36 protein-coding genes (1 of these 36 only partly in view) are annotated in these 45,051 nt (G+C 44.9%); 10 read left to right on the top strand and 26 right to left on the bottom strand.

What is annotated here, in order from left to right:
• The 19 genes from C5745_RS10325 to C5745_RS10235 form a co-directional block, all read right to left on the bottom strand.
• A partial coding sequence (locus tag C5745_RS10325) for a transposase (RefSeq protein ID WP_207795773.1) occupies positions 1-418 on the bottom strand: 418 nt, incomplete at its 3' end.
• Positions 419-491: 73 nt separating this feature from the next.
• Complete coding sequence (locus tag C5745_RS10320; RefSeq protein ID WP_105716908.1) at positions 492-1,439, bottom strand: HipA domain-containing protein; 948 nt, start codon at positions 1,437-1,439, stop codon at positions 492-494.
• A complete protein-coding gene (locus tag C5745_RS10315; RefSeq protein ID WP_105716907.1) occupies positions 1,432-1,764 on the bottom strand; it encodes a HipA N-terminal domain-containing protein in 333 nt (110 codons plus the stop codon). The genes C5745_RS10320 and C5745_RS10315 overlap by 8 nt, the downstream gene beginning before the upstream one ends.
• 3 nt (positions 1,765-1,767) lie before the next feature.
• The gene (locus tag C5745_RS10310) at positions 1,768-1,986 is read right to left on the bottom strand and encodes a type II toxin-antitoxin system Y4mF family antitoxin (RefSeq protein WP_105716906.1); all 219 of its coding nucleotides are present in this window, start codon (positions 1,984-1,986) and stop codon (positions 1,768-1,770) included.
• Positions 1,987-2,094: 108 nt separating this feature from the next.
• Complete coding sequence (locus tag C5745_RS10305) at positions 2,095-2,985, bottom strand: alpha/beta hydrolase (RefSeq protein WP_105716905.1); 891 nt, start codon at positions 2,983-2,985, stop codon at positions 2,095-2,097.
• A gap of 124 nt (positions 2,986-3,109) precedes the next feature.
• Positions 3,110-3,871 carry a glycerophosphodiester phosphodiesterase gene (locus C5745_RS10300; protein WP_105716904.1) on the bottom strand — a complete coding sequence of 254 codons (762 nt, stop codon included), beginning with the start codon at positions 3,869-3,871 and terminating at the stop codon, positions 3,110-3,112.
• On the bottom strand, positions 3,868-5,334 hold the full coding sequence (locus C5745_RS10295) for a RagB/SusD family nutrient uptake outer membrane protein (RefSeq protein ID WP_105716903.1): 1,467 nt from the start codon (positions 5,332-5,334) through the stop codon (positions 3,868-3,870). Before C5745_RS10295 ends, C5745_RS10300 begins: the two co-directional genes overlap by 4 nt.
• 2 nt (positions 5,335-5,336) lie before the next feature.
• Positions 5,337-8,666 carry a TonB-dependent receptor gene (locus C5745_RS10290; RefSeq protein WP_165793071.1) on the bottom strand — a complete coding sequence of 1,110 codons (3,330 nt, stop codon included), beginning with the start codon at positions 8,664-8,666 and terminating at the stop codon, positions 5,337-5,339.
• Between the two features lie 186 nt (positions 8,667-8,852).
• A complete protein-coding gene (locus C5745_RS10285) occupies positions 8,853-10,049 on the bottom strand; it encodes a FecR family protein (RefSeq protein ID WP_105716901.1) in 1,197 nt (398 codons plus the stop codon).
• Positions 10,050-10,098: 49 nt separating this feature from the next.
• Complete coding sequence (locus C5745_RS10280; RefSeq protein WP_105716900.1) at positions 10,099-10,683, bottom strand: RNA polymerase sigma factor; 585 nt, start codon at positions 10,681-10,683, stop codon at positions 10,099-10,101.
• 175 nt (positions 10,684-10,858) lie between these two features.
• Positions 10,859-11,692 (bottom strand): glycosyltransferase family 2 protein, encoded by an 834-nt coding sequence (locus C5745_RS10275; protein ID WP_165793070.1) that lies wholly within the window; start codon positions 11,690-11,692, stop codon positions 10,859-10,861.
• A complete protein-coding gene (locus tag C5745_RS10270) occupies positions 11,679-12,773 on the bottom strand; it encodes a glycosyltransferase (RefSeq protein ID WP_105716898.1) in 1,095 nt (364 codons plus the stop codon). The genes C5745_RS10275 and C5745_RS10270 overlap by 14 nt, the downstream gene beginning before the upstream one ends.
• Positions 12,763-13,848, bottom strand: coding sequence for a glycosyltransferase family 4 protein (locus C5745_RS10265; protein ID WP_105716897.1), 1,086 nt, complete (start codon positions 13,846-13,848; stop codon positions 12,763-12,765). Before C5745_RS10265 ends, C5745_RS10270 begins: the two co-directional genes overlap by 11 nt.
• Before the next feature lie 543 nt (positions 13,849-14,391).
• Positions 14,392-15,189, bottom strand: a complete 798-nt coding sequence (locus C5745_RS10260) for a M90 family metallopeptidase (RefSeq protein ID WP_105716896.1) — start codon at positions 15,187-15,189, stop codon at positions 14,392-14,394.
• A 122-nt stretch (positions 15,190-15,311) separates the two neighbouring features.
• The gene (locus C5745_RS10255; RefSeq protein ID WP_105716934.1) at positions 15,312-16,166 is read right to left on the bottom strand and encodes an endonuclease/exonuclease/phosphatase family protein; all 855 of its coding nucleotides are present in this window, start codon (positions 16,164-16,166) and stop codon (positions 15,312-15,314) included.
• Between the two features lie 17 nt (positions 16,167-16,183).
• Complete coding sequence (locus C5745_RS10250; RefSeq protein WP_243403309.1) at positions 16,184-17,950, bottom strand: RagB/SusD family nutrient uptake outer membrane protein; 1,767 nt, start codon at positions 17,948-17,950, stop codon at positions 16,184-16,186.
• Positions 17,951-17,958: 8 nt separating this feature from the next.
• Positions 17,959-21,534 carry a TonB-dependent receptor gene (locus C5745_RS10245; protein ID WP_207795771.1) on the bottom strand — a complete coding sequence of 1,192 codons (3,576 nt, stop codon included), beginning with the start codon at positions 21,532-21,534 and terminating at the stop codon, positions 17,959-17,961.
• A 103-nt stretch (positions 21,535-21,637) separates the two neighbouring features.
• Positions 21,638-22,855: a FecR family protein gene (locus C5745_RS10240; protein ID WP_105716895.1), complete on the bottom strand. Its 1,218-nt coding sequence runs from the start codon at positions 22,853-22,855 to the stop codon at positions 21,638-21,640.
• A gap of 68 nt (positions 22,856-22,923) precedes the next feature.
• Complete coding sequence (locus tag C5745_RS10235) at positions 22,924-23,508, bottom strand: RNA polymerase sigma factor (RefSeq protein WP_105716894.1); 585 nt, start codon at positions 23,506-23,508, stop codon at positions 22,924-22,926.
• A gap of 534 nt (positions 23,509-24,042) precedes the next feature.
• Between C5745_RS10235 and C5745_RS10230 the strand changes: the two genes are divergently transcribed.
• On the top strand, positions 24,043-24,825 hold the full coding sequence (locus tag C5745_RS10230; protein WP_105716893.1) for a helix-turn-helix transcriptional regulator: 783 nt from the start codon (positions 24,043-24,045) through the stop codon (positions 24,823-24,825).
• Between the two features lie 101 nt (positions 24,826-24,926).
• A complete protein-coding gene (locus C5745_RS10225; RefSeq protein WP_105716892.1) occupies positions 24,927-25,781 on the top strand; it encodes an SDR family oxidoreductase in 855 nt (284 codons plus the stop codon).
• A gap of 55 nt (positions 25,782-25,836) precedes the next feature.
• Here the strand turns inward: C5745_RS10225 and C5745_RS10220 are convergent, their stop codons facing one another.
• Positions 25,837-27,030: an ATP-binding protein gene (locus C5745_RS10220; RefSeq protein WP_105716891.1), complete on the bottom strand. Its 1,194-nt coding sequence runs from the start codon at positions 27,028-27,030 to the stop codon at positions 25,837-25,839.
• A 408-nt stretch (positions 27,031-27,438) separates the two neighbouring features.
• Here C5745_RS10220 and C5745_RS20815 point away from each other — a divergent pair, with 408 nt between their 5' ends.
• Complete coding sequence (locus C5745_RS20815) at positions 27,439-27,813, top strand: SDR family NAD(P)-dependent oxidoreductase (protein ID WP_117584410.1); 375 nt, start codon at positions 27,439-27,441, stop codon at positions 27,811-27,813.
• On the opposite strand, the gene C5745_RS10210 is transcribed toward C5745_RS20815, so the two are convergent.
• Together C5745_RS10210 and C5745_RS10205 are read right to left on the bottom strand one after the other, a co-directional pair.
• Positions 27,708-28,415, bottom strand: coding sequence for a DsbA family oxidoreductase (locus C5745_RS10210; RefSeq protein WP_105716890.1), 708 nt, complete (start codon positions 28,413-28,415; stop codon positions 27,708-27,710). The genes C5745_RS20815 and C5745_RS10210 overlap by 106 nt on opposite strands.
• Positions 28,416-28,578: 163 nt before the next feature.
• A complete protein-coding gene (locus C5745_RS10205) occupies positions 28,579-28,947 on the bottom strand; it encodes a DUF4260 domain-containing protein (protein WP_243403307.1) in 369 nt (122 codons plus the stop codon).
• A 328-nt stretch (positions 28,948-29,275) separates the two neighbouring features.
• Between C5745_RS10205 and C5745_RS10195 the strand changes: the two genes are divergently transcribed.
• From C5745_RS10195 to C5745_RS10175, 5 genes are all read left to right on the top strand, one after another.
• The gene (locus C5745_RS10195; RefSeq protein ID WP_105716889.1) at positions 29,276-30,382 is read left to right on the top strand and encodes a FecR family protein; all 1,107 of its coding nucleotides are present in this window, start codon (positions 29,276-29,278) and stop codon (positions 30,380-30,382) included.
• A gap of 253 nt (positions 30,383-30,635) precedes the next feature.
• A complete protein-coding gene (locus tag C5745_RS10190) occupies positions 30,636-33,959 on the top strand; it encodes a SusC/RagA family TonB-linked outer membrane protein (RefSeq protein WP_243403306.1) in 3,324 nt (1,107 codons plus the stop codon).
• Positions 33,960-33,978: 19 nt separating this feature from the next.
• Positions 33,979-35,835: a RagB/SusD family nutrient uptake outer membrane protein gene (locus C5745_RS10185; protein ID WP_105716887.1), complete on the top strand. Its 1,857-nt coding sequence runs from the start codon at positions 33,979-33,981 to the stop codon at positions 35,833-35,835.
• 18 nt (positions 35,836-35,853) lie between these two features.
• Entirely contained in the window at positions 35,854-36,852 is a 999-nt protein-coding gene (locus tag C5745_RS10180) for a BT_3987 domain-containing protein (protein WP_105716886.1), read from the top strand.
• A gap of 86 nt (positions 36,853-36,938) precedes the next feature.
• Positions 36,939-37,763, top strand: a complete 825-nt coding sequence (locus C5745_RS10175; RefSeq protein WP_105716885.1) for an endonuclease/exonuclease/phosphatase family protein — start codon at positions 36,939-36,941, stop codon at positions 37,761-37,763.
• A 72-nt stretch (positions 37,764-37,835) separates the two neighbouring features.
• Here the strand turns inward: C5745_RS10175 and C5745_RS10170 are convergent, their stop codons facing one another.
• Entirely contained in the window at positions 37,836-38,444 is a 609-nt protein-coding gene (locus C5745_RS10170; RefSeq protein WP_105716884.1) for an RNA polymerase sigma factor, read from the bottom strand.
• Between the two features lie 153 nt (positions 38,445-38,597).
• On the opposite strand from C5745_RS10170, the gene C5745_RS20740 reads away from it, so the two are divergent.
• Positions 38,598-38,726: a hypothetical protein gene (locus C5745_RS20740; RefSeq protein WP_262508124.1), complete on the top strand. Its 129-nt coding sequence runs from the start codon at positions 38,598-38,600 to the stop codon at positions 38,724-38,726.
• Positions 38,719-39,519, top strand: coding sequence for a mandelate racemase/muconate lactonizing enzyme family protein (locus C5745_RS10165; protein WP_105716883.1), 801 nt, complete (start codon positions 38,719-38,721; stop codon positions 39,517-39,519). The genes C5745_RS20740 and C5745_RS10165 overlap by 8 nt, the downstream gene beginning before the upstream one ends.
• A gap of 145 nt (positions 39,520-39,664) precedes the next feature.
• Here C5745_RS10165 and C5745_RS10160 read toward each other — a convergent pair whose 3' ends face one another.
• The 3 genes in view from C5745_RS10160 to C5745_RS10150 are tightly spaced (at most 47 nt apart) and all read right to left on the bottom strand, a layout consistent with a single transcriptional unit that may run on beyond the window.
• Positions 39,665-40,894, bottom strand: a complete 1,230-nt coding sequence (locus C5745_RS10160; RefSeq protein ID WP_165793069.1) for a purple acid phosphatase family protein — start codon at positions 40,892-40,894, stop codon at positions 39,665-39,667.
• Between the two features lie 19 nt (positions 40,895-40,913).
• Positions 40,914-42,710 (bottom strand): RagB/SusD family nutrient uptake outer membrane protein, encoded by a 1,797-nt coding sequence (locus C5745_RS10155; RefSeq protein ID WP_165793068.1) that lies wholly within the window; start codon positions 42,708-42,710, stop codon positions 40,914-40,916.
• Positions 42,711-42,757: 47 nt separating this feature from the next.
• Positions 42,758-45,051, bottom strand: partial view of a SusC/RagA family TonB-linked outer membrane protein gene (locus C5745_RS10150; RefSeq protein ID WP_165793067.1) — the 3' portion only. Its footprint extends 1,021 nt past the window's final position; the window shows 2,294 of its 3,315 coding nt (coding positions 1,022-3,315); the start codon falls outside the window, past its right edge; its stop codon occupies positions 42,758-42,760.

Genomic DNA, 45,051 nt, shown 5'->3' with positions numbered 1-45,051 from the left:
TAGCAGATATATCCATGGCGTACATCTCCTTAACATAACCCGAGATATCCCGCGTACTCATGCCCCTGGCATACATCGCTATAACGTTGCCTTCCAGTTCGTCAGTGATAATCAACTGCCGTTTAGGGACTATTTTTGGCTCAAATGTGCCGTTTCGGTCCCGGCCGCTCTCCAATTCAAAATGTCCTGATTGAAGGCTCCTGACCGTTTTTTTCGTCTTCCCATTTTTACGGTTGATCTCTCCGGAAGCTTTATTCTCCTGTAGGTGGTGGTCCAGCTCTCCCTCCAACATGCTTTCCAGAAGATGTTTCAGCATCGGAGCAAAAATTCCGTCTGTACCGCCCATTTTTTTGCCCTCATAAAGGCCTTTCATAGCTTCCTCTTTGAAGCTTTCGAAGTCAAAATTGTCTTTACTCATGTTCTGTGTCTAAATATAGAAATTCTTTATTTGACACAGTTTACTTTACACCCTCTCAAATAGCGGCGTCTCTCTATAACCTTCTATATCTTTCTTCTAAAAGATCTTTATACTTTTCTTTGTATTCTTCCGAAAGAAAAGAACTATCTATCCAATGCAACGCAACTGGTTTCCTTTTCTTAAAACGTTTAGCAACACCTTCTATCTGCTTATTATTTAATCCTAATAATGCTCCAAATCTTTGAAAATGCTCCCATTGAAGTTTTCTTTTTTTTCCCTCCAACGTTAGCGCAAGTTCTTCCGTATCTTCAGGATTTATAATCGCAACGTTTAATAGATCGTATGCTGGGGCTAGTGCCCATTTATTGTTCTGAAAAACCATGGAGAAATTTTTCAGATGCATATCGTTGTTTCCAGTCAGGAAACAGAAAACGGCCAATTCTAAGAAATAAACTGTGTCGAGCAACGTATTGTCCGAATACTCATACAGTGCTTTGCCGACCTTCTCCATAGAACCCTTGTATTTGTCAAATGCCTCTGTGATTTGGAACATATCGAGCATGTGTATTTTTTCTCCGGCATCTGTCCGGTCTATCCTTTTTGTGATATAAGATAGTTCACCTGATCTCAACCTTATCAAACTGGACTTAACAACGTTGATACCGAAAGCTTCGGCGATGCGCATAGTGACGTGTTCGTTTTCCGGCATTTCAGGAAATTGATCGGAAGGTGGTTTGAAAATATAATTTCCGCCCAAAGCTCCTACCACGGTTAGGCGACCTTTGTCTCCGTCTCGAATCGTGTTTTTCACTAACGATAAAGAAAGCTTAGGTTGTACTCCCGGAACAGCTATACTCCGCTCTACGACGTTCTGTGCCAATTCTGCCATTTGTGCCAATGAATGTTCGAACACCGGCTGCTGTTTTGTGCCAAAAAAATCTAGACTACATTGCTCGTGAAAATCACCCGACTTATTGTCAGGCAACTCTTTATAACAGTACAAACACTTTTTATTACTCATTTTCCTGAGGTATAGGTTGAACACTTACAGCACCGATACAGTTTTGACAGCACGCTAACAGCAAACCCATCCGGTCGTTTGGGTTGATTTTCCAGTTCTTGGTCGCGATGTCCAATAACCAGCCTTCTGGTATTAATCCCTCAAAAAATGGAAATAGACGCTTATCTTTGTAGAGTTTAGGATTCACGGGCATGGTAAATGTTATAAATGCTTTCGGATAAGCTTTGATATAGGCTTCATCATATTGAAAAACATATTCTCCATCGTCAGTCTCCGTAAGGATGCCTGCTAAATGATCTTTATAATATATAGATGCTTTCCTCATCAGTTACTCCTTTGTCGTTACTAGTTCTCTTGCATTTACGGGAGCCAAAGTATGCCCAAACATTTTAAGTACTTGGTTTACTTTTTCGAGATTCAGGTTCTCTTTTCCCTGTTCTATTTTTCGGATCACCGTTAATGCAACACCTGCTCGTTCAGCAAACTCTTCCTGTGTAAGGTTTACTTCTTTTCTTTTTTGCTTTACAAAATCTGCAAGTACTATCATTGTTATATGCTTTTGCAACGAATTTAAGAAAAATTACCGTATTATATGCAAAAACATATAAAAATATCTACTCACAATAAATTATATGTATTTAGATATAAGAAAAGACTACTGATTCAATACATTTACAATTATTTTGAACGCGGATTTCGCTTCTTTCATTATTGGAAGAAGTGGCCAGATATGAGGCATTCCTTCTCCTACAATTGTATCATATGCCACGTTAGATTCTTCTAGCTTTTTTTCGAGAAGTCGCTGATCAGGGTAGGTAATATCATATTCTGCCAGAAATAGCAATGTTTTCGGAAACTGCTCGAAGTTACCATTTATAGGAGAAATGGATACGTCATTCAGATTGTTGTTTTCAGCACACATCTGTTTAGCACTTAATACACCTTTCTTGGATAACATAGGATCTAACCTATCAATTTCGTCGATTTCGGGGTTGGAAAGTGTCGCATCCATCACCGGTGAAATCAATATTAAGCGATAAGGCAACATACTATTTTTTTGAATGAGTCTTTGCGTAAGTGCAATTGCTAATGTCCCGCCAACAGAATCTCCAATAATAGTAATACTATCTGGGTTGAATTTTTCCAGCGCCTTACTATAGATATGATCAATATTCGCTGATATTTCTGAAATCTTATGTTCGGGAGCTTTAGGATAATCGCACAGCCAAATCGTATATGGTGTTTGTTTCGAAATTTTCTCCACCGCGTCCCAATGATGTTGGGAAGGGCCAGAAACAAATGCACCACCGTGTATAAATATAAGTAACTTATTTGATTCGTCTTTCGGTTTTACTTCTGATATCGTTGTCTGGAGTTCAGTAAAAGTCCGCATATAGCTGTTCTTCCTGAAATAGCTGTTTTTAGAGATAGGAACATCATCCGTACGGAGCTTTTTATAATCAACAGGATTTTTGCTAAAAGTTTTTTTTAAGCCTTTTACTTTAATGACTAGTATCGTAATATAGTACGCAATACTCCTTTTCATACCTAAATATTTGTGTCTTAAGTTATTAATAAATTTGGAGTTCTCGTTCCTAAACTTAAAACAAAAACTCCCGAGGCATTGGTGGAGTACCCCGGGAGTTTACTATATCCTTAACTGATGCTGCCTAAAAGAACTTATCGAAGCGACTATCCAGCTGGATGTACTCCACTCCTATTTCTTTTAATGCCCTCGCAGACTCCTCATAATTATCCTCCCTTGACGGGTGATAGTTGATCACACCCACCACTTGTATATTATTCCGTTTTGCCCATTGGAAATCATCTGCCGAGGGATTGGCAAATAAATAATAATGCTGCGCAGCATAGTCCGATCGTTGTTGATAGTTTTCAATTTGCTTTCTTGTACAGCTTAATTTAATTTTCCCCCTGAAGTAATCTGTGGCTTCCTCGGTAGGGATAATCAGCGCTTGGTCAGCCAGATGAAGATCGGTAAGCAAGGTATAGATTTCTTCAAATCTACGTGGCTGATAGCTCGGTATCTTAAGATCAATCATAACCTGTAGTCCGTTGTCCGCCGCTACGCGCAACATGTCGTCCAGTCTTTGTACCGTATGTCCGTTAGCAGATTTAAAGGATCGCAACGCATCCCAATTTAGCGTATCTACCCTTTTGTCCACGCCGAAGAAGCGCTTTAGGTCACGGTCGTGGTGTACGATCAAGACGCTATCTTTCGTCATCCGTACATCGAGTTCCACCATGTAATATCCTTTCGCCGCGGCTTTTGCTATTGAAGCTATACTATTTTCGTCGGTCTGATCATCCACCACCCCACCCCGGTGGGCGATCAGTTTAACATGGTCAAACTGTGCTTCGCAGCATAGCGTTGCTCCCAGTAGGAGGAACATCATCAATATATATTTGTTCATTTGTAATGTTGATTTTGTACCAATACACCACCGCTCTTGTCAATCTCTACCTGCGGCAGCGGAAAAAAGTAATGTTTCGGTCTTGAAAAATTAATACGATTACGATCGGCATGATATACAGCATCTGGATTTTTCAATATTTCCGCTACATCAACCCAGCCCATCCTGTCCCAGCGGATAAGATCAAAAAAGCGTCTGTTTTCGCCGGCCAGTTCCAGTCGTCTCTCTAATATGAGGTCATCTTTATCTGCTCCCGAGATCGGTTGAGCATGTGCTCTTCTGCGCACCTCATTAATTTCGACATCGCCGGCACCCGCTCCCGACTTCCTGATCTTGGCCTCTGCGACCAACAAATAGACGTCACTGGAACGCATAAGAGGAATGAGCAGGTCGAAACTCAGGTTACCCTCAGGCGTAAAAGTCGTATATTTATTAAAATGATAACCTGTTTCCGAGCTATTGCCATCGTATCTCATTTCCGTATTCCCTACGTCGATCATATCTCCGTCACTCCACATGGTCGCCAACCTGCGTGGGTCGTTGCCAAACGCGTCAAAAAGACTTTTCATTGGGTGGAAAAAGTTCCATCCGCCGAGCGTACGTGGGCTGAAATAATAAATCGTAGACGAATTACGCCATGCCTGCGAAGATGTCACGTAGAGCAGCATTTCGGGAAGCGCGGCTGTTTTCTGACGAAAATTATCCTGAAAGTTGTCGGCCAATCCATATGTCGCATTGGCCGTAATATGCTCGCCAGCGTGGATAGCCAGATCCAGCTTATCCTCGTTGTCCGGATAACTTGACCAATGCATGTACAACTGCGTCAAATATGCCCATGCAGTACCTTTATTGACGCGGCCGGCGCTTGAAGTTGCGGGAAGCAGCTTTTCAGCGGCCTGTAGGTCCTGCTCGATAGCCTGCAGCACTTCCTCGATGGCCGCTTTCGGCTTGTTATAATTTGCGTCCACAACGTCCTCCTGGGTAAGGAGTGGAAACTCGCCATAAGGCAAATACAACCACCAATTAGCAAACGCCCGAAAGAAATAGGCCTCTCCGAGGCTTCTATCCTTGATTTCCTGGGAAATATTGGCAAGATCGGGCACATGCGTAAGAATAATATTGGCCCTCGAGACCATTTCGTACTTCCATGTCCAACCTGCACTCAACTGTGGATTGGAAGCATCAAAAGTGAATGTTTCGATGGCTTCATCCTCCGAATGGTCACCAGCCCGGTATACATCGTCGGATGCGATGTCCCATGTATAATCTCCGTGTGCTACAAAATCTTCCGCTATCAAGATCCCATAAAGCCCCGTAACGGCATCCACCACAGACTGTTCGTTTTTGAAATAGTTTTCTTCGGTATACTGTCCTTTTACGTCAATGTCCAGCAGATCATCGCAGGAGGAAACTCCCCACGACAAACACAAAAGGATGACGGTTAATACATTATTGTTCTTCATCTTTAAAAATCAAATCTAAGCCCTAAATTAATTTTTCTGCTAAATGGAAAGTTTGCGTAATCTACTCCGCGCTGCAGATTTCCATCGGAGTAGCCTATCTCCGGATTATATCCTTTATAAGCGCTCATCACAAAAAGGTTTTCTCCCATGACGTACACGTTCATATCCCGGAAAAAGCTTCTTTCCGACGTAGGTATCTTATATGATAAGGTAAGCGTCTTCAACTTCACAAAGTTTCCGTTTTCAATAAAAAGATCGGACGTCCGATGGTTTAAATTTGTCCGCTGCGTGCTCATACGCGGAATCGTATTGCTGGTACCTTCGCCGTGCCAACGACCTAGTGCCTCCGCGTACATATTATAAGAATAAGTAGGGTCGAGTCCTTGCATCCGATCGGCGTTGTAAAGCTGTCCGCCAAAACTTCCAGTTAGATTTGCATGCAACATCCAACCTTTAAACCCTACCCCCAGTTGCAATCCAAGAATGGCATCCGGATTTGGGTCACCCAGATAGACGCGGTCCTGCTCATCGATCTGTCCGTCGCCATTGATGTCCACAAATCGAACGTCACCGGGTTTTATGTCCGCCTTTCGTCCGTCATTTTGAATGTGTACATCGGCATCGATTTCGGCTTGATTCTGGTAAAGACCATCGGTCTTCCATCCAAAAAAAGAAGCTAAAGGCATCCCTTCATAGGTGCGGGAAATCTCTTGGGACTGGCGTCCATAAAAGACAGAGCCAATGTAGTTGTTATTCCCATAAAGTTTGGTCACCTTATTCTTCAGGAAAGTAAGATTGAAGCCTACATTATAAGCAAAGCCGTTATCTAACTGCTTCTGGTGGTTCAGTTCGATTTCCCAACCCCAGTTACGCATCTCCCCGATATTGGAATCCGGAATAGTTGCCCTACCTACAGTACCCATGACCACCGCGGGAATAAGCATATCGCTTGTCCTTTTATCAAACCACGCGACATTTGCCGTCAAACCACCTTGGAATAATACCGCATCTACCCCCAAGTTGGTCATCGCCGTTTTTTCCCAGGTAATAAAAGGATTGGCAAGGCTCGTAATGCGGGAGCCGCCAACTTGGTCAGCGCCAAATGTGTATTTATTACCGTAGTCGATATTCCTTTTGATGGTGGTGAGGTATTGCAAATCGGCCACTTCCTGGTTGCCCAACATCCCCCAACCCCCTTTGATCTTTAGATCGTCCAGAAAGGATATATCCGCCATGAAATTTTCTTCCGATATCCGCCATCCTGCAGAAAATCCGGGAAAATATCCCCACCTTCTACCGGGCATAAATTTGGAAGAACCATCGCTCCGCATCGTCATGGTCAAGAGATATCTATTGGCGTAGCTGTAGTTAAGCCTGGCAAAAGCCGAGGCTAATTTTTGTGGCACGTCATAATTTCCGATGATACTGTTCATCGTAGCGCCGTTATCAAATACGATCTGGTCTAGACTTTCATCTGCGTATCCTATCTTTTTTGCCGTTTGGAAACTGCCGTTTCTAGATTGCATGGAGACCCCGGCCACTGCATCGAGATGATGGCTACCAAAAGCACGACGATAATCTACATACGTTTCGCCCAAAACCGTATAACTTTCTTGGTTTGTGATCCCCAATTCTGCGTCATTACGTCGTCTCATCTGTTGGGTGACACTTGGGAAGAAGTCCCGAGACTCATAGAGATTCCCCTCAAATCCAATATTACCTTTCCACTTCAAATCGTCGGTAATTGCATACTCCAAGGTTATGGAAGCTAACATATTATGGTTGCGTTTCGTCCGGTCCTCTGTGGAAAGCTCGTACACAGGATTGTTGATGTCTCCCAGTTCATTATTTGCCGATGCCGTTCCCCACTCCCCGTTTTCGTCCATCACCGGGATGGCCGGGTTAAAACGAAGTGCCTGCCACAGCACACCGCTGTACACCGAACTCGTAGACGGGTTATACCAATTCCGATAGTTATATTGAAAGTTCTGAACCAGTTTCAGTTTATCGGAAATTACGTGGTTCGAGTTGACCCGCGCCGATAGTCGACGAAATTTGGAACTTAACATAATCCCTTTTTCGTTATAATATCCCAAACTGGTCAGATAAGACGATTTCTCTCCGCCACCTCTGATGCTTAGATCGAAATTTTCCAACCTGCCCGCTTGAAAAAGTTCGTCTTGCCAGTCGGTACGATCTTCCGCATAATACGGGTCGTCCCAGAAGACATTCGCTGTGATCCCATCATTGGTATAGCGTTCTTTTTTAAGCATAACGAGATCTTCCGCACCAAGTAAATCGAGTTTATTATTTACGTTGGTGATCCCGGAATATAAGTTGACACTGTATTGCGTCGGCTGACCAAATTTACCTCGTTTTGTCGTCACTAAGATAACCCCATTGGCCGCTCGCGTACCGTAAATTGCCGCTGAGGAAGCATCTTTTAATACTTCTATCTGTTCGATATCATTGGGATTGATATCCGTCAATTTTCCAGAAGGCACACCGTCAATTACCACTAAAGGGTTCGATGAATTGACACTACCTGTCCCCCGAATCTGTATCGTAGGCTCTTCTGCCGGAGATCCTCCTCCAGATACGATTTCAAGCCCCGACGACAATCCCTGAAGCGAATTGGACAATTGGCCTATAGGCGCGACGCTCAATTGCTCGCCCTTGATACTAGATACGGATCCCGTAAGGTCACTCCGACGCTGTGTACCGTATCCCACGACCACCACTTCATCCATCTCGGTGATGGCGGGAACCATTTCGATAACAACCTCGCTTCCCTGATTTACCGTAAGCTCCTGCCGTTGGAAACCCACCGATGTGAAAACGAGTACCGCCGGCCACTTCGAAGCGCGTAGTTCAAAATTTCCGCGTTCGTCGGTAGCTGCACGGTTATCTGTATCTTTTTCCACAACCGAGACATTAGCTAAGCCAACTCCGTCGATATTGCTGACGCGCCCCTTTACGACGGCCTGTTGGCGTACCGCTGAGGGCATCTTTTTGGCACTAGGTATTCCCGTCGCCTTTTTGCCCTCTGTTAGGATAACATGCTTATCGACGATATTATAAATGATATCGTGCTTAGTCAAAATTTTTGAAAGAGCCGCCTGTATCGATAATTCCCGCATGTCGACATCCAATTTCAGATCCGGTGGTACCAATGCGGAATCATAAAAAATGTGGTAGCCACTTTGCTCTTGGATCGCCTGTAGAACATCGGCCATCTTCGCGTTCTTTCGCTTTAAGGTAATGGTCTGGCCAAAAGTCATTGCGCTGACCTGTATTGTTGCTGCGCACATTAATAAAAGTGCTAATTTCATGGACAAAAGCCTGTTTATTCGAGGAATACAACTTTTCCTGCGTATCGAAATACTATTTTTTTTATACATTTGCTATTGCGGTTGTGTTTATTTCTGCAATCGTTGTTCAACATTTTACTATATTATCGGGAGCGTTCGCGGCGTTCCTGATAATTGTTTCTTCATACATACGCTATCTGTACTTATTTAAATCACCTTGATCCTCCTTTCTTTTATCTCAAATTTTATGCTGTTTGTCATCTCAATCAATCCCAACAGCGTCTCTATATTTTCGTAGCGGGAAATCGAACCCGTAAACCGAACAGGCTCTTTATCAACAGCATATTCAAAAGAAACATCGTACCATCGGGATAGACAGTCTAAAACCTCTCCCAATGGTGCATTGTCGAAAGCGAACGAGCCAGTCCGCCAAGCTATCGTATAATATGGATTTATTTTTTCTACCTGGATTTTCCCCGAACGGGTACTGTAAATAGATTGCTGGTTAGGCAGGAGCTTTTCCTCCCTACGGTTAGGAAAGCGTAAGCGAACAGCACCTTCCACTAACGTTGTTTTTATCCTGTCGGTATAGCTATTTAAATTAAACGCAGTACCCAGCACCTCTAATTCCTGATCGCCAACCTGTACGATAAAGGGTAGCTTTTTTGTACCGACGGTTTTCTTAACAACACGGAAATAAGCCTCGCCCGTAAGTTCAACTTTCCTAGCCACCTCCCCGAAGTTCAAAGGGTAGCGGAGGCTGCTTACTGCATTTAACCAGACTTCGCTTCCATCTGGCAGATTCAGTTTATATTCGCCACCGCGCGGAACAACAATTGTATTGTATAAGCCGTTTTCCAGCGTCTTTCCATCTAACATCCTATACGAAATTTCGCCTTTCTTGTTTTTCGTGAGCGTGTATCCGTCCATCGTTACCGAGGTATTATCCGCAAGTTTCTCCAGATCAATTTCCCGACCGTTTTCCAATACGATTTTGGCTTTGTTCGTCCCCGGAACGATTGCCGACCATTGTTTCTGCTCCCGATCCGTCCCGTCTTCGCTCCGATCGAATAAGTCGGTATCTGTAAAGAGAAGCGCTGTAACCCCAATCAGTATAAAGAGAGCAGCAGCAACCCGCATAAACGGCCATTTACGAAAACGACTGGATGGTGCCTGCTCATATTGCCTATTTATCCGCTGCTGAATAGCACTATAGTGCTCATCCGCATTTTCAGTGGCCAGCCATGGCAAAGGTGACTTCTCGGCCAATTCGGCAAAAATGTCCTCCAGTAGTTGATCGGAAGTTTCCTGATGAATATACTTTTTCAGTTCTTTCAGCTCGTGATCTGTTATGCTCCCGTCACGGTACCGCCGAACTAAGCGATATAGCTTATCCTTTTCCAATATTATTGTCCTTTACTCTTATAATTACCTCAAGCCGGTAAAAGGACTACTAACGAAAGAAATAAATTAAAAAAATAAAAGCGTAAAGCTTGTGCAAGCTCAGCCTTATTTTACGTGACGCGCTTATTAATTGGTTTTTCACGGTATTTTTGGAGGTACCCATCTGTTCGGAAATCTCCTCGTAAGAGTAGCCCGCAAATTTGTTCAACTGGAATATCTCCTTTTGTTTGGCAGGCAACTGCTCCACCAATTCCAACAGCAAGGAACGCAAGTCATTGCCCTCCAGTTCGTCAATTGTTGCCGTAGAGCGTTCATCCCAATCGATGCTAAGCTCATTTTTAAATTTCGCCTCAACAATCGACCGACGGAAAACACGTAACAGATATCTTTTGGTTACTACGAACAATAAGGGATAAATTCCGCTAGGGCCGTCAACCTTCGAACGACTTTGGTATAGTTGAACAAAACTCTCTTGAACCGCGTCGGATGCAATATCCTCTTTTCCGCATACGGAATACGCATACCGTAGAAGTGTCTGCTGGTAGGTGTCAAAAACCTTCCGAAAAACCCGTTGGCTTCCACGCTGGAACGCCTTAAACTCTTCTTCGGAAATATCTTTGGCGTGTGGTCTCATAAGGAAAAATTCACCCTACAAGATTACACAACTGGTATAAAGGTTTTGTTAATAAATATTTATGTTATTATTAGCCTCTTTTTATGCTGTCGACGCGTATCCAGTTTTGCCAACGTGGGGTTGCCTAGCCATGGTTTCAGTCTCCGCACCATTAGTTCCCACTTTACTATCGAAGTTAATCACGTAAAAACTGGATGGCATCCTGCGGTGTCGGCTCATTCAATAGGATAATTTCTTCATCTGTGAAATGGATGAAACCCTTTTCTTCAAAACTTCTCAGCCAACCTTCCATAGGCCACCTGCCCCACTTCCTACGGAAATAGGTAGCGTTGCCTACAATACTCTTCAGATGGTCTACCGGAGGGTCGTAGGTGGGATGGTGCTGGTGAAACGCTAGTGTATCAATCGTCTGCAACGACACACCTTTTTCCCTGGCGTTAAACGCAAAATCAGTATCTTCACCGCCGTACCCTAGATAAGCCTCATCAAATCCTCCGATACGTTCAAAGGTATCTTTAGCGCACCCAAAGTTAAGCGACCAGAACAATTCATAAGGGTATTCGCTGAGCGCACTTCGTACCGGATCAGGCGTACTTATTTCGTACATCCTATCCGACCAATTAGGAACTTGATCAAATCCATTTGGTAAATAACGAACACGACCGCTTACCAATTCGGGCTGCTGTTCAAATTTAAGCTTATATTGCGCCAGCAGGGGTGTCTCGGGAATGCAGTCCACGTCCAAAAAAATAGCATACGGCGTCGTGGCATGCTCCATGGCTGTATTGCGGGCCAACGATAGATTAAGTGGTCCGTCTGTTGCAAGCGAAATCGCCCGAATCGGGAAAGGGTACTCGTCGTAAAAGTCGTACGGATGTTCATTCATGTGCACAATCACCACCTCCGCTGGATACATGGATCCGCTTGCTATTCCACGGAGCATATTTCGTAGCGCATTGCGCCGTTGGTACACGAGGGTAAGTATGGATATGTGCTTAGTTGTATGCATTGATCTGTACATGTTCCAGCCGGTGCTCAAATAACTGCTTATGCAGCTGTTTAAGCCTGTCAGCGATCTGTTCTGTAGCGCTCGGGTTCATCATCTCATTCCAGGCTAAAGTCGAAAGGTTTTTCGCTTTTACAATAAGCGTTTCCCAGTCCGCGTTATAAAGCTCGCTTTCGCGCACAACCAGCGCCACACCCTCGCGTTGGAGCAACATGGCTTTGACGAGCTGTTCATCAAAAGGACGTTCCGCAGGAACGCAGATCATTCGCTTGCGTAAGCTCCCCACCTCCATGACGCAGTTATGGCCTGCATTACAGATCACCACTTCGCAGGATTTTAAAATTTCTTTTGCTGCGGTGCTGTGCCCATAGTAAATCAGCCCCGGTAAAGGGCCGCAACGGCTCAGCTCGCCCAATATATGCAAGGTATACTTTGCCGGTAATATCCCACGCAAATGCGTAATGAAACGATCGTCGAAGCAGGACCCGCCCCTGCCGATAAACACCGCAATGTTACCCAGAATTGTATCTTCATTTACATCAGTTGAGTCCCCAAACCTGGAAAACCCGCCCGAAAAGAAGGTTTTACTTGCAAAACGCCCCTCGTCATGCGCAAAGCTGAGTGATTCGGAGTACGGAGCCACGATCAGTTCTGCACTTTCATAGGCTAGCGTATGTGCAGTGTCCCTTCGGTCACCGTGCTGCCTGACCACGATCGTTGGTATCCCACAGAGCCGTGCCAGCAACGTTATTTCCACCGATACGTCGACCACCAGCATACAGGTTCGATTTTGGGCGAAAAAAGTGGTCAGCAGGAGATTTCGCTGGGCAATGCCGGCGATATTTAGCGGCGCGTAATGGAGAAACGATAGGTTGTCATTTTTCACGCCGTTATCCAGATCCATAGGCGTATCGATGGGCAGATGAATACAGTGAATCTGCGCCGGGATCAATGTTTTATAGGGTTCCAGATCGCTTCCAAAGAAGACAACCTCGTCGTAGGGCAACGAGTTGGCTATAGATACTGCCCGGGTAACGTGCCCTGAACCATGATGATGAATGTAAAAGCCATATTTAAACTGCATGGGAAAACAGGTTGCGTGCACTTATTTCCCGAAATAATTGCTCGTAGGAGGTTACCATCATGTCTATATTTAAATTTTTGTCAGCATACTGACGGCACGCTTTCCGATCGAGGGTTGCCGCCTCGTTTATGCAGCGGGCTAGCTCGACGGTGGAACACGCTTCTGTTAAACGCCCGGTTGCGCTGTTGATAATCGTCGGCAAGGCTCCACGTGCAAAGCCGGCGACAGGCGTTCCACAAGCGAGACTCTCGGCCACGACCAGCCCAAATGGCTCGTCCCAACACGGCGTAACAACACTGACCGCCGCATTCCCGATAAGTTCATTCAATTCTTTATGTGTACAGTGTTGCACCCATTCTGACTCTTCATCCAGTAAAGGCGCAACATACGTATCGAAGTAATGTCTATCTGCAACGGAACCCGCCAACTTGATTTTCCTGCCCGCCAAACGGGCAGCTTCGATGGCCAGGTGCGTACCTTTGTCGGGATGTATGCGGCCAAACCACAACACATAGTCACCCCTATTCTCCGAGCTAAATCCCCACTGTCGCAAATCGATCCCGTTTTGGATAACGCTGCACGCCTTCACATAAGGCTGCCAAGCGATCGCATTGCTTTGCGATACAGAAACATAGGTAATTTTACCATATTTCCGTTCTTTACGGATTGCACGTTTCATTTCGAATATAGGTGGTGTATGCAATACCGTAACCATTGGCGTCCGGGTCAAGGTTGCCATGGTGATCGGCACATAATTGAGGCTGTTATTGAATATGATATCAAACCCTAACTCGTCGATATCCTGCATCAGTTCCAGATAGGCGTGATGCGTAGAAATAAAATCGCCACTTATTTCATGCGAACGGGAGCGGCTCAGCGTTTCCCTATCATAGTCTACGTCGCTTAGAATAGGATGTACATTTAAGACAGGGTCCGAGCATTCACTTGCAAATAGCGTCACGTCGTGCCCTCGTTGGATAAGCAACCGGCTGATGTCGTGGGTAAAAGCCTCTAGCCCACCCATAAACGGCTGGCGGATGGGGTGTTTTAAATGCGCAATGATTCCTATTTTCATAATAATTTATGTATATCTATAAACGCCAAGCAATTACAGCATTCAAAATTTGAACTCTTTCCAGAGCGTAGGCCTTTCCTACAGGCGAGGAAAGACAATGTAAGAAATGTATAGCAATCTATTTTTGAATTCTGATAAATCAGAAATACCTCGCACTTCTTTATTATAGTTATATCTTCTTGCCAACAAATTCAGTAATACATTCGCTTCGTTAAGCAATAAACTATCTTTCTCCATCCTACGGTTGTTTAATTATAACAGATCTTATACTATATGTCACATTGAAAGAACAGCGATCACGCGAAAATGTTTTCTATTTCACAGGGCAAAAAAACTGCAGTTAGCTCCATTCGTATAAAGCCGATAAGCGCGGTAAATTTTGAAGTCATTTTTATGCTTTACCAATGGCCTTTTAAACAAACTAGCTTCGGACGTTTAAATAAGATACCCGCACATGCTTATTTAACAACGGATTAACTGATAGTTTTCAATTTGCTTTTTTGTACAGCTTATTTCATTTTCCCAGAACCCAGTTTCCATATTTCAGGACAATGCGGATACACCATAGATTTGGTCCAACATATGGTATAACTTCGGATGATCCTCTTTTAGCAAAGTGGGCTTTTTGAAGAAATACTCTGATACAACGGCAAAAAATTCGGCCTCATTCGTGCCCGCATATGCTCGGATATCTGATTCGCCCGTTCTGATCTCGCGAATGGTTTTATGCATCTCTTTGATCCAAGGTTCGATCAATGACTTAGGGATAAGATACTCGGGAATGCCATCCACCTCGCCATCGGCCTTGTCGATGAGGTGTACAAATTCGTGAATGGCGGTATTATCTGCAGACATGTTCAAAAAACCATTTCGCAGTGCCTGCTGTGATAAGATCATCTTGCTGCTGAGGGCACCTGAACCAACCATCCCGGCGACATTTCTCTGCTCGCTCGCTGTACTGAAACGTTCATCAAAATAATCAGGATACACCAGTACTTCCGTAAGGTTCCGATACACCCATAGTTTGAAATGAAAAAGCGGAATAGTCGCACTCGCCGCAATAAGTACTTTGTCCTCATCGGTAACCACAGCACCTTTCTCTGCCGATATCTTGGTGTGCTCCAAAAAATAGCGTACCCTTGTCAAGAACGTCTGCTGTTCATCCGCTGGTAGATGACGATAAAAGCGAACTTGCTTCTCGAGAATCCCTCCCATCAGCTCGTCTGTGAAGGTAGCAGGTACTGGAATTTTCTTTTTACCACCATACCTAAAGATGAAAATAATAAGCACACTGGCGAATAGCATGAGGCCAGCGACAATGAAATAGGACGAATCATTCATGGAACTTGCTATATTTCCGACAAAATACGATTTTTTTGCCGATCCAGCATGGCCAAAAAGGTAACAAAAACACCCGAGACGAATGCCTCGGGTGTTGATCGGATTTCAGAAAAGACGCTGTATTATTTCCAGCGCAACTTAGTTACCACAGGCATATGGTCTGATGGATAACGCATATCCAATGCATCCACCAGCACACCATATTTTGCCACGGCAAAATCGTCCGTTAGAAACACATAGTCGATCCTATGTTTTGCAGGCGCATGCCAATCAAAGGAATTGGTTGTGCCAACAGGGCCATATGGCGGCGTTTCGCTGACCTCATATGCATCTCTAAGCTGTTCTTTTATCGTTTGGATTTGCGGCGTTTCCGGAGTCGAATTAAAATCTCCTGTAGCAATCACCGGTAAGTCAGCAGCAATCTCCCGCACCTTTTTCACTAAGAGCTTAGCGGATTCCTCCCGAGCCTTTACTCCCTGATGGTCAAAGTGCGCATTAAAAACAAAAAACGCTTTGCCATTTCTTTTATCTTGCAGCTTTGCCCACGAACATATTCTGTTGCAACAAACAGCATCCCAACCTAGCCCAGGCACGTCAGGTGTTTCACTAAACCAGAAATCACCCTTATCTATGACCTCAAACTTATTTTTGTTGTAAAAAATTGCCGAATGCTCCCCTTCCATTTCACCGTCATCTCTCCCAACACCGACATATTCAAAATCTTGAATCTCGTTTATACCCCTAAGCTGATGAATAAACCCCTCCTGCGTACCCACGATATCAATCTCATGAAAGACCAACAGACTTTTAACCATCTCTTTTCGATATTCCCACGCATTAAGACTATCCCGGGGCGTGTCCATTCTCAGATTAAAACTCGCTACCGTAAATTCAGCTACCGGCTGTTCTTGTTTGCATGCCGTGCATAACAACAACAAACACCATATTCCATATAGACTACTCTTAAATCTTTTCATAGCTTTTTTCCATCTAATTATTTCCAACCTTCATTCTGTCCTAAATTTTCATTGCGTTCAATATCTACAAGTGGTATAGGATAGAGATATTTTCTATCAGCCCATTCACGCGGTCCCGGATTCCAGATGATCTCCCCGGAGGTTCCATTGGATAGCCGTATCTGGCCGGCCGCGTCGGACGTAGCCACTCTGACAAACGCAATCCCAGGCGTAGAAGAACTCGGGCGGTCACCTTGATAGAAACATACATCCATTACCCCATCATCATTCAGATCATACTCTCCGAGCGCTGGCACATATATACCGTTCATCTTCGAAGACTGGAAGAGTTCACCCAGCTTCCACCGAATTAGATCATCCGTTCTCAACCCCTCAAAAATCATTTCGACGGCACGTTCGCGCATTACTTCCAACATCACTGGATCCGTGAATTTTCCTTTGTAATAATCAACCAGATACGGGTCCGCAGAGGTAGGCAATTCCGACGCTGCCGATGTAGCAATCCCTGCTCGTTCGCGAAGTGCACCTATGGTATTACCCCACTCCGAGACACTCATTTCTCCCAATTCCGCCAAAGCTTCCGCTTTATTCAATAACACCTCCGCCCAGCGCATGATAATATGCGCGTTATCGTTTCTGCTTTCATCATCATATGGAAAACGTTCGTCATAACACCATTTTATAGGCTGATAACCCGTATAAGTCTGTGTAAAATTCGGTGGAGCAATAACAGGCACACCATTTTCTGTCCGGTGATAGTCGCCAGATCGTATCGTCTGTTTAAGCCGCAAATCACGATCCTGCACTTCATCAGCAAACGTAGTCGCGAAATGGTTTGGTGCATCGGTAAAACGAGAGCCATCCAAATTTAGATACATCTTAACAAAATCCCGCGTCAAGCTGGGCCTATTCCCATAGGTCGGGCTAATGAAACGTCGATTTGCCGAACTAAACACCTGCAATCCTGCATCCAGCGCTACGGCAAGCATCGTTTCATCCGCGTACGGCACTTTCGTGATGAAAAGCTCCCGATAGGCGTTTTCCAAGTTAGCGGCCTTATGCAACGTAAAACCAGTGATCTGATTGGCCTCTTTTACCACCTCCCTAAACCAGCGCTCAGCCGTAGCTGTCTGCTGATAGTCAGTGTGGTACTTGCGAAATGAAGCCTCATGAAGGCAAATCCGTGTTTTGTAGGCGCGCGCTACATTTTTAGTTATGCGTGTAGAGGTCGCATCCGATTCGAGGCCGATATTTTCTATCGCATAATCCAGATCCTCGAGCACTTTTTCCATTACGTCAAAACGATCATTCCTTCCCGCATAAAGTACCCCATCATTATCGATGTCAATAGTATTTTCTACCCAAGGAACATCCCCGAAGCGTTTAACTTTATCAAAATAGAACAACGCTCTAAAGAAACGAGCCAGGCCAATGAATTCCTCCTTATTCTGAACCGGACTATTTTGCGCGTTTTCGATAAAATAATTGATATTGCGCAGTGGCTTCCAGTCCCATCCCGTGCTGGTAATAGGGCTCAACGCATTAGGTGCTAGAAAATTGTCGACTCCGTTCCTTGCAACGAAATCCGACAGATCATCTTTTTGGAATACTCCGACATCCGGATTGGGCAGGATATCATAAAAAGAGTTTGCATATAACTGCATGCCAGCTTCAGACCCAAAAATTGCTTCATTAGACGCCGTATCTACTGGTATTTCATCCAGCTTACACGAAGTCGCAACAAGGGCCAACAGCACATATATATATTGTAGCTTTTTCATCATTATCATATTTAAAATCCAACTGTAAGACCTAGAGCGAAAGCTTTCAGAACCGGATAATTATACCCGTCACCGCTATTTCCTCCACTTAAATCCCGATCCGATCCGTAGATATTTGTCACATCCGTATCTTTCGTCCATTTATACATCGGCGACCAAGTCCAGATGTTTTCTGCGGACATATAGAGCCTTACTGTGGATGCGTTGATTCTGGAAGTGACTTTTTGTGGTAGGTTATAGCCCACCTGAAGATTTCTTAACCTGATATAGGCCGCGTTCTGCAAAAAGCGATCATTCGCGACATTCAACGCCCTACCACTCCCCTGTGCAATATAGCCTACAAGACGCGGCGTATACGCATCAAAGTTACCCAACTCTTCGCGATACATATTGGCTTCATGCCATCTTGGATAAGCATTGTATGGGCGGTTATATTGACCCCAGAAGCGGGACTCTGCAGAAGGATACCAGTCCTGTTTCAGCACACCCTGTAAAAATGCAGATACAAATATACCGTTCCAATCACCTCCCAAATTGATCCCGAAAGTGTACCTGCTGGTGGAGTTACCGATTATCGTTTTGTCACCGGAATTATCAGCCTGGTTAAGACCTTGATAAATTACTCCATCCCCATCCAGATCTTTGAATTTTAGATCACCCGGATAGTTTTTACGCGTATTGGTATTCGGAACATTCGTTTGCGAAGCTGAATTTGCAATCTCCTCTTCCGAACGGAAAAGGCCCTCTACGCGATATCCCCAGATCTCACCGATTCTTTGGCCCACGTAGTAATCGGTCAGCAATTTGTCCGCATTGTTGTATTTGGTTACTTCAGCCGTATAATCTGCTAGTACAAAACGTATATCGTAGTTAAACGGTTTATTGTTGAGCTGGAACCTATCTTTCCAAGTAACATTTACTTCCCAACCTTTTGTTTGCAAATCGGCATAGTTACCTTTTGGTACGTCCGTTCCAAAAATTGCCGGCAGTGTGGGGCCAACGGTAAACATATCCGTTGTGGTACGTTTGTAATAATCCCCCACAAATTGTAAGCGATTATCCAGCAGGGCAAATTCCAAACCGATATTGCTGGTTGCCGATTTTTCCCATGTCAATCCGGCGGGGACAACATTCGGCTGATTCGTTTTTTGTGGGCGCGATCCCGCTATGATACGTTCTGACTGGGTAATCGTAAAGTTTTCCATGAATGTGTACGGATCGATGTTACCATTGCCTAACATCCCGTATGAAGCTCTGATCTTCACATTTGCCAGGTATCGAGGATTCACTTTCCAGAAAGATTCTTCCGAGAGTCTCCAACCAGCCGAAGCCGAAGGGAAGAAGGCCCATTGTTGATCTGACGGGAATTTAGATGATCCATCATAGCGGCCATTAATTTCGAGCAGGTACCGCTCCATAAAATTATAGTTTACCCGAAAGAAACCACCGGCTATTGCCCATTTTTTTAAGCCACCTGTTGTTACAATGCCTTGCCCCAGGGCCAAATTAATATCCTTCGCATCTGGATAAACGATACCATTTCTCCGTACAGTCAAATTATCGTAGCGAGACTGTTCGTAATTATATCCTAAGAGGAAAGAGAAATTATGTTTATCCTCAATAGTCGTGGTATAATCTGCATACACATTCGTCGCCATGTATTGCGTAGTCTGTCTTCTTTCTTGCAGATCGTTCGTATTTGTTCCTGTGTAGCCGATCACGCCCTCATAGCGGCTATACGGTACTTGTACCCGGTTTTGCTGCGCGCGAATATCTGTCGTTTGAAATGTAAAATCCGCGCGGATGTTCAATTTCTTATCCAAGAAACTTGCCACAGCTCCGGTTCTGTTTTTTAAGAACCGATGTTCACTATCTACGCCGTTTCTGCCTAAATAATGGTCGCCCACTGTGTAAGCTGCCGAGAAAGAAAGTGTCCCGTCCGGGTTCAAAAGCGGGGCTAATGGATGCCCTTCATCCGCCAGATTACGCCATATACCACTTCCCTCACCGACATTGATCGGTTGGAAATACCTCATATTAGAATATTCGGTATTATTGTCAACCTGTAACCACGACGTCAGGTTCACTGCCCCTTTCGCCCGCAGATTATACATACTATAATCATCACTATTATAGCGGAATAGCCCATCTTGTCCATTATATCTACCACTCAGATAGTACACCACCTTCTCGCTACCACCCGAGACGGCTATATTATGATCTTGAGCCATGAGGTTATCCTTGTACAATTCCCTGTACCAATCCGTACTGTAAAAATACATATACTCGCCGGTTGATGGGTTTACTTCGACGCGTGGCAGCGAAGGGTCTTCCCACCGTCTTTTGATTTCTGCTAAATACGCCGGAGAAAACGGCAACGTTTTATTAACGGCCGTCGGGCTCGTTCCGTTATCATTCCAATTAGACCAAGCATCATTAAATCCTTTCGCCCAGGGATACGAATCCGTAATATTATCCGGCACGGTAGTCGGCGACCTTAACGACATATTTGCATTGTAGGTAATAGATGTACGTCCTTCACTCGCAGATTTTGTCGTGATCAGCACAACACCAAATGCCGCACGTGCGCCATATATAGAAGCTGAGGCCGCGTCCTTCAATACCGAGATATTTTCGATGTCGTTCGGGTTTAACATCCGAGGATCTCCCTCTACCCCATCGATCAACACTAGGGCATTACCGCCTTGACCAATTGACGTAGTTCCCCGAACATTAAAAGCAGGAGATTGCGTAGGTTTTCCGTCCAGCATCTGTATATTCAAGTTCGGGACAGCTCCAACCAGGCCTTGAGCTATATTGGTAATCGGCCTGTTTTCAAATACTTCGCCACCAACTTGATCTACCGCTCCCGTCAAGTTTACTTTCTTCTGCTGTCCATAGCCTACCACCACGACCTCATCCATACTGTGTATCGACTCCTCCATCTCGACCCGCATGCTAGTACGATTCCCCACTTGCACTTCCTGGGATTTATAGCCCACAATAGAAAAAACCAAAACGAGATCCGATTCCCTGGATACGATCTCAAAACGGCCGTTTTCCTGCGTAGCTGTACGGTTGGCTGTACCCTTCTCACTTACCGTCACATTGTACATCGGTTCGCCAGTGCTATTGGTTACTACACCGCTAATGGTTCTCTGCTGTGCAACGACCGTTACTGCTTTTTTGTCTAACCGCACAGTACGTGCCGACTTCGCTGGACTTACAATAATATTTTTGTCCACGATCTTATAATCCAATTGGTTGGCTGTCAACAAGTCATTCAATGCAGCCTCTAACGTCACGTTCTTCAGGTTAACATTAACCCTAGCCCTCGTTTCCAATACAGATTCGGCATAAAAGATATTATAGCCACTTTGCAGCTGGATATCTTGAAGCACCGTGCTAAGTTTTGTATTCTTTTTCGCGAGCGTTATCCGCTGTCCATAGGTAAGCGCATTTACTTGTAGAGTTGCAGCCAATAAAAGAGGTATTGCCAATGACAACTTCATACATATAGGAATTGAGGTAGTATTTTCCTTCTTTCCATAAGGATATCCTACCAAATTTTTTTTGTTACTTTGCATCTGGTTGATTATTTATTCGTTAACATTCAATCAATCGTCTTTACCAAAGACTACTTTCAGGAGCGTTGCAACCGCTCCTGATTTTTTTGCTATAGTTGGTTTATCACTCGTCTAGCACATACACCCTCCTTCCCTCTCTTTTAAACCGGACTTCACCAGTCATAGCTATAAGTTCCAACATTTTATCAATATTTTCATACCGCGAGATACGCCCGGAAAAGCGAATAGGTTGTGAGGACAGTTTATAGATCACCTCGATATCGTACCATCTAGCGATGTCTTCCATTACCTGATGGACATCCGTATTAGAGAAAGCGAAATTGCCGTTTTTCCAGGAAGTAAAATACAACGGATCCACTTTGGCGTATGTATAGCGTTCCTTCTCCCTATCAAATCGCACCTGATCGTTAGCTTCCAAAACCTTATCCGCGGCATCCGTACCCGAGAACGAAAGTTTCACTTTTCCTTCGACCAGTGTTGTCACGACATCGTTTGCATACGTATTCAGATTAAATACGGTTCCCAGCACTTCCAAACGCTGTTTCTCGGTTTCTACGATAAACGGAATACGCTTACCATGGCGTTCCGCCTTACTAACTTCAAAATACGCTTCCCCCTCCATCTGTACTACCCGTTCCTTGTCGTCAAAAACTACTGGATAACGGAGGGTGGTGACCGCGTTCAGCCACACCTTTGTTCCGTCGGGCAATAGGAGCGCATACTCACCTCCTCTGGGTGTCACGATCCTGTTATAGGCTAATCGGCCAGCCGTTTGGTAGTCCTTGTCCGCCTGGTAAGAAATGATGCCGTCGCGGCTCTTATGTATACAGAAGCCCTCCATTTGCAGCGTAGTATCTCCCGGCAATGCTTCAAGGTCAATACTTTTCCCATTGTTCAATACAATCATCGCACGCTCTTTCCCCGGCAGCACCTCTTCTACCTCATTCTGCTGCTCGGCGACCGACAGCGGTTCTTTTTTCGGATCATGGTATACCCAAAATGCGATACCTATCGTCAATAGGAACATGGCAACTGCCCCAGCATACCTCCAGAGCCGTCTATAGCGATTGCTATGTCGAACGGCGTGTATCGCACGATCAGCTATGACACGCTCATCGTGCATAACCTTATCAAATAATCTTTCTTGCTCGGCCGTATTAGCGCTGGGTTTCGCGGGTACACTTGTAGACCATACGTCCTCCCATGCAGCGAGAAACTCTGCATCATCCATCATCGCCTGGATAAGCTGCATATCCTTATCGGAGGCGGTACCGTTATAAAACCGCCGGATAATGGATTGATATTTCTCTTTTTGTGACATGTTTTTCTGTTGCTCTTACCATATATATCGCATAAGCAAGACAGATGTACCAACGAGAAGTAATTTTTTTAATAGAAAAGATTAAAGAAGCAGATTACCCCGATTATTTTCTCCAGTCGAAAACGGACAAATTTACAGGCCAGGTTTAAATGGTTCCTAACCGTATTTTTGGATAAACCTATATGCTTCGCGATCTCCGAAGAACTTAACTGTTCGAGTTTATTCATCCGGTAAACCAGCTGCTGTTGGGGAGGCAACTGGCGGATCGTTTCCTGAAGAATACCGTGCAGGTCATTGTAAAGTACTTCCTGTTCAAGATTCGTATGCGCTTCCTTCCATACATGCTGTAGCTCCTGGCGGTAGTTTTGCTGTACAACATATTTACGGAAGAGCGTAACCGCCATTCTTTTGGCGACGACCTGCAGGAATGGGTAAATTCCCTCTGGCCCGTCAATCGTGCTCCTTTTAAGATAAAGCTGTACAAAGGCTTCTTGCGTCACCTCTTCGGCTTCGCACTGGTCTTTGCAAAATTGTCTTACCTTAGCCTGCAGTAGCGGTTGGTAGTGGTCGAAGATTTGCCGAAAAGCAAGTCCATCCCCAGATTTAAACTGCGAAAAAATCTCTAAATCAAAAGATGTCCCAACTAAAACCATCTAAAATAGCATAGGTTTGTTTTATGGCCAAATAGACAAAATAATTGTTACGCGCATTTAAAATTAAGATTAATTTCTTATAAAATTTTGACTAATCAAATAAAAATTTAGGCTAGCATCCTACCCGGTATACCTACGTCACCGATATCATTAAAAACACATCTATCCATTAGCAATGGAAACTTTTATCCATTTGTAATGGACACCAGTTTCCGACCGGACAACCACCGATTCCATGATGAGGAAAGCTCGATCCAGCATGACCAAAAAGGATGTAAAAAAATTATTTATATTTGTCAGATGAGAATGACGGTAATGTTATAAAATCCTTTTTGAGCTTAGTTCTTAAGCAATGCGCTGTCGTGGAACCGTTCCCAAATTTATGGCACAACCGCCATTGTTGTTGAAAGGAGAATTATCTCTTTCAGACTCGACTGATGATTATGCTCCAGTAGAACAGGCAATTCGATTGGCGTTAGAATAGTCGGCAGAGAATTACGTATAATTGCAGTATCTTAGTTTTAAAAGTGCACAATGTATTATCAAAAGATTGTTCCAATGAAGCCTTTACAGGATTATATCCGGTATTTTTGGGTATTGGAAGATATCGGTGATAAAACTTTCAAAATTATACCGGACGGGTTACCGGGGCTTATATTCCAGGAAAAAGCAAACCTCTTTCTCGACAACGAACAGCAGACCTTACCGCAAATGTTTTTATATGGGCAAACAACCTATCATAGTGAGCAAAAAGCGATCGGAAATTTTAAAAATATCGGTGTGTACCTACAACCAACGGCACTAAAAACCATTTTCAATATAGACGCTTTCGAACTGACCAACCAACACATCTCAATCGACTGCCTTACTGCCGGCCCAATTCTTGAGCAACTTGTCGACGCAGTTTCTGTACCTGATAAAATAGAAATTATCTCCCGTTTTTTTCTTCAGCGAATACAACAGGCGGGACTTTATGCGGAGAAAGCAGATTTTGCAGCTACGCTTTTGCAAAACGGAAAGACATTGAAAGACATCCAAACGGAAATGAATTTGTCCGAGCGTTCTTTGGAAAGATTGGTAAAGCAATATGTCGGAATCTCGCCAAAGGCATTTTCAAGGATTGTCCGTTTTCAGTCAGGCTTACAAGCATTGCGACAAAATGATTTTAATAATCTTACGGATTTAGCCTACCAAAATGATTATTTTGATCAATCTCACTACATTAGAGAGTTTAAAGAATTTACGGGAATGAACCCAAAACAGTTCATTCAGCAAACCAATGAACAGGTAGAAAACTTTCCCGAATGGAAAATATAATCGCTGTCGGTTTTATCCAATTTAGCTATTTCAAGTCACCATAACTTTGTTCCATCACAAAAAATTAAAATGATGAACAACGTAAACCCACACGTAGCGTTATGATAGCCATTACAGGAGCAAACGGAAATTTAGGCCAAGCGACTATTCAATTTTTATTACAGAAAGTCCTTCCAACAGAAATTATCGCTATTGTCAGGAATCCTGAAAAATTAACTAATTCGCATATTAAGAATGTAAAGATCCGCAAGGCAGACTACAATAATCAACAGGAATTAGAGGAAGCATTAAAAAGGGTGACGACTTTACTTCAAATATCAACCACAAGCACTGGCGAAACAGGTAAGCGACAAGAAAAAAATGTGGTACTGGCAGCGAAAGCAATGGGTGTAAAACGCATTGTTTACACAAGCAGCCTCACACCTAAATCTAACGCTCATTTTCTGGCTACGCATCAGGCAATGGCGACCGAAGAGGAAATTCGTAAATCAGGTTTAGATTACACCTTTTTAAGAAACAGCTTATATATGGAAGTTATTCCGGCGCTAATTGGGAATGCTATGGAAACTAAAGAAATCCGTTATCCGTCAGGTGATGGAAGGGTGAGTTTTGTTTCCCGATTAGACATAGCAGAAGCCATTGCAAACATACTTACAGGAAGCGAACACGATAACCAAATCTATGAAATCACCGGTGATACTGCTTATTCATTTACCGAATTGGCGCAGTTAATAAGTATAGAAAAGAAGTGCATAAAAATCAATCATACTGACATTTCGGAAAAGGTCTTCCGAGAAGAGTTGATTAGCTATCAAATTCCTGTTGATGTAGCAGATTTGTTGGTAAGCATGGCAAATGGCATTAAATCGGGCGAATTTTCTTATGTAGATAGAGCACTTGAAAAATTGCTTGACAGAAAGCCCTTAGCCTTGGCCGAGTATATAAAAAGTCTGTAGTTATGTTGTACTTGGGAGCTTTTATACGGCAAAAAGTTCATATTTTCATTTGATTCTAATATAAAAAGCCAAATAACCATAGTGGCACTTTTGTACCAAAACCAGTCTCCATATCGTCAGCTGCAACAATATAAGATGTCGTATCCCGCACTTGTTTAGTCGATTTGTTTTTTCCGCCAACCTCGATATGGATATCATTAACCAAAAAGTCGCCTGTACCTGGCTCAAACACGTCAAAGCCAGCATTCAACAATTGTCCTAAAAGAAATGTTTCTCTTAAATTGCCTTTATCCGGTCTTTTGCTGATCGCATAAGCAAGGTTTGGGTTTTCCAAAAAGATCTTATCCGGCTTCTGAAGTTTAGACACACCTTTACCTTCGGCAGAAAGAACATTCAACAGTCTTGCATCTCTGAGCTGATAAATATATTCCAAAACGCGGTCACGCGAAATGTTTAACTTACTTGACAAGGCTGAAATATTTGGTTTGAACGGAGCAGATTCAGCAATGACCCCAAGTAGCTTTTTCACTTTTACCGCTGTCCCTGCATTGTAGGAAGCGATATACGCAAGATCCGTATCCACGACAGCATTGATGATCTGTTCGAGTTTGGGGAGGTACTCATTTTCACCTTCCGTAAAAATAGGTAAGTATCCTTTTTCCAAATATTGTGCGAAAACCTGTAACGGACGCACGCGCGAGGCGATTTCTTGACTAAGATCCCGGTGGCTATTTATGATCTGGTCCAAAGATACAGGGGCAAAAATACCTAGCCCTGCAAATGCGAGGTATTCCCTTAACGATAGACCAGGTAATGCATAACTGATCACCCGCCGACTCAGATCAGCCTGTCCACGATAGATATCCAAAGCCGATGAGGCAGAGAAAACAACTCTCATCTGTGGTATCCCATCATATATGTTTTTGAGTTCTCTAGACCAGTTCGGATATTTATGAACCTCATCAATCAATAACACCTCCCCTCCTTGCTGATACCATTCGGTTGCCGTATCCAGTAAACTATTATTATAAAACCATATATGATCTGCCGTGATATATAGTGCTTTGTGACGACTATCCCCCAAATCATATTTTAGATGCTGGAGCAATAATGTTGTTTTTCCCGCGCCACGCGGGCCTTTAATACCTATCATACGTTGATCCCAATTGATCTTTTCATGAAGATATCTACGAAAATCATTCGTAACACTTTGTAATAAAATATCCTGAAAATTTAGTAATGTTTCCATTTTGCAGTTTTGAAACTACAAATATATTAATATTTTGCAGTTTTGAAACTACAATATAAACCTATTTTTATATTGTAGCTTTACCTACGAACATATCCTATTGCAACAAACCAGCTAACACTGGTTCGAGGAGCCTATTGACCACAGGGATTTCCAAGGATATCAATATTTACGCCATCAGGCAGGAATATCTTTAGCCATCATTATTACAAAGATTATGATGTCCCTCTTTTATGTACCATAAGCAATGGAACCGGTGCCGAATCATTTGATTGGATAGATCCGTTAATAGATTATCCGCTAGAAATCAATAACGGATTAGCTTTACCGCATAACCGACCAGGATGGGGTTTCTCCTTTAAAGATAGCTTTTTACAGGAGATATAATACAACTGATAACGTGATTTTATGAATTATCTTGAGAAAACATTTTCCTTAAAAGGGCTTCGAATCATAGTTACCGGCGCTTCCAGCGGTTTGGGGCTCAGCCAGGCCATTGCGCTGGCAAATTGTGGCGCCAACGTATTTGCACTAAGCCGAACAGGAAAACCTAAAGTAGACACAGCGATAGCTATTCCCGATAATGTGCATTTCGATGCTATGACCTGCTTTTTGGCCTCGCCGGCGGCCACGTATACCACCGGACAGGATGTTAGTGAAGATGGCGGTACGCTTGCCTACTCACATTTGCCGTCCGGCGTACAACTTTGCCCTTTTGCGATCTCAAAATTATTTTCAGGATTGAGTTTGCGCCACTCGGGGAAGGCTTTTTCGAGTGTTTGAAGGAAAGCCTCTGCCGGTTGTGCTCCGGATACTGCATATTTTCTGTCGATGACAAAAAACGGCACACCCCTTACACCAATCTGTTGGGCTTCCTGGATGTCCTGATTTACTAAATAAGCATATTTATCATCCGTAAATGCCGTTTGCAGTTCGGTTTCATCCAATCCAATTTCTTTTCCTAGTTGGGTCAATGTTTCGATATCTGCAATACTTTTTCCCTCCGTAAAGAAAGCCTTGAACAAGCGCTCTTCCGCTTCGTCGCCCAAACCCTTGGTTTTAGCAAATTGGATCAACTGATGCGCTTTTTGCGAATTGACAATCATCGACTTGTCGAGGTGATAATCCAAACCTGCTTCTTTTGCGGATTGCGTTACGTTCTCCAGCATCCCTTTTACCTGTTCTATGCTCATTCCCTTTCTTTTTACCAAATATTCCTCCTGTGTTTCATTAGCTACTTCGGGAATCGTAGGGTCTAACTGGAAGCTTTTCCAAACAACCTCTATATGTTCTTTTTCGGGGAACTGTGCCAATGCTGTTTCAAAATTTCTTTTCCCGATATAACAAAACGGGCACATCACATCACTCCAGATTTCTATTTTCATTTTCTTCTATCTTTTAATTTTCTTTCCTTATCAGCGGGCTATTCCGCCGTACTCGAAGTTACAGACAAACACATTCCCTATCAAGAGGAATATGTGGAACGTAAGTCATAAAGATGAAAAGCAGGTATAACACTTGATATAAAGACAGGGATGAAATATAAATCTACTTCTTTTTCCCGATCCAGCCGAGGTGCGTATGCTTGAAATCATCGCCATACTTTAACCCATAACCGAAAATCCGGTCCATGGCTGAATGGCCGAAGAGAATGATGCCCGCGAGGGACAATACCGGGATGTGGAATATTAACCCAATGGCTAAAACCAACAATGCCGTGAATTTATGGTGAACAATATTGTACGCAACGGCTCCTACGCTGGGATTTACCGCATAACCCAACATGGAAATATCCGGTAATAAAAGACAAGCTGGGAAAACCCACCAGGCGTAATCCAATTGCGTAAACAATAAGATAGCCAGCAAAAATTGCCCTACCTCTTCAAGTTTCAATAGTGTATCCATTTGCTTTGTCATGTTGTGTTATTTTTTGGTATAGCAAAGGTCGTCAATTGCCACATCAATGATCTTGACAAAAGTCAAGGTTTTTCCATCTGGCGTTTTCTAATCCGGCTAAGTGTCTCGGCAGACATCCCGAGTACCGAAGCGATATAGTGTAGCGGAATTTCGAGGCTAAACAAAATAGTTAAAAATTGTCTAATAACCCAAACAAACCGATTCATACCAACCATTACAAGTGGATAAAAGCTTGCGTTAAAAAATTCGTTTATTTTAATACCTGATCCCCCCGGTCCTGTGCTTTTCAGATATATACTAGTAAACGGACAGTCAAAATACGATCAAGATGGCGAAACACCACGACCGGATACAGCATCTCCTAAAGAAATATAAATCCGGCCTGTTAAATAAAAGCGAGCTTATTGAACTCGCTGCATACCTCAAGAGCGAAGAAGGCAAAGAGATCTTATTTGAAGACATGAAGCAGTCGTTCAGCGACAGCTTAAGTACCATGTCCAGTATGCCAGAAAGTACTTCAGCGCGTATGCGGGATCGTCTCATAAAGGAGACATCACCTGTGGTACCCATTAAGCCTATCATCCAGCGTGCATGGTTTAGCGGAATGGTCGCCACTATACTTTTGCTTCTTGTTGGCTGGTGGTCTATACATATGTTTACAAAAGATCCAGACGTAGAATGGCAGACAATGCAGACGACCCTAGGGGAACAGAAAAAAATAACGCTTTCTGATGGCTCTGTGATTTTCATTAACGGTGGGGCGACCGTACAGATTCCGAAAAATATGGGCTCATTAGACTACCGTATTATCAAACTGAGTGGAGAGGCTTTCTTTGACGTAGCACCCGATTCGAGCAAACCCTTCTTTGTTGTAACACGAGATTTTAGCATTCGGGTTGTTGGCACGTCGTTCAATGTCGACACCGAATTAGAGCAGGCGGTTACGGTGCGCGAAGGCAAAGTACAAGTGATGCAGATTGACGAAAATAGTGTATCGAAAAGCTTGCATAATTTACCGGAAGTATGGCTTAATCTTGCGCAGTCCAACACCAAACAAGAAGTACACTCTCCAAAACCTTCCAAAGCAGAAACCGAGCACCTTATCTCTCCTACAGTTGCACTCGGGCCATTTGAAAAAGCTGGTATCGAAGAACATACGGGATTGCGTAAAACGAACGTCTCTAACATCAATAATTGGATGCACAAAGACCTAGCATTCTACGATCAGTCCTTGGATTTGGTCGTACAGCAATTAGAGCGTTTTTATGGCAAAGAGATAACAATTGATCCAGCCCTATCAGGATGTAAAATTACCCTTGCAGCGAATAAGAAAACCTTAGATGAAGCACTGAATGGTCTAGTAAGACTAATCCGCGACGGACAACTAAAGACGATTGAAAACGGCGTGCTCATATCCGGATCAACATGCCAATAGGAAAAGAAATATAATACATCAATAATACCTATATGCGAAAAGAAATCAATCCTCCTTAAGCCCCAAATCTAAAAACGGGAGAATATTCATCGAATACTCCCCCGCATTGTACTGTATCCACCAAGACAACCAAAGCCTGAGAAACTTACTGTCTTGCTGTGAAACGAATCAAACATTGTTTAACCCATTTTTCAGTTTAACAAAAATGCAAAAAAAATTACGAATTAGAAGCAGATTTAAATTCGCGAAAATTATGCGTATTACGAGCTTAGTAGCTGCCCTCACATTCACCATCACGCTGGTATCCGCTTCAAATCCTAGTTTCGGTCAGGCCGAATTAGAGAACAAAACAAAAGTTTCTTTTCCCGGCATACCTTTGAGCAAAGCGTTGGAAGAACTTCAGATCAAAACGGGAATTCCACTCGCCTACCGTTCTTCACAGTTACCTGGCGACGCACGGGTCACGTACAACGGCAATAAAAAAGTGCGAGATATACTGAAAGACATCCTTACGCCGCACGCTTTGTTTTATGAAGTTAAAGACGGCTTCGTAGTCCTGAAGGAGATACCACGAAATACAGATGTAAAAACCCTCTACGCTCAAAGCAACGTCGAAGTACGCGGGACAGTCCGCGACAGTACAGGAAACGTCATGGCTGGGGTCTCAGTATCCCTAAAAGATAGACCGAGTATCGGGACGACAACAGATCTCAATGGGCGGTATATCCTGTCCGTTCCTCCACATTCTGTATTGGTATTTGCTTCCCTAGGGTATAAACCACATGAGCAGTCCATTGGCAATCGGCAAGTTATCGACGTAACCCTCACTCCCACCGAATCAGGCATCGATGAAGTCGTAGTCGTGGGCTTCGGTACGCAAAAGAAAATTAGCGTCGTAGGTGCCCAATCCAGTGTGAATCCCAGTGAATTGCAAGTACCCGCCGCAAACCTAACGAACGTTTTAGCCGGACGATTAGCAGGTGTAGTTGCTGTACAACGCAGTGGCGAACCAGGGTTTGACAACTCAGACGTATTTATCCGCGGCATATCCACTTTCAGTCAGGGGCTCAGTCGCCCACTTGTGTTGGTCGATGGCGTCCCGCGCGACATGGCCAACATCGATCCGGAGGACATAGAAAATTTCACCATCTTAAAAGATGCGGCAGCTACCGCTGTGTATGGGGTGCGTGGTGCCAACGGCGTAGTACTCATTACCACCAAAAAGGGTACCGCAGGCAAACCGAAATTTGGTTTCCGGTATTACGATGGTTTGACAACCTTCACCCAGATGCCTGAATTTGCAGATGGCGCTACCTTCATGCGCATGTCCAATGAAGCCTTGACCAACCGCGGAGCTGCACCGATCTACAGCGACGATGTAATCCGTATGACCGCTGAGGGTACTGACCCGTATCTTTATCCCAACGTCGATTGGACCGCCGCGACATTTAACAAATGGGGCTACCAGCGCCGAGGCAATATGAATATCAACGGCGGATCAGATCGAACCAACTACTATGTCGGCGTGAGTTACCTAGACGAACTGGGTTTATATAAGCAAGGCGATGCCGATTATGACAACAGGTCGCGTCGATCGCGTTACAACCTAAGCAGTAACCTTACCGTACAAGCCAGCAACACAACGAAGGTGGAATTAGGCATTAACGGTCATTTGCTCAACATCAATATTCCAGGGACGACTCAAGACAACATAGTGGAGGGCCTATGGTACATGACACCAGTCGTACATCCGGTAATGTATGAAGACGGAAAAATTGCCGATCAGCGTTCTGGGTCATTGCAAAACCCCTATGCATTGATTACCCAAACAGGTTATGCCAATCAATGGCGTAATCAATTGTTTTCTAATCTCCGTGCTACACAAGAACTACCGTTCATTACAGATGGCCTTTCCGCGACCGCCATGTTTTCTTTTGATGTCTACAATTATACATCCATGAGGCGTACACGCCGGCCAGATACTTTTATCGCAACAGGCCGCGATACCGATGGCAGCATGCTATACGAAGAAACTTACCGCGGCGATCGCTTTCTTTCCTTTAACAGATCTAGCGAAGGTACACGTACTATTTATTGGGAAGGTGCCCTGAATTACAATAAGTCCTTTGGCAAGCACGACGTTACAGGGATGTTGTTGTACAATCAAAGCGACGAGCTCAACTCCCAAGCAGGCGATCTAACCGCTTCACTACCTTACCGATTTCTCGGTTTGGCTGGGCGCGCTACTTATGGCTATGACAACCGATACTTTATTGATGCCAATTTCGGCTATAATGGATCAGAAAACTTTGCCCCCGATCATCGGTTCGGCTTTTTTCCTTCCGGCGGTGTCGCCTGGGTGCTGAGCGAAGAACCTTTCTTCGAGCCTTTGAAAGACGCGGTTAACCTATTCAAGCTACGTTTCTCACACGGTAAAGTAGGGAACAGTCAAATTACCGGCAGGCGGTTCGCTTACCTGTCTACCATATCCACCTCCAGTAGCGGAGGCTATCTATTTGGTCGCGATAGAGGAAACGATGCCTTTTTGCGCTCACACAACATAGGCGATTACGGCGTGAATGTCACTTGGGAAACAGCTACCAAATCCAATCTTGGCCTAGACCTGCAAGTCTTAAACAACGCGTTAAACGTTCAACTTGATTTCTTCAAAGAAAGACGCGAAGGCATCTTTTTGCAGCGCGGTGCAGTGCCCGCCTACTTAGGTCTACAAACGCTACCATTGGGTAATCTCGGTGTGATAGACAATAAAGGTTTCGACGCCAACGTCACGTTCAATAGGCAATTCAACGAGCTGCGTTTACAGCTTGTTGGAAATGTTACTTATAACCGTAATCTCATCGTTGAAAACGACCAACCGACACCGATGTATCCATGGCTAGATCGACGAGGCCGTAAAGTCGGGCAACGCTTTGGTTTCGTAGCTACGGGTTTATTTGAAAATCAGGAAGAAATCGAAAACGGTCCGCTGCATCCCGGCACCGTACGTCCAGGCGACATTCGCTTTCAGGATGTCAACGGTGATGGCATTATCGACGACTTCGATAAAATACCTTATGGTTATGGTACAATTCCTGAATGGGTTTATGGTGCTGGATTTACTATTGGCTATAAAGCACTTTCCTTATCGACACTTTTTCAAGGTGTGGGCAACGTAGATATCCGCATGAACGGTGAGGGGCTGATGCCTTTTCAGCACGGCTTGAACCGGGGGAACTTACTGAATAACATCGAAGATCGGTGGACGATCGAAAATCCTCGACAAGATGCTTTCTACCCGCGATTGAGCGACGGTAATCCGAACAACAATTTTGTCGAGAGCAACTGGTGGGTCAAAAACGGTCGGTATGTCAGGTTAAAAACCTTGCAACTTACCTATACATTGCCCAGAACTTGGGTAAAACGTGCCAAAATCGACAATGCCAATATCTTCTTCGCTGGCTACAATCTAGTCACGTGGAGTCCGTTCAAATTTTGGGATGTTGAGCTGCCAGAAGGACGCGGAACCAAGTATCCGCTAACCGCCTCGTATACTCTTGGTTTTACACTAGACTTTTAAAATCCTGATCTCAAAGAGAATGAAAAAAATAAAAAATACCTTCGCAAAATTACTCCTGGTTGCTGCGATTTTAGCTACCAGCGCCTGTAATAAGGACTTCTTTGACCAAGTTCCAGATGACATCCTCACCATCGAGGAGATTTTCAACCGGCGCGACCTCTCCGAAGAATGGTTGGCGGGTGTATACAACCAAATCCGGGACGAAGCACACCGCACCAATAACACACCGTGGGATGTCATCTCCGATGATGCAGACGTGTCCCAACGCAACACACCGTTCCGCGTCAATCTGGGAAATTGGAATGCCGCTTCCAATTACTGGAATTTTTGGGAGCATTACTATAAAGGCATTCGTTCTGCGACCACCTTTATCAACAATATCGACGGCAACCAGCAAATACTTTTAGAACGAGAAGGAGAAGCCTTGATTCGTCAACGTAAAGCCGAAGCCAGATTTTTACGTGCTTTTTTCTATGCAGAATTACTGAAACAATACGGGCCTGTGATTCTACTGGGTGACGAAGAGATTGCGCCTGATCTACCGACAGACGATCCCGTTATGCAAATACCGCGATCACCCTTTGACGTTTGTGTAGATTACGTAGTCAGTGAACTAGATCTTGCTTCTCAAGATCTCCCTGTACATTATATCAACCAACAGGATATGGTAGCCGATTTTGGTCGTGCCAGCCAGATTTTATGTAAAGCGATCAAAAGCCGACTCTTACTTTACGCGGCAAGCCCCCTATTTAATGGAAATAACGACTACGCCGGATTTGTCAACCCTGATGGCACGCCTTTGATGAACACCACAACGACTGCCTCAAAATGGCAAAGAGCAGCCGCAGCAGCCAAGGAGGTGATAGATTATGCAGAATCATCTGGTCAATTGGGGTTATATAAAGTGATCCAAAATGGGGAGATTAATGCCTTTCAATCTTACCGAGATGTATTTCTGGATTCTTGGAACATCGAGTGGATCATGGCTAGAAATACTAACGGTTTATGTAGCTATCAACGGTCATGCACACCTCGGTTAGCAAGTGGATATGCCAGCATGGGTCCCACGCAGCAACTGGTCGACACTTACCGCATGGCCAACGGTGCTATTCCCGTTACAGGATACAATGGCAATGGCGAGCCTATCATCAATACTTCTTCTGGCTATAGCGAAACAGGGTTTAGCTCCTTTCGCGCACCAGGAGCTACGCGCAGTGTCAACACACACAATATGTATATCAATCGCGAACCACGCTTCTATGCAACTGTCACGTACAGTGGTAGTGACTGGATCAATACAACTTCTGGTCTTGGCGCACGCGAAATACAATTGTATTTAACCGGAGAATCAGGAAAGGGAGGGTCACATGATTACTCCGAAACCGGCTATCTTTTCCGTAAGAACGTATCACCGACCTACGATCCACGCCAAACCTGTGCGCAACGTTCCTATGTCATGATGCGTTACGCCGAAGTTCTGCTCAACTATGTAGAAGCACTGAATGAATATGACGCCGGCAATCCTGACGTATTGAAATACCTAAATCAGATCAGAGAAAGAGGCGGTATTCCGGCATTGGCGAGTGATCCCGGACAGTCCGAAATGCGTCAGGAAATCCGCAGAGAAAGACGTATCGAACTCACGATGGAACACCTACGCTACTTTGACACCCGAAGATGGAAAATTGCCGAGCAAACAGATGCGGGGCCTTTCTACGGCATGAACGTAGACGGAGGAACCTCCAATAGCGATCCTAATTTTTTCCAACGGACAGCCTTTGAAAGCAGAGTATTCAGGAAAGCGTTCTATCTATTTCCGATACCGCAGCGCGAGGTGGAACGTAATCCCAATTGTGTACAGAATCCCGGTTGGTAATCAACAAATAATTGTGTTATGACAAAAACAATCAGAAATATATTTATCATTGGAGTGGGTTTACTATTATTCTCGTGTGAGCCACAATCACTCAGCATTGAAGACAGCGAGCAGTATTCGCGTGTTTTCATGCAATCCGCAGGTGACATATCAATTGAAAAAACCTACGATATTACCGACGAATGGCACCAGCTAGCATTTGGTGCGGGCTACGGTGGCTTTAACCAACTAACAGAAAATCTGGTGATCACCTTCGAAGTACAACCGGAATTGGTAGAGCCATTCAATACACAAAACGGCACCAACTACGAAATAGCGCCGGAAAACAGCTATCGTTTGGTTCAAAATACCGTTACCATTCCTGTTGGAAAAACGGGCAGCAATTCGACGCGTCTGGAGGTAAACCCATTGCATTTTGGTGGTACTCGCCCGGTGCTCATTCCGGTTTCTATCCAATCTACTACCGGATCCGTACGTATTGAAGAGTCTAAGCGGACAACCTATTATGTCGTAAGTGGCGGTTATGTTACCAATCCTTATACACCCTACGCCAAAAATGACTGGGAAATACATGACTTCTCGTCTGAAGAAGATGTCAATGATGAAGGACCGGCCTGGAAGGCGATCGATGGCGATATAAACACAAATTGGCTAACGAAATGGCGGCGGGATGCGAACAATCAACGTCCGGTCCATCCCCATCATGTCAGCATAGATATGGGTGTTAGCCAAACAATGCACGGTGTACAGTTATTTGGTCGTTTGGGCACCAACCCCACCAATATGAATCACAACTTCTATCTTTTTCCACGGTTGGTGAACGTGGAAGTCAGCGAGGATGGTTCTGTCTGGGAATCGGCGGGCATCTATTCCACTGCGCTGGAACCGACGCCAACACCCGAGTTCACGATATATTTTGAGCAAAGCGTCAAAGGCAGGTATTTTAGAATTACAGTGGTTAATAGCCACAGTAATAATGGAGATACCAGTGCGATCGCGGAGATTGAAGCCTTTTAGAACCGATTGGTATTGCCTGCTATTTGGCATTGCTCAATAGCAGGCAATATATTAATTATGAACCCTTTAAATACCATAGCACAATAATGAAATTTATAAGTTTCCTTACATTCGTTTTCTTGTTGACCTCCTGCGGAAAAAGCGGAGACACCCCCGATGATATACCTCCTGCACAAGATGCCGTCGTTGTTAAAACTATGACTTACAACATCTGGGGAGCAAGACAGGGCGGGCTACACGCACCTCAACTTCAGGAAATAGCGGAAGTCATCAAGAAACATAAACCCGATTTAGTTGCCTTACAAGAAGTAGATCGTTTTACTACCCGTAACGGACAAGCCGTAGGTGACGTGGCCAAAGAACTCGCTACCCTTACCGGGATGTCACATTTCTTTGCACTGGCGGAACCCCGTCATGGCGGTGAATATGGGGATGCCATATTATCCAACCTCCCCATTAAAGAGACGAAAGCCTACAATCTCGGTGTAACAGCCGAACTCCCCGGTGAGATCCGCTCCGTAGCAAGAGTAACGGTAGAAAAAGAAGGGAAGGAATTTCATTTCATTAGTACCCATTTTGATCACCTCAGCAACGAGGCGAACCGCTTAAAGCAGGCCAAGGACTTTGTTACTATCCTTAAGGGATACCAGGAACCAGTCATTGTAGGCGCCGATTTCAATGCTTTGCCCAATTCTGAAACTATAGGTATTTTACGACAGCATCTTACTTTAGGGTGTTTCAACAATAACTGCTCACAGTTTACATTTTCAACAGATAACCCGCGCAGTGTAATCGATTATATGATGTACGCGCCCATTACGGGACTTTCCGTACAATCTTATACCGTTGACACACGCGCATATAAGGAATCAGATCACTTTCCCGTTATTTCTACCTTTAAACTGCATTAAAAATCCATTTATTCCTTCATCCATAAAAAATATTACTATGTCAAAGATTTCCAATACACGTCAACTTCGGCGCTATAACATACCCATCGCTAGTGCGCAAATAAAAGCTGTACGGGAAATAGATAGACCCGCTTTCTTTCCCATATAATCTTGAATAGATTTCATGGCCAATGACATGTGTTCTTTCACCGTATACGGCGAAATACACAACTGGTTAGCAACTTCCTCGTAAGTCTTTCCTTCCTGTCGGCATAATACAAACACCTTCTGCCGTTGAGGAGGTAAAGACTTTACCGCATGATCAAAGAGCAAGTCATACTCTTTTGCTTGGTAGGTCTCTTCCAAAGATTCCGTTGCTAAGGGTTCGATCCCCTCCCTTTCGAAAATATCCAACGAGGCATGTTCCAAACGCTTTTTCAATTCTTTATAAGTAGCGTTTCTAGCAATACGGTACATATAAGCTATAAATGATTTATCCGGGTCGACCCTCTCTTTTACTTCCCATATTTTCATGAAGACTTCGTGCACGATATCTTCTGTTGACATATCGTCTCGCAGATATTTATGAATGAAAAGGAAAATACCCTTATGATAGGCATCATATATCTCAACAAAGGCTTTCGTATCCCCGCTTTTAAGCTTTAAGAGAGTCTCTCTCGATATGTTCTTCCTTGTAGTCATTTTCCTTGAACCGGTTGCATCGGCAAATGTAACGGTTAGCTTGTTAATTTATCATTAAATAATGAAGCAGTTTATATAAGTTGCGCTCGCAAAATACAAAAAAAACAACGATAATTGCTATAAGGAATCGATGATTGAGAAAACTCCCAGCAGATGCTTCAGGGTATTGTTGGCGGCGTAGATCAATATGGCTTCGCGGTCGAGGTGCCGCAACAGGATACCACAGGACACCTATTTTTAATACACTATCTACCTTGTAAGTTTGGATTACTATATGATTAAAATTAAGAACTTCACATTATACAAGGCCAATGCTTCCTTGAGCAAGCCGATAGCAGACGCGACGCACACACTTACCGAAATTTCCTTTATTGTTTTACGGATCGAGACCGCGTCAGGCGTAATCGGAGAATCGTACCTTCTCAGCTTTCAGTACAGCCCCAGAGCAATAATTGGCGCTTTGAAAGACATAGGCGAGATGGTTATAGGCGAACATGTACATGATATGACGGGCTGTTTTGAGCGTATAAATCAAAACAACGAATATTTCGGACTAGAGGGGATAAACCGATGGGCACAATCCGCTTTCAATATAGCGATGTGGGATGCGTGGTGCAAAATATTAGGACAACCCATTTGGAAAGTTCTTGGAGGAGCTGCACGCCCAATCCCAATTTATGGAAGCGGCGGTTGGAGCTCGTATACCATTGACGAACTTATGGCCGAAGCTACCGATTATAAACAACGTGGTTTTAAAGCGGTAAAAATAAAAGTAGGAAAACCAGACTGGAAAGAAGATTTAGAACGGTTAAGGCGTGTTCGGGAAGCTGTAGGCCAAGATATCGGAATCATGATGGATGCTAACCAAGGGATGAAGGTACCAGACGCGTTATCCCTAGCGAGGGCCGCCCGTGAACTCGGCATCCACTGGTTCGAGGAGCCTATTGACCACACGGATTTCCAAGGATATCAATATTTGCGCCATCAGGCAGGAATATCTTTAGCCATGGGCGAAAGGGAATATAGCGCACCCTTAACAACTCAACATCTTTACAACCTAACACCGGACTTCTAAGATCGCTTCGTCGTCCGTCCCCGCAATAACGGGGTATTCGCATTCGTGCCTACGCAAGCAACCAGTAGTCGAAACGGAACAGGCATACAAACAAAAATAGCTGTCCAGCGAACCGGACAGCTATCTATATCCACGAAACAGGGTATTATCCCCTTAGTTGGCGGGGTTTCAATAACACCCTGCCCACCGTTTCCTTTGTTTCCAGTATCAGCTGCGCTTCCAGACCGTCCTGGTTCGCCTCCACCTTAACGATCGTACGTTGACCTTCCTTCGGGCCGCCGCCAATCATGATAGGATATGGATGGTCTTCCTGGGCCTCGTGCACGCCGTAGCGATGCGTGTGCCCGCTGATCACTAGGTCTACATGACCATTGGCCAGAACCGGCCCAAAGACCTTCCGGCAATGCATCGTGCCGTGCCAGTCGCCCGAGTGATACGGCGGGATATGCATGAGCACCACCCGATAGCGTGCCTTTTTAGCCTCGGCCGATTCAAGCACCGTTTTTAACCAAGCCGCCTGCTTCTCCCTAAATTCATCAAATTTAGCCATACCGTGGTACGCATCGGCATCATCGGCCTTATCTTCTCCCGTGTCGAGCGCCACGAAGAACACGGGGCCACGCGTAAAGGCAAAGTACGCCCTGTCGTCAATATTCTCGAAATATTGTCCAAGCGCGTATGCGAAGTCGCCCCTGGTTTCGTGGTTGCCGCGCATTAACATAAACGGCTTGTTAGACGCAAAAAGTGCCGTGCAGGGCTTAATCAGGTGGTCAATCAGTTGCTGTTCTCCGGTTTGGTAATCAAATGTATCCCCATTCAGAAGCACCTCCTGATAATCCTTACTACCATATAGGCCTTCGAGCACCGCAAACGAATGAGGGCGGTCGTGCACATCGTTCATCACCAGCAAAGCCGCTGTCTTGCTATGCGGATCTACCGTCCGGAAGCTGAACGTTTCGCTTGTGACGGTGGGTCCGAACGTTTTTGAATACGCCTTAAACTCAACAATTTCCTTGCTGACCACACGATAGGCGTATGATTGTCCGGGTTTAAGACCGGACAGCCTGATTTTATTTATTCTGTTGTTAGCCAGCACGAGCCCGTCCTTCGCCGTGTGCTGGACCTTAACGTCCTGAGGCGCGTCTGCCGGCCAGTACTCGACATGGCTGAAAGCGGGCTTATCCGTGATCCAGCATACAGTGACCCCATCCGTTGCAAGATGCTGCAAGTAGGGCGGAGTCAGTAACGAAAAAGCGCCGTCGTCCGGCAGGTCACGGCCCAGCATTTCCATTGCTGTACCCGCTTTTGGCATGGCGGCCGCCACCGAGCCAACAGTCAATGCCTTTAAAAAGTGTCTTCTCTTAAAAAATGTCATCGCGTTTCTGGTTAGATTATCAATACCCGGGATTCTGGTCCAATTTCGCATTTTTATTCATTTCATCCCGGAGTATTGGAAAGAAATACGATTTATTATCCCAAGAACGGTCATCAAACTTCACGTGGGTAACCACCGGCGTTGTGGCCGTTGTATTATTAGGCATTAATGGGTAAACTACCTTTGCCTGATAAGCCGGGCTATATGCTTCGGAGCCAATCATCCATCTCCGTACATCAAAGTAGCGATGCTCTTCAAACGCCAGTTCGAGACGGCGCTCATTTCGATATAGCTTCCTGAGGGTCTCGCCCGTGGCTGCTGTTGCAGGCAGACCGGCGCGCTTGCGCACGGCGTTGATATACGTTCTGGCTTCAGCCTCTTCGCCGAGTTCTATACACGCCTCGGCGTAGTTCAGGAGTATTTCCGTATAGCGGAAAAACCGCCATGTGACCGATTGCCGGATGTATTGCACATTCACGCTGGGGTCTACATACTTTCTACAATAATAGCCCGTATAGGAACCGTTCCAGTTTTCGATAGGTCCATTTCTAGTATCTATACCATACGTTTCATACATTCTGCCCGCAGCCGCATCCCAGCGTTGGTAGGTGCCGGTTTGGATCTTATTGTCTGGATCGAGGCCCTGCGCATCGGCCGGCCGTTGTCTCCACGATGCACCGTTGTAAAAGACGGTCGCGTAGAAACGAGGTTCGCGATTTGCATAAGGATCTTTCGCATGTGCCGGATTATTCCAGTCGAACGGTGTTCCATCGGCCATCTGAAAGGCGTCCACAAAATTGGCGACAGGTGCGTTCACTCCCCAGCCGTAATATCCGTTTGGCGAAGAGTATAAGCCCCACCGTTGGCCCATTACCTGCGTAAAATACTTAACCATGATATCCTCCGAAGTGTTGTTCGTCAGGAATATCTCGGTGATGTTCTGCGCTACCGAATCGCCTTCGGCAGGTTCCGCCTTGTGCAAAGCATACAAGCCAAGATCAATGACCGCTTTCGCAGCCTCCTTAGCCTTACGCCAACGCTCCTCCTGCGCATTGTCGGTATAACCTAATAACTCAGGCTTTTTAAAGGCCGATATAAAAGCATTAGGCGTATGCAGATCACTGGCCGCATACAACAACACACGTGACTTCAAAGCCAATGCAGCCCCCTTGGTTACGCGTCCTATATTGCTGCCGGAATGAACCTCCGGAAGCAGCGCGGCTGCTTTATCACACTCCGATACGATGAAATCTATACATTCTTCGTAGGAGTTTCTTGGCACAGCAAATTCGCTGTCTAAGCCATAGGCCTCTGTTACGAGCGGCACGCCGCCGTAGAGAGCCAGCAAATAGTGGTAGTTGAAGGCGCGTAAAAAATGTGCTTCGCCCGTCATTCGCTCCTGATCGGTCTTCCCATCAACGACCGTTCCCGTGAATGGCACCTCCGCCACCTTACTAAAGAATACATTACAATAACGGATCGACTTGTAGAGCTCATTCCAAGCCAGGTTACGCTGATAGCCCCACGCGTAGAGGTTATCCTGCGTAGTCTGACTGTTGTTATGTAAATTTGACGAGCTGTTCCCCCTATAATGCCCTTCATCAACAATATTGGCTGTACCCCGGCCATCCGTAAGGGGCTCGTAAAGCCTGAAATAAATCTGGTTCAGAAAGGTCTCTACCAAGGCCGGGTCGGACCATACCGCATCGTCGGTAAATTTTTCCTGCGATTGCGTATCCAAAAAATCTTGCTTACAGGCGTTCATTCCGACTACCATAAACAAAGATAGCGTCGCTATTACTATCCAATTTCTCATCACTTTCAAAATATCTAATTAAAAATTTTAGTAACTACAGTTGGCCGCTAGAAGCTGACCGACAGCCCCATGTTGAACACTTTATTGGCCGGATATGCGGTGTTTGATGTACTCTCCGGATCCACATCCTGAATGCCTGTGAACGTGAGCAGGTTGAGGCCAGATACATACAGCTGCACGTCCGAAGCGTATAGCTTAGCGCTAACAGCCTTGGGCAGTGTATAACCTAAACGTACCGATTTGAGCCGGAGGTAATCCGTAGATTGCAGCCAATATGTATTTTGGTTGCTCCTCCAGTATTCGTTGTATCGGTTCCAGGTGCGGGGCTTGTCTGTATCAGGATTCTCAGGTGTCCATCGTCCTTCCGCATCACGGGCAAGGTAATTGCCTATCTGTCCCTGCATTTCGAAATAGTCGTTACGGATCGCTCCCAATGCCCATTGGAAAAAGATCGACGCAGAAAACCCTTTGTAGGCCAAATCCGTGTTAAATCCGCCAATGTGTGTTGGAAGCGATGTTTTGTCGATCCGGATACGGTCCAGCCCATCGATTACACCATCGCCATTCACATCTTCAAAAATAACATCGCCCGGCCGTGCACCTGTCCAGTGCGGGTAGGCTTCCACGGCGGCTTCGTCACGGAAGATACCTATAGCCTTGTAGTACAGGCCGGTGTTCATCGGACGCCCTGTCGATTGCTGATATTCGGGTACGCCAGGCGTCTCATCCCAAAACTTGATCTTATTTTTATTGAGTGATACGTTGGCGGACAGCGTGTAGAAGAAGTCCCCCTTCTTTCCGTTATAGGCTAATTGAAACTCCGCACCCGTATTGATAACTTCGCCGATATTTTCGTAGGGAAGTGTCATACCCGTGGATCCGGGGACGGATGCATTACGGCGCCACAGGATATCCGTCCGGTGGTTGTGAAAATACTCGGCGGAGAAGCTCAGCTTGTTGTTTAGCAGCTGCATATCCATCCCTAAATTTGTTTGTTTTGCGACCTCCCACGTAACCGACGGGTTTGCAATACTGGATTCAGCAAGTATCTTAGACGATTCCGTCTCATTGAATATGTAAATATCAGCCACACCAGAGCCGTAGGCATAACTCGGAAGAAATTGGTACGGATCTATCCTATCATTCCCTGTTTTCCCCCAGGATGCCCTAAATTTCAACTCGTTTACTACTGGTTTTATCGGCTGCCAGAATGCCTCCTCCGACACACGCCACGCTCCCGATATTCCGGGAAAGAAACCAAAACGGCTATCTTTCGGAAATATATACGAACCGTCATAACGCCATACAAAATCCAGTAGATACTTGTCTTTTGCATTATAATTCACCCTACCAAAGTAATTGAGACGCGCTTCCTGGCTGGCCACCCCGCCATTGTCTTTTTCCAGGTCACCACCGGCGAAAAGCTGATCGATGGCGGTGGACACATAATGTTTACGAAAAGCGTAAAAGTTCATATTGTCGCCCTCTATACGCTCGACCCCGGCCATCACATCAAATTTATAATCATTGAACTGGAATTGGTATTTACCGAGCGCATTCAACGTAACCAACCTGTTATCCTGCATATCCTGGCGCAACTCCGCATTTGAATAGCCCCGCTGCACGCGATCCAACAGTGGTTGTCCGGCATCATTAAGGGAAGTACGGTCCCAGGCGTACAGGTACCATGGCGTTTTCCACAACTTATCGTTCTGTATGTTATTGTCCATAGCTGCTGTCAAACTTAGCGAGAGGCCGTCCACCCAAGGGGCTCGCAGGTCTAGGATTCCCCGGGTTTCGAATACCGTCGCCTTATTCCGGTCGTAGCCTGTCTGGTTGGTGGTGATGACCACCGGGTTTCCGCTGTCGCCGTTATCCGCAGGCTCGCCCGTCGGCCAGAAGTCCGGCATATTCGGTTTGGAGGCACGCAGACGGTTCCATATCGACGATGCCGATTCCGTTGGATAGTTCCTGTTTACTTCGCGGACCGCTACATTGACACCATACGATATATAGGGTGATATCGTCCCATCCAAGTTCAGCCGGAGGTTGTGCTGCTTATAAGAAGTGGCGCTGTTCTTATATATTGCATCCTGATAACGTGTACCCGCCGACAAGTAATAGCGCAGACTTTCCTGTCCTCCCGAGATGTTTACATCTGCCGTACGCTGTGTAGACCAGTTTTTCAAGGTAGATTTGTACCAGTCCGTATTCGGAAAGTGCAGCGGATCCGAGCCATCGCGGTACTTCTGTATATCCTCTTCCGAATACATGGGGCTCGCTCCCTCGTAGAGCAGCACTTCGTTGAGAAGCTGTGCATAGGTTGCTGCATCCGCCGCCT

Source organism: Sphingobacterium haloxyli, from assembly GCF_002980525.1.
GTDB classification, from domain to species: Bacteria; Bacteroidota; Bacteroidia; order Sphingobacteriales; family Sphingobacteriaceae; genus Sphingobacterium; species Sphingobacterium haloxyli.
The sequence above is the reverse complement of the archived record's forward strand: the minus strand, read 5'-3'. Positions and strand labels throughout refer to the sequence as shown.

Excerpts from the sequence above, each read along its gene's own strand:
- C5745_RS10320 (WP_105716908.1), bottom strand. The coding sequence starts at position 1,439 with ATGAGTAATAAAAAGTGTTTGTACTGTTATAAAGAGTTGCCTGACAAT.
- C5745_RS10315 (WP_105716907.1), bottom strand. The coding sequence starts at position 1,764 with ATGAGGAAAGCATCTATATATTATAAAGATCATTTAGCAGGCATCCTT.
- C5745_RS10310 (WP_105716906.1), bottom strand. The coding sequence starts at position 1,986 with ATGATAGTACTTGCAGATTTTGTAAAGCAAAAAAGAAAAGAAGTAAAC.
- C5745_RS10305 (WP_105716905.1), bottom strand. The coding sequence starts at position 2,985 with ATGAAAAGGAGTATTGCGTACTATATTACGATACTAGTCATTAAAGTA.
- C5745_RS10300 (WP_105716904.1), bottom strand. The coding sequence starts at position 3,871 with ATGAACAAATATATATTGATGATGTTCCTCCTACTGGGAGCAACGCTA.
- C5745_RS10295 (WP_105716903.1), bottom strand. The coding sequence starts at position 5,334 with ATGAAGAACAATAATGTATTAACCGTCATCCTTTTGTGTTTGTCGTGG.
- C5745_RS10290 (WP_165793071.1), bottom strand. The coding sequence starts at position 8,666 with ATGAAATTAGCACTTTTATTAATGTGCGCAGCAACAATACAGGTCAGC.
- C5745_RS10280 (WP_105716900.1), bottom strand. The coding sequence starts at position 10,683 with ATGAGACCACACGCCAAAGATATTTCCGAAGAAGAGTTTAAGGCGTTC.
- C5745_RS10275 (WP_165793070.1), bottom strand. The coding sequence starts at position 11,692 with ATGCATACAACTAAGCACATATCCATACTTACCCTCGTGTACCAACGG.
- C5745_RS10270 (WP_105716898.1), bottom strand. The coding sequence starts at position 12,773 with ATGCAGTTTAAATATGGCTTTTACATTCATCATCATGGTTCAGGGCAC.
- C5745_RS10265 (WP_105716897.1), bottom strand. The coding sequence starts at position 13,848 with ATGAAAATAGGAATCATTGCGCATTTAAAACACCCCATCCGCCAGCCG.
- C5745_RS10260 (WP_105716896.1), bottom strand. The coding sequence starts at position 15,189 with ATGAATGATTCGTCCTATTTCATTGTCGCTGGCCTCATGCTATTCGCC.
- C5745_RS10255 (WP_105716934.1), bottom strand. The coding sequence starts at position 16,166 with ATGAAAAGATTTAAGAGTAGTCTATATGGAATATGGTGTTTGTTGTTG.
- C5745_RS10250 (WP_243403309.1), bottom strand. The coding sequence starts at position 17,950 with ATGATGAAAAAGCTACAATATATATATGTGCTGTTGGCCCTTGTTGCG.
- C5745_RS10245 (WP_207795771.1), bottom strand. The coding sequence starts at position 21,534 with ATGCAAAGTAACAAAAAAAATTTGGTAGGATATCCTTATGGAAAGAAG.
- C5745_RS10240 (WP_105716895.1), bottom strand. The coding sequence starts at position 22,855 with ATGTCACAAAAAGAGAAATATCAATCCATTATCCGGCGGTTTTATAAC.
- C5745_RS10235 (WP_105716894.1), bottom strand. The coding sequence starts at position 23,508 with ATGGTTTTAGTTGGGACATCTTTTGATTTAGAGATTTTTTCGCAGTTT.
- C5745_RS10230 (WP_105716893.1), top strand. The coding sequence starts at position 24,043 with ATGTATTATCAAAAGATTGTTCCAATGAAGCCTTTACAGGATTATATC.
- C5745_RS10225 (WP_105716892.1), top strand. The coding sequence starts at position 24,927 with ATGATAGCCATTACAGGAGCAAACGGAAATTTAGGCCAAGCGACTATT.
- C5745_RS10220 (WP_105716891.1), bottom strand. The coding sequence starts at position 27,030 with ATGGAAACATTACTAAATTTTCAGGATATTTTATTACAAAGTGTTACG.
- C5745_RS20815 (WP_117584410.1), top strand. The coding sequence starts at position 27,439 with ATGAATTATCTTGAGAAAACATTTTCCTTAAAAGGGCTTCGAATCATA.
- C5745_RS10210 (WP_105716890.1), bottom strand. The coding sequence starts at position 28,415 with ATGAAAATAGAAATCTGGAGTGATGTGATGTGCCCGTTTTGTTATATC.
- C5745_RS10205 (WP_243403307.1), bottom strand. The coding sequence starts at position 28,947 with ATGACAAAGCAAATGGATACACTATTGAAACTTGAAGAGGTAGGGCAA.
- C5745_RS10195 (WP_105716889.1), top strand. The coding sequence starts at position 29,276 with ATGGCGAAACACCACGACCGGATACAGCATCTCCTAAAGAAATATAAA.
- C5745_RS10190 (WP_243403306.1), top strand. The coding sequence starts at position 30,636 with ATGCGTATTACGAGCTTAGTAGCTGCCCTCACATTCACCATCACGCTG.
- C5745_RS10185 (WP_105716887.1), top strand. The coding sequence starts at position 33,979 with ATGAAAAAAATAAAAAATACCTTCGCAAAATTACTCCTGGTTGCTGCG.
- C5745_RS10180 (WP_105716886.1), top strand. The coding sequence starts at position 35,854 with ATGACAAAAACAATCAGAAATATATTTATCATTGGAGTGGGTTTACTA.
- C5745_RS10175 (WP_105716885.1), top strand. The coding sequence starts at position 36,939 with ATGAAATTTATAAGTTTCCTTACATTCGTTTTCTTGTTGACCTCCTGC.
- C5745_RS10170 (WP_105716884.1), bottom strand. The coding sequence starts at position 38,444 with ATGACTACAAGGAAGAACATATCGAGAGAGACTCTCTTAAAGCTTAAA.
- C5745_RS20740 (WP_262508124.1), top strand. The coding sequence starts at position 38,598 with ATGCTTCAGGGTATTGTTGGCGGCGTAGATCAATATGGCTTCGCGGTC.
- C5745_RS10165 (WP_105716883.1), top strand. The coding sequence starts at position 38,719 with ATGATTAAAATTAAGAACTTCACATTATACAAGGCCAATGCTTCCTTG.
- C5745_RS10160 (WP_165793069.1), bottom strand. The coding sequence starts at position 40,894 with ATGACATTTTTTAAGAGAAGACACTTTTTAAAGGCATTGACTGTTGGC.
- C5745_RS10155 (WP_165793068.1), bottom strand. The coding sequence starts at position 42,710 with ATGAGAAATTGGATAGTAATAGCGACGCTATCTTTGTTTATGGTAGTC.